Annotated in this window: 56 protein-coding genes and 2 tRNA genes (1 of these 58 running past the window's edge); 37 read left to right on the forward strand and 21 right to left on the reverse strand. The window is 69.2% G+C overall.

What is annotated here, in order from left to right:
* The 8 genes from Q0741_RS23060 to Q0741_RS23095 all read left to right on the forward strand — a co-directional run.
* On the forward strand, positions 1-1,429 hold a 1,429-nt coding region (locus Q0741_RS23060), incomplete at its 5' end, for a glutamate synthase-related protein (protein WP_298235536.1).
* A gap of 119 nt (positions 1,430-1,548) precedes the next feature.
* Positions 1,549-3,015 carry a glutamate synthase subunit beta gene (locus Q0741_RS23065; protein ID WP_298235537.1) on the forward strand — a complete coding sequence of 489 codons (1,467 nt, stop codon included), beginning with the start codon at positions 1,549-1,551 and terminating at the stop codon, positions 3,013-3,015.
* Between the two features lie 185 nt (positions 3,016-3,200).
* Positions 3,201-4,034, forward strand: a complete 834-nt coding sequence (locus Q0741_RS23070) for an ABC transporter ATP-binding protein (protein WP_298235594.1) — start codon at positions 3,201-3,203, stop codon at positions 4,032-4,034.
* Positions 4,031-4,822 carry a lipid asymmetry maintenance ABC transporter permease subunit MlaE gene (mlaE, locus tag Q0741_RS23075; RefSeq protein WP_298235538.1) on the forward strand — a complete coding sequence of 264 codons (792 nt, stop codon included), beginning with the start codon at positions 4,031-4,033 and terminating at the stop codon, positions 4,820-4,822. The genes Q0741_RS23070 and mlaE overlap by 4 nt, the downstream gene beginning before the upstream one ends.
* Before the next feature lie 32 nt (positions 4,823-4,854).
* Complete coding sequence (mlaD, locus tag Q0741_RS23080) at positions 4,855-5,355, forward strand: outer membrane lipid asymmetry maintenance protein MlaD (RefSeq protein WP_298235539.1); 501 nt, start codon at positions 4,855-4,857, stop codon at positions 5,353-5,355.
* Between the two features lie 38 nt (positions 5,356-5,393).
* Positions 5,394-6,182 (forward strand): VacJ family lipoprotein, encoded by a 789-nt coding sequence (locus tag Q0741_RS23085; protein WP_298235540.1) that lies wholly within the window; start codon positions 5,394-5,396, stop codon positions 6,180-6,182.
* Between the two features lie 104 nt (positions 6,183-6,286).
* Positions 6,287-6,871 carry a phospholipid-binding protein MlaC gene (locus tag Q0741_RS23090; protein WP_298235595.1) on the forward strand — a complete coding sequence of 195 codons (585 nt, stop codon included), beginning with the start codon at positions 6,287-6,289 and terminating at the stop codon, positions 6,869-6,871.
* Between the two features lie 5 nt (positions 6,872-6,876).
* The gene (locus tag Q0741_RS23095) at positions 6,877-7,173 is read left to right on the forward strand and encodes a lipid asymmetry maintenance protein MlaB (protein WP_298235596.1); all 297 of its coding nucleotides are present in this window, start codon (positions 6,877-6,879) and stop codon (positions 7,171-7,173) included.
* Positions 7,174-7,255: 82 nt separating this feature from the next.
* Here the strand turns inward: Q0741_RS23095 and Q0741_RS23100 are convergent, their stop codons facing one another.
* Both Q0741_RS23100 and zwf read right to left on the reverse strand, forming a co-directional pair.
* Complete coding sequence (locus Q0741_RS23100) at positions 7,256-8,128, reverse strand: SIS domain-containing protein (RefSeq protein ID WP_298235597.1); 873 nt, start codon at positions 8,126-8,128, stop codon at positions 7,256-7,258.
* A gap of 132 nt (positions 8,129-8,260) precedes the next feature.
* Positions 8,261-9,736 carry a glucose-6-phosphate dehydrogenase gene (gene zwf, locus Q0741_RS23105; protein ID WP_298235541.1) on the reverse strand — a complete coding sequence of 492 codons (1,476 nt, stop codon included), beginning with the start codon at positions 9,734-9,736 and terminating at the stop codon, positions 8,261-8,263.
* A gap of 170 nt (positions 9,737-9,906) precedes the next feature.
* On the opposite strand from zwf, the gene tal reads away from it, so the two are divergent.
* Genes tal through Q0741_RS23120 form a run of 3 tightly spaced genes read left to right on the forward strand, consistent with a single transcriptional unit; the run spans position 9,907 to position 13,081 of the window.
* Positions 9,907-10,860: a transaldolase gene (tal, locus tag Q0741_RS23110; RefSeq protein WP_298235542.1), complete on the forward strand. Its 954-nt coding sequence runs from the start codon at positions 9,907-9,909 to the stop codon at positions 10,858-10,860.
* On the forward strand, positions 10,857-12,470 hold the full coding sequence (gene pgi, locus Q0741_RS23115) for a glucose-6-phosphate isomerase (protein ID WP_298235543.1): 1,614 nt from the start codon (positions 10,857-10,859) through the stop codon (positions 12,468-12,470). The genes tal and pgi overlap by 4 nt, the downstream gene beginning before the upstream one ends.
* A complete protein-coding gene (locus tag Q0741_RS23120) occupies positions 12,467-13,081 on the forward strand; it encodes an HAD-IA family hydrolase (RefSeq protein WP_298235544.1) in 615 nt (204 codons plus the stop codon). The genes pgi and Q0741_RS23120 overlap by 4 nt, the downstream gene beginning before the upstream one ends.
* A gap of 27 nt (positions 13,082-13,108) precedes the next feature.
* Here Q0741_RS23120 and Q0741_RS23125 read toward each other — a convergent pair whose 3' ends face one another.
* Entirely contained in the window at positions 13,109-14,236 is a 1,128-nt protein-coding gene (locus tag Q0741_RS23125) for a M14 family metallopeptidase (protein WP_298235545.1), read from the reverse strand.
* Positions 14,237-14,277: 41 nt separating this feature from the next.
* Positions 14,278-15,471 carry a M20 aminoacylase family protein gene (locus Q0741_RS23130; protein WP_298235546.1) on the reverse strand — a complete coding sequence of 398 codons (1,194 nt, stop codon included), beginning with the start codon at positions 15,469-15,471 and terminating at the stop codon, positions 14,278-14,280.
* Positions 15,472-15,566: 95 nt separating this feature from the next.
* Between Q0741_RS23130 and Q0741_RS23135 the strand changes: the two genes are divergently transcribed.
* The 16 genes from Q0741_RS23135 to Q0741_RS23210 all read left to right on the forward strand — a co-directional run bounded on the left by Q0741_RS23135 (position 15,567) and on the right by Q0741_RS23210 (position 29,871).
* On the forward strand, positions 15,567-17,651 hold the full coding sequence (locus tag Q0741_RS23135) for a molybdopterin oxidoreductase family protein (protein ID WP_298235547.1): 2,085 nt from the start codon (positions 15,567-15,569) through the stop codon (positions 17,649-17,651).
* Between the two features lie 14 nt (positions 17,652-17,665).
* Positions 17,666-18,706 carry an aminopeptidase gene (locus Q0741_RS23140; protein WP_298235598.1) on the forward strand — a complete coding sequence of 347 codons (1,041 nt, stop codon included), beginning with the start codon at positions 17,666-17,668 and terminating at the stop codon, positions 18,704-18,706.
* A 110-nt stretch (positions 18,707-18,816) separates the two neighbouring features.
* Positions 18,817-19,749, forward strand: coding sequence for an ABC transporter ATP-binding protein (locus tag Q0741_RS23145; protein ID WP_298235548.1), 933 nt, complete (start codon positions 18,817-18,819; stop codon positions 19,747-19,749).
* The gene (locus Q0741_RS23150; protein WP_298235549.1) at positions 19,746-20,507 is read left to right on the forward strand and encodes an ABC transporter permease; all 762 of its coding nucleotides are present in this window, start codon (positions 19,746-19,748) and stop codon (positions 20,505-20,507) included. Before Q0741_RS23145 ends, Q0741_RS23150 begins: the two co-directional genes overlap by 4 nt.
* Positions 20,508-20,685: 178 nt before the next feature.
* A complete protein-coding gene (locus Q0741_RS23155) occupies positions 20,686-20,952 on the forward strand; it encodes a BolA family protein (protein WP_298235550.1) in 267 nt (88 codons plus the stop codon).
* Between the two features lie 80 nt (positions 20,953-21,032).
* Positions 21,033-22,313: a UDP-N-acetylglucosamine 1-carboxyvinyltransferase gene (gene murA / locus Q0741_RS23160; RefSeq protein WP_298235551.1), complete on the forward strand. Its 1,281-nt coding sequence runs from the start codon at positions 21,033-21,035 to the stop codon at positions 22,311-22,313.
* 8 nt (positions 22,314-22,321) lie between these two features.
* Positions 22,322-22,999 (forward strand): ATP phosphoribosyltransferase, encoded by a 678-nt coding sequence (gene hisG / locus Q0741_RS23165; protein ID WP_298235552.1) that lies wholly within the window; start codon positions 22,322-22,324, stop codon positions 22,997-22,999.
* 52 nt (positions 23,000-23,051) lie between these two features.
* Complete coding sequence (hisD, locus tag Q0741_RS23170; protein ID WP_298235553.1) at positions 23,052-24,374, forward strand: histidinol dehydrogenase; 1,323 nt, start codon at positions 23,052-23,054, stop codon at positions 24,372-24,374.
* Positions 24,371-25,471: a histidinol-phosphate transaminase gene (gene hisC, locus Q0741_RS23175; protein WP_298235554.1), complete on the forward strand. Its 1,101-nt coding sequence runs from the start codon at positions 24,371-24,373 to the stop codon at positions 25,469-25,471. Before hisD ends, hisC begins: the two co-directional genes overlap by 4 nt.
* Complete coding sequence (gene hisB, locus Q0741_RS23180; RefSeq protein ID WP_298235555.1) at positions 25,471-26,073, forward strand: imidazoleglycerol-phosphate dehydratase HisB; 603 nt, start codon at positions 25,471-25,473, stop codon at positions 26,071-26,073. Before hisC ends, hisB begins: the two co-directional genes overlap by 1 nt.
* Before the next feature lies 1 nt (position 26,074).
* Positions 26,075-26,782, forward strand: a complete 708-nt coding sequence (hisH, locus tag Q0741_RS23185; RefSeq protein WP_298235556.1) for an imidazole glycerol phosphate synthase subunit HisH — start codon at positions 26,075-26,077, stop codon at positions 26,780-26,782.
* Between the two features lie 62 nt (positions 26,783-26,844).
* A complete protein-coding gene (gene hisA / locus Q0741_RS23190; RefSeq protein WP_298235557.1) occupies positions 26,845-27,597 on the forward strand; it encodes a 1-(5-phosphoribosyl)-5-[(5-phosphoribosylamino)methylideneamino]imidazole-4-carboxamide isomerase in 753 nt (250 codons plus the stop codon).
* Positions 27,598-28,377 (forward strand): imidazole glycerol phosphate synthase subunit HisF, encoded by a 780-nt coding sequence (hisF, locus tag Q0741_RS23195; RefSeq protein ID WP_298235558.1) that lies wholly within the window; start codon positions 27,598-27,600, stop codon positions 28,375-28,377.
* Positions 28,374-29,069: a 16S rRNA (guanine(966)-N(2))-methyltransferase RsmD gene (gene rsmD, locus Q0741_RS23200; protein ID WP_298235559.1), complete on the forward strand. Its 696-nt coding sequence runs from the start codon at positions 28,374-28,376 to the stop codon at positions 29,067-29,069. The genes hisF and rsmD overlap by 4 nt, the downstream gene beginning before the upstream one ends.
* A complete protein-coding gene (coaD, locus tag Q0741_RS23205) occupies positions 29,066-29,563 on the forward strand; it encodes a pantetheine-phosphate adenylyltransferase (RefSeq protein WP_298235560.1) in 498 nt (165 codons plus the stop codon). The genes rsmD and coaD overlap by 4 nt, the downstream gene beginning before the upstream one ends.
* A gap of 44 nt (positions 29,564-29,607) precedes the next feature.
* Positions 29,608-29,871: a YfhL family 4Fe-4S dicluster ferredoxin gene (locus Q0741_RS23210; protein WP_298235561.1), complete on the forward strand. Its 264-nt coding sequence runs from the start codon at positions 29,608-29,610 to the stop codon at positions 29,869-29,871.
* Between the two features lie 80 nt (positions 29,872-29,951).
* Here Q0741_RS23210 and pth read toward each other — a convergent pair whose 3' ends face one another.
* The 7 genes from pth to Q0741_RS23245 form a co-directional block, all read right to left on the reverse strand.
* Positions 29,952-30,593: an aminoacyl-tRNA hydrolase gene (gene pth / locus Q0741_RS23215; protein WP_298235562.1), complete on the reverse strand. Its 642-nt coding sequence runs from the start codon at positions 30,591-30,593 to the stop codon at positions 29,952-29,954.
* A gap of 152 nt (positions 30,594-30,745) precedes the next feature.
* A complete protein-coding gene (locus Q0741_RS23220; RefSeq protein WP_298235563.1) occupies positions 30,746-31,366 on the reverse strand; it encodes a 50S ribosomal protein L25/general stress protein Ctc in 621 nt (206 codons plus the stop codon).
* Between the two features lie 107 nt (positions 31,367-31,473).
* Positions 31,474-32,436 carry a ribose-phosphate pyrophosphokinase gene (locus Q0741_RS23225; protein ID WP_298235564.1) on the reverse strand — a complete coding sequence of 321 codons (963 nt, stop codon included), beginning with the start codon at positions 32,434-32,436 and terminating at the stop codon, positions 31,474-31,476.
* Positions 32,437-32,525: 89 nt separating this feature from the next.
* A tRNA-Gln gene (locus tag Q0741_RS23230) sits at positions 32,526-32,602 on the reverse strand.
* A gap of 37 nt (positions 32,603-32,639) precedes the next feature.
* On the reverse strand, positions 32,640-33,551 hold the full coding sequence (ispE, locus tag Q0741_RS23235; protein WP_298235565.1) for a 4-(cytidine 5'-diphospho)-2-C-methyl-D-erythritol kinase: 912 nt from the start codon (positions 33,549-33,551) through the stop codon (positions 32,640-32,642).
* Between the two features lie 134 nt (positions 33,552-33,685).
* Positions 33,686-34,213, reverse strand: a complete 528-nt coding sequence (locus tag Q0741_RS23240; RefSeq protein ID WP_298235566.1) for an outer membrane lipoprotein LolB — start codon at positions 34,211-34,213, stop codon at positions 33,686-33,688.
* Positions 34,210-36,006, reverse strand: coding sequence for a tetratricopeptide repeat protein (locus tag Q0741_RS23245; protein WP_298235567.1), 1,797 nt, complete (start codon positions 36,004-36,006; stop codon positions 34,210-34,212). Before Q0741_RS23245 ends, Q0741_RS23240 begins: the two co-directional genes overlap by 4 nt.
* Positions 36,007-36,096: 90 nt before the next feature.
* Between Q0741_RS23245 and mutM the strand changes: the two genes are divergently transcribed.
* The 3 genes from mutM (at position 36,097) to mutY (ending at position 39,202) form a co-directional block, all read left to right on the forward strand.
* A complete protein-coding gene (mutM, locus tag Q0741_RS23250) occupies positions 36,097-36,930 on the forward strand; it encodes a bifunctional DNA-formamidopyrimidine glycosylase/DNA-(apurinic or apyrimidinic site) lyase (RefSeq protein WP_298235568.1) in 834 nt (277 codons plus the stop codon).
* A 214-nt stretch (positions 36,931-37,144) separates the two neighbouring features.
* On the forward strand, positions 37,145-38,098 hold the full coding sequence (locus tag Q0741_RS23255) for a hypothetical protein (RefSeq protein ID WP_298235569.1): 954 nt from the start codon (positions 37,145-37,147) through the stop codon (positions 38,096-38,098).
* A 24-nt stretch (positions 38,099-38,122) separates the two neighbouring features.
* The gene (gene mutY / locus Q0741_RS23260; RefSeq protein ID WP_298235599.1) at positions 38,123-39,202 is read left to right on the forward strand and encodes an A/G-specific adenine glycosylase; all 1,080 of its coding nucleotides are present in this window, start codon (positions 38,123-38,125) and stop codon (positions 39,200-39,202) included.
* Between the two features lie 9 nt (positions 39,203-39,211).
* Here the strand turns inward: mutY and Q0741_RS23265 are convergent, their stop codons facing one another.
* From Q0741_RS23265 to Q0741_RS23280, 4 genes are read right to left on the reverse strand one after another with little or no spacing between them, the layout of a single operon-like run.
* Positions 39,212-39,883, reverse strand: coding sequence for an LON peptidase substrate-binding domain-containing protein (locus tag Q0741_RS23265; RefSeq protein ID WP_298235570.1), 672 nt, complete (start codon positions 39,881-39,883; stop codon positions 39,212-39,214).
* Complete coding sequence (gene rapZ / locus Q0741_RS23270) at positions 39,880-40,779, reverse strand: RNase adapter RapZ (RefSeq protein ID WP_298235571.1); 900 nt, start codon at positions 40,777-40,779, stop codon at positions 39,880-39,882. Before rapZ ends, Q0741_RS23265 begins: the two co-directional genes overlap by 4 nt.
* Positions 40,776-42,470 carry a DNA repair protein RecN gene (gene recN / locus Q0741_RS23275; protein ID WP_298235572.1) on the reverse strand — a complete coding sequence of 565 codons (1,695 nt, stop codon included), beginning with the start codon at positions 42,468-42,470 and terminating at the stop codon, positions 40,776-40,778. Before recN ends, rapZ begins: the two co-directional genes overlap by 4 nt.
* Complete coding sequence (locus tag Q0741_RS23280) at positions 42,470-43,345, reverse strand: NAD kinase (RefSeq protein ID WP_298235573.1); 876 nt, start codon at positions 43,343-43,345, stop codon at positions 42,470-42,472. The genes recN and Q0741_RS23280 overlap by 1 nt, the downstream gene beginning before the upstream one ends.
* A 70-nt stretch (positions 43,346-43,415) precedes the next feature.
* On the opposite strand from Q0741_RS23280, the gene hrcA reads away from it, so the two are divergent.
* From hrcA to Q0741_RS23300, 4 genes are all read left to right on the forward strand, one after another.
* The gene (gene hrcA / locus Q0741_RS23285; protein WP_298235574.1) at positions 43,416-44,435 is read left to right on the forward strand and encodes a heat-inducible transcriptional repressor HrcA; all 1,020 of its coding nucleotides are present in this window, start codon (positions 43,416-43,418) and stop codon (positions 44,433-44,435) included.
* A 33-nt stretch (positions 44,436-44,468) separates the two neighbouring features.
* Positions 44,469-44,545, forward strand: a tRNA-Ile gene (locus Q0741_RS23290).
* Positions 44,546-44,725: 180 nt separating this feature from the next.
* Positions 44,726-46,015, forward strand: a complete 1,290-nt coding sequence (locus Q0741_RS23295) for an AAA family ATPase (protein WP_298235575.1) — start codon at positions 44,726-44,728, stop codon at positions 46,013-46,015.
* Complete coding sequence (locus Q0741_RS23300) at positions 46,012-46,521, forward strand: hypothetical protein (RefSeq protein ID WP_298235576.1); 510 nt, start codon at positions 46,012-46,014, stop codon at positions 46,519-46,521. The genes Q0741_RS23295 and Q0741_RS23300 overlap by 4 nt, the downstream gene beginning before the upstream one ends.
* A 283-nt stretch (positions 46,522-46,804) precedes the next feature.
* On the opposite strand, the gene Q0741_RS23305 is transcribed toward Q0741_RS23300, so the two are convergent.
* On the reverse strand, positions 46,805-47,278 hold the full coding sequence (locus tag Q0741_RS23305) for a DoxX family protein (protein WP_298235577.1): 474 nt from the start codon (positions 47,276-47,278) through the stop codon (positions 46,805-46,807).
* Between the two features lie 79 nt (positions 47,279-47,357).
* On the opposite strand from Q0741_RS23305, the gene Q0741_RS23310 reads away from it, so the two are divergent.
* Positions 47,358-48,242 carry a LysR family transcriptional regulator gene (locus Q0741_RS23310; RefSeq protein WP_298235578.1) on the forward strand — a complete coding sequence of 295 codons (885 nt, stop codon included), beginning with the start codon at positions 47,358-47,360 and terminating at the stop codon, positions 48,240-48,242.
* Between the two features lie 139 nt (positions 48,243-48,381).
* On the opposite strand, the gene Q0741_RS23315 is transcribed toward Q0741_RS23310, so the two are convergent.
* From Q0741_RS23315 to Q0741_RS23325, 3 genes are all read right to left on the reverse strand, one after another.
* Entirely contained in the window at positions 48,382-51,156 is a 2,775-nt protein-coding gene (locus Q0741_RS23315) for a histidine kinase dimerization/phosphoacceptor domain -containing protein (protein WP_298235579.1), read from the reverse strand.
* 126 nt (positions 51,157-51,282) lie between these two features.
* The gene (locus Q0741_RS23320) at positions 51,283-52,155 is read right to left on the reverse strand and encodes a response regulator (RefSeq protein WP_298235580.1); all 873 of its coding nucleotides are present in this window, start codon (positions 52,153-52,155) and stop codon (positions 51,283-51,285) included.
* Between the two features lie 175 nt (positions 52,156-52,330).
* A complete protein-coding gene (locus Q0741_RS23325) occupies positions 52,331-52,849 on the reverse strand; it encodes a DUF4142 domain-containing protein (protein ID WP_298235581.1) in 519 nt (172 codons plus the stop codon).
* 254 nt (positions 52,850-53,103) lie between these two features.
* Between Q0741_RS23325 and Q0741_RS23330 the strand changes: the two genes are divergently transcribed.
* A complete protein-coding gene (locus Q0741_RS23330; RefSeq protein ID WP_298235582.1) occupies positions 53,104-53,619 on the forward strand; it encodes a host attachment protein in 516 nt (171 codons plus the stop codon).
* Positions 53,620-53,738: 119 nt separating this feature from the next.
* Complete coding sequence (locus Q0741_RS23335; RefSeq protein ID WP_298235583.1) at positions 53,739-53,978, forward strand: hypothetical protein; 240 nt, start codon at positions 53,739-53,741, stop codon at positions 53,976-53,978.
* A 43-nt stretch (positions 53,979-54,021) separates the two neighbouring features.
* Here Q0741_RS23335 and Q0741_RS23340 read toward each other — a convergent pair whose 3' ends face one another.
* Complete coding sequence (locus Q0741_RS23340) at positions 54,022-54,561, reverse strand: hypothetical protein (protein ID WP_298235584.1); 540 nt, start codon at positions 54,559-54,561, stop codon at positions 54,022-54,024.
* A 191-nt stretch (positions 54,562-54,752) separates the two neighbouring features.
* On the reverse strand, positions 54,753-55,034 hold the 3' portion of the coding sequence (locus Q0741_RS23345; protein ID WP_298235585.1) for an HNH endonuclease. It continues 276 nt past the right edge of the window; only the last 282 of its 558 coding nucleotides appear in the window; the start codon falls outside the window, past its right edge — the gene reads right to left on this strand; the stop codon is at positions 54,753-54,755.

Here is a 55,034-nt window from a genome sequence, read left to right on the forward strand (position 1 = left end):
CAAGCACGCCGGCACGCCGTGGGAGCTGGGCCTGGCCGAGACGCAGCAGACGCTGGTGCTCAACCGCCTGCGCAGCCGCATCCGCGTGCAGGCCGACGGCCAGATGAAGACCGGCCGTGACGTGGTCATCGGCGCGCTGCTGGGCGCCGACGAGTTCGGCTTCGCCACCGCGCCGCTGGTGGTCGAGGGCTGCATCATGATGCGCAAGTGCCACCTCAACACCTGCCCGGTGGGCGTGGCCACGCAGGACCCGGTGCTGCGCAAGAAGTTCTCGGGCAAGCCCGAGCACGTGGTCAACTATTTCTTCTTCGTGGCCGAAGAGGCGCGCCAGCTCATGGCGCAGCTGGGTATCCGCAAGTTCGACGACCTGATCGGCCGCTCCGACCTGCTCGACATGAAGAAGGGCATCGAGCACTGGAAGGCGCAGGGCCTGGACTTCAGCCGCATCTTCCACCAGCCGGCCGTGCCGGCCGAGGTGCCGCGCCTGCACGTCGAGCTGCAGGAGCACGGCCTGGAGAAGGCGCTGGACCAGCGCCTGATCGAGAAGGCCAAGCCCGCCATCGAGCGCGGCGAGAAGGTGCAGTTCATGGAGCAGGTGCGCAACGTCAACCGCTCCGTGGGCGCGATGCTCTCGGGCGAGCTGATCCGCCACCGCCCGGAAGGGCTGCCCGACCAGAGCATCTTCGTGCAGATGGAAGGCACCGGCGGCCAGAGCTTCGGCGCGTTCCTGGCCCAGGGCATCACCTTCTACCTGATCGGTGAGGCCAACGACTACACCGGCAAGGGCCTGTCCGGTGGCCGCATCGCGGTGCGTCCGAGCATCGAGTTCCGCGGCGACGCGACGCAGAACATCATCGTGGGCAACACGGTGCTGTACGGCGCCACGGCCGGCGAGGCCTTCTTCCGCGGTGTCGCGGGCGAGCGCTTCGCGGTGCGCCTGTCCGGCGCCACCGCGGTGGTGGAGGGCACCGGCGACCACGGCTGCGAATACATGACCGGCGGCACGGTGGTCGTGCTGGGCAAGACCGGACGCAACTTCGCCGCGGGCATGAGCGGCGGCATCGCCTACGTCTATGACGAGGACGGCCAGTTCGCCAAGCGCTGCAACACCGCGATGGTGGCGCTGGAGAAGGTGCTGAGCGCCGAGGAGCAGCGCGCCGCGCAGGACGAGGTGACCTTCCACAAGGGCCAGCCCGACGAGGCGCTGCTGCGCAAGCTGGTGGAAGACCACCACAAGTGGACCGGCTCGCTGCGTGCGCGCGAGATCCTGGACAACTGGGCCGCCGCGCGCGCCAAGTTCGTCAAGGTGTTCCCGCACGAGTACAAGCGCGCCCTGGGCGAGATGGCGGCGCGCCGCGAGGCCGGGCAGACCATCGCCAAGGCCAAGGCGGTGGACGCCAAGGCCGCCGGGAGCGTGCCCGCGAAGTAAAGGGGAAGCCGGCCCGCGGCCGCCGTGCCGCGGGGCCGGTCCAGCCGAGCCGCCGCGCGTGCAATACCTGCGCGCGCGGGCCGGCGGCAGCCAACGATCAGCGAAAGTAGAGAAACACCATGGGTAAGGTCACCGGCTTCCTCGAATACGAGCGCATCGAGGAAGGCTACGAAGGCGTCGAGACGCGCCTGAAGAACTACAAGGAATTCGTCATCGGCCTGAACGCCGAGCAGGCGCAGGTGCAGGGCGCGCGCTGCATGGACTGCGGCACGCCGTTCTGCAACAACGGTTGCCCGGTCAACAACATCATTCCGGACTTCAACGATCTCGTTTACCGCAACGACTGGCGCAACGCGATCACGGTCCTGCACACGACCAACAACTTCCCCGAGTTCACCGGCCGCATCTGCCCCGCGCCCTGCGAGGCCGCTTGCACGCTCAACGTGAATGACGACCCGGTGGGCATCAAGTCCATCGAGCACGCCATCATCGACCGTGCCTGGGCCGAAGGCTGGGTGGTGCCGCAGCCGCCCAAGGCCAAGACCGGCAAGAAGGTCGCCGTCGTCGGCTCCGGCCCCGCCGGCCTGGCCGCGGCGCAGCAGCTCGCGCGCGCCGGCCATGACGTGGTGGTGTTCGAGAAGAACGACCGCGTGGGCGGCCTGCTGCGCTACGGCATTCCCGACTTCAAGATGGAGAAGTCGCACATCGACCGCCGCGTGGAGCAGATGAAGGCCGAAGGCGTGGTCTTCCGCACCGGCGTGGCCGTGGGCGACATCCCCAAGAGCACCAAGATCACGAATTGGGCCAAGGAGCGCGTGGCGCCCGAGCAGCTGCAGGCCGAGTTCGACGCCGTGCTGTTGGCCGCGGGTTCCGAGGTCTCGCGCGACCTGCCCGTGCCGGGCCGCGACCTCGACGGCATCCATTTCGCGATGGAGTTCCTGCCGCAGCAGAACAAGGTCAACGCCGGCGACAAGCTCAAGGGCCAGCTGCGCGCCGACGGCAAGCACGTGGTCGTGATCGGCGGTGGCGACACCGGCAGCGACTGCGTGGGCACCAGCAACCGCCACGGCGCCGTGAGCGTGACGCAGTTCGAGCTGCTGCCCATGCCGCCGGAGCAGGAGAACAAGGAGCTGACCTGGCCGTACTGGCCTTACAAGCTGCGCACCTCCTCCAGCCACGAGGAAGGCTGCCAGCGCGAGTTCGCCATTGCCACCAAGGAATTCATCGGCGAGAAGGGCAAGGTCACGGGCGTCAAGACGGTGCGCGTGCAATGGGAAGGCGGCAAGATGGTCGAGGTGCCCAACACCGAGCAGGTGCTCAAGGCCGACCTGGTGCTGCTGGCCATGGGCTTCACCAACCCGGTGAACACGCTGCTCGAAGGCTTCGGCGTGGAGCGTGACGGCCGCGGCAACGCCAAGGCCACGACCGACTTCACCGGCGGCTACGCCACCAACGCGCCCAAGGTCTTCGCCGCCGGCGACGTGCGCCGCGGCCAGAGCCTGGTGGTGTGGGCGATCCGTGAAGGCCGTCAGGCCGCGCGCGCGATCGACGAGTTCCTGATGGGCGCCAGCGACCTGCCGCGCTGAGCCCCGCGCACGGCGCCCGCGCCGGGCGCCGGTTTGCGCACGCACGGCACCGGCTGGCAAGCCGCTTGCTGTGAAGCCACAACGCTGCCGCTACCACAGCAGCGTGCATGAGACAATGAAGGCCCGCCCGCATTCATGCTGGCGGGCCTTCTTTTTTGCGCGGTATTTCGCGCCCCCTGCCATTTCTGATGCTTGCGCCCGAGTCCCTGATCGAGATCGACCATGTCAGCTTCGGCTACGACGCCCGTCGGCTGATCCTCAACGACGTGAGCCTGCGCTTTCCGCGCGGCAAGGTCACGGCCATCCTGGGCGGCTCGGGCTGCGGCAAGACCACGCTGCTGCGGCTCATCGGCGGCATCGCCGCGCCCAACGCGGGGCGCGTGCGCTTCGACGGCGAGGTGATCAATGCGCGCGACCGCAACCAGTTGCTGCGGCTGCGTCGGCGCATGGGCATGCTGTTCCAGTTCGGCGCGCTGTTCACGGACCTGGACGTGTTCGACAACGTGGCCTTCCCGTTGCGCGAGCACACCGGGCTGCCCGAGGCGCTGATCCGCGACATCGTGCTCATGAAGCTCAACGCGGTGGGCCTGCGCGGCGCGGCGCGGCTGCGCATCTCGGAGGTTTCGGGCGGCATGGCGCGGCGCATCGCGCTGGCACGCGCCATCGCGCTGGACCCGGAGCTGATCATGTACGACGAGCCCTTCGCGGGCCTGGACCTCATCTCCATGGGCGTGGCGGCCAACCTCATCCGCAAGCTCAACGACGCCACGAGCGCGACCTCGCTGGTGGTGTCGCACGACATCCCCGAGTGCATGGCCATCAGCGACCACGTGATCCTGATGGCCGCGCCGGGCGGGCGCATCGTGGCGCAGGGCACGCCCGCGGAGCTCATGGCCTCCACCGACCCCGAGGTGCGCCAGTTCGTGCGCGGCGAGCCCGACGGTCCGGTGAAGTTTCACTTCCCCGCGCCGCCGCTGGCGCAGGACTTCGGCGTGTCCAAGCCGGGGAGGGCGGCATGAAGACCGTGCTCGACGCGCTGGCGCGCCTGGGCGCGGGCGTGATCCTGATGCTGGGCTCGCTGGGCCACGCGGCCTTCTTCTTCATCGACCTGCTGCGCGCCACGCCCGCGGCGCTGGCGCGCTTCCCGCTGGTGGTGGCGCAGTTGCATGCCATCGGCAACTTGTCGCTGCTGATCATCCTGGCCTCGGGCCTGTCGGTGGGCTTCGTGCTGGCGCTGCAGATGTACTACGCGCTGGTGACCTACGGCGCCACGGAGTCGCTGGGCCTGATCGTCAATCTGGCACTGGTGCGCGAGCTGGGCCCGGTGGTGGCGGCGCTGCTGTTCGCCGGCCGCGCGGGCACCTCGCTGACGGCCGAGATCGGGCTGATGAAGGCGGGCGAGCAGCTGGCCGCCATGGAGATGATGGCCATCGACCCGCGCGCGCGCGTGCTGGCGCCGCGCTTCGTCGGCGGCGTGGTGGCGATGCCGCTGCTGGCGGCGATGTTCTCGGCCATCGGCATCCTGGGCGCCTACGTCGTGGCGGTGCTGCTCATCGGCATCGACTCGGGTAACTTCTGGTCGATCATGCAGGGCCGCGTGGACGTCTGGCGCGACGTGGGCAACGGCATCGTCAAGAGCGCCGTGTTCGGCGTGATCTGCACCTTCGTCGCGCTCTACCAGGGCTACGAGACCCAGGCCACGCCCGAAGGCGTGGCCTACGCCACCACGCGCACGGTGGTGATCTCCTCGCTGAGCGTGCTGGCGATGGACTTCGTGCTCACGGCGCTGATGTTCTCCACGCCCTGAAACCCACGCCCCGATTCCCTCACACACAACCCATGGCAAAGAAAAGTATCGAGATCCTGGTGGGCGGCTTCGTGCTGCTGGGGCTGGCGGCGCTGTTGTTCCTAGCGCTCAAGGCCGCCAACCTGGCCGCCTTCGGCAACGGCGAGACCTATGTGCTCAAGGCGCGCTTCGACAACATCGGCGGTCTCAAGCCGCGCGCGCCGGTGCGCAGCGCCGGCGTGACGGTGGGCCGCGTCGAGTCGATCACGCTGGACCCGCAGACCTACATGGGCGTGGTCACGCTGCAGGTCAGCCAGGGCGTGCAGTTCCCGCGCGACTCCTCGGCCAAGATCCTGACCTCGGGCCTGCTGGGCGACCAGTACATCGGCATCGAGCCCGGCGCCGACGACAAGATGCTCGATCCGGGTGCCACCATCACGCAGACGCAGTCGGCCGTGGTGCTGGAAAACCTCATCGGCCAGTTCCTCTTCAACAAGGCGGCCGATGCCGGCGGCGGCACCGGCGAGGGTGGCTCGGCCCCCGCCAAGCCTTGAATCCCATCGACCCGCGTCGTTCACCCAGGAGCCCCGCCATGAAGCTCGCCCCCTTGTCGCTGGCCGCCGCGCTGCTGATGGGCGCCGCGGTTGTCCAGGCGCAGCCCGCGTCCCCGCAGGACCCGCTGGAGCGCATCAACCGCCCCATCTTCAACTTCAACGAGGGGCTGGACCGCCACGTGCTGCAGCCCGTGGCCAGCGGGTACCGCAAGGTGGTGCCCTCGATCGTGCGCACGGGCGTGGGGAACTTCATCGGCAACTTCGGCGACGCCTGGTCCGCGATCAACCAGTTCCTGCAGGGCAAGCCGCAGGAGGGCGTGCACATGAGCTTCCGCGTGCTCGTGAACACCACGTTCGGCCTGGGCGGCCTGCTGGACTGGGGCACCGAGATGGGCCTGGATCGCCAGAGCGAGGACTTCGGCCAGACGCTGGGCCGCTGGGGCCTGGGCGCCGGCCCGTACCTGGTGTTGCCGCTGTTGGGGCCGTCGTCGGTACGCGACGCCGGCGGCCTGGTGCTGGACCTGCAGACCTCGCCCAGCGACCTGCTGTTCAACGAGACGGCCGACGTCGTGGCCGCCTCGACGCTGCAGGTGGTGCACCGGCGCTCGGAGCTGCTCGATGCCACGCGGGTCGTGGACGACATCGCGCTGGACAAGTACCAGTTCATCCGCGACGGCTACCTGGCGCGCCGGCACAGCCAGGTCTACGACGGCAACCCGCCCGAGCCGCCTGAGCAGCCCGAGGAGGAGGACGGCGGCACGCCGGATGCCACGTCCGCACAACCGCCCGCCGCGCCCCAGGCCCCGGCCTCCGCACCGGCGCGGTGAACCAACCGGCGCCCTGGCGCGTTGAAGACACGGCGCCGCTGTCGGCGCCGCAACCTGAAGGAACCCATTCCGTGATCCGAAAGTTTCTGGCTCTCTTCGCTTTCCTGGGCACCTTCCTGCTGGCCGGGCCGCTGCACGCGCAGGGCGTGGCGCCCGACGCCTTCGTGCGCCAGCTCTCCGACGAGGTGCTCGAAGCCCTCAAGAGCGACAAGGCTGCGCAGGGTGGCGACGTGGCCCGCATCCGCGCCCTGGTGGACACCAAGGTGCTGCCGCACGTGAACTTCCAGCGCATGACCGCCGCCACGGTGGGCCGCCCCTGGCGCACCGCCACGCCGCAGCAGCAGCAGCGGCTGCAGGAGGAGTTCAAGACCCTGCTGGTGCGCACCTACGCCGGCGCGCTCACGCAGGTCAAGAGCTCGACCACCATCCAGCTCAAGCCCTACCGCGGCAACGCGGCCGACCAGGAAACCGTGGTGCGCAGCGAAGTGCGCGGCGGCAGCGAGCCGATCCAGCTCGACTACCGCCTGGAGAAGGCGGGCGACGGCTGGAAGATCTACGACGTCAACGTGCTGGGCGTGTGGCTGGTGGATCAGTACAAGAACAGCTTCGCGCAGGAGATCGCCGCCGGCGGCATCGACGGCCTGATCGCCAAGCTGGCCGAGCGCAACAAGACCGGCGGCAAGGGTTGAAGCCCGTGGCCCTGACGCTGCCTGACACCGTGACGCTGGCCACCGCCGCGCAGACACTGCGCGCGCTGGAGCCGGCGCTGGGCGGTACGCCGGTGGAGGTGGATGCCTCCGCGCTGCGCGACTTCGATTCCGCGGCACTGGCGGTGCTGCTGCAGCTGCGCCGCAGCGCGCAGGCCGCTGGCGGCGACCTGCGCATCAGCGGCGCCCCGCGGCCGCTGGCCGAGCTGGCGCAGCTCTACGGCGTGGACGAGGCGCTGCCGGGGCTGGAGACGGCGCGGCCCGCGGCCGTCGATGCGGCCTGAGCGCCGGCCGCTGAAGACTCGAGGAGATGCCCGCGAAAGCGGGCATCGGTTTTTCTGGCAGCCTGATTCCGAGCTCAGCGCCTCAATTCCCGTTGACGTAGCGCCGGTTGCGCAGGTTCTTCTTGATTTCCTGCAGCATGGGCTGCAGCGATTCACTGCCCAGGCGCAGCGCGAGCCCGGTGGTGAGGATGTCGATCACCATCAGGTGCAGCAGCCGCGACACCATGGGGCTGTAGCGGTCGGCGTCCTCGGGATGGTCCACCGACAGCAGGATCTGGTGCGCGCCGTTGCTGCCCGACTGCGCCAGCGGCGTGGCGCTGGCGGTGACGAGGATCAGCGTGGCGCCGCGCCGGCGCGCGATGTCGGCCACGTCCAGCAGGTCGCGGCTGCGGCCGGAGTTGCTGATGATCACGGCGCAGTCGCCGGGCTGCAGCATGGTGGCGCTCATCACCTGCACGTGCCCGTCGCTCACCGCGGTGGCCGTCACGCCCAGGCGGAAGAACTTGTGCTGTGCGTCCTGCGCCACGATGCCCGAGTTGCCCACGCCGTAGAACTCGATGCGCCGCTGCGCGCGGCAGGCTTGCTCCAGCGCGTCGATGGCGCGTTCGAAGGCATGCGGCGCGGCTTGGTTGCGGTAGGCCAGCATCGCGCCGATGGCGTTGTCCACCACCTTGACGATGAGCTCGCTGGGCCGGTCGCCGGCGTCCACGGCGCGGTGCACGAAGGGCACGCCCTCGTTGACGCTGCCGGCCAGGCGCCGCTTGAAGTCCGCCAGCCCGCCGTAGCCCACGCTGCGGCAGAAACGCACCACCGTGGGCTTGCTGACGTTGGCGCGCTCGGCCAGCTCCGCCACGGGCAGCTCGGCGAAGGCGCGCGCGTCCTCCAGCAACAGCCGCGCCACGCGCTGCTCGGCCGGCGACAACGCCGGCACGGCGGCGCGGATGCGCTCCAGCATCGGGCTGCCATCGGTCATCGCTTCTCTCCACGCAGGCGCCGCGCTCGCGGGGCAGTCGGTTTTGTTCTGTTCATGTGCTCCAGGCCGGAGGCATGGGCCTTAGCCCTGCAGGCCACTTCTGCCCAGGCCTCTTCACTGCTCTTCCTCCCACATGAACCCATCCCGGGCCACCAGCGCACTGGCCGCCGGCGGCCCCCAGCTGCCCGCGACGTAGGGCCGCGGACCGATCGGGTCCTGGTTCCATGCTTGAAGAATCGGCTCGACCCAGGCCCAGGCCTGCTCTTGTTCGTCACTTCTCACGAACAAGTTGAGGCGCCCGGCTATGGCATCGAGCAACAAGCGCTCATAAGCGCCCACGCGTCCGCTGGCGAAGGCCTTGTCGAAGTCCAGGTCGAGCGACACCGGCGACAGCGCCTCGCTGCCATGGCCCACGCTGCCCTTGGCCGCCATCAGGTGCAGCTCCAGCCCGTCCTCGGGCTGCAGCTTGATGACCAGCTTGTTGGCCTGGTGCACGCCGGCAAAGATCGGGTGCGGCACGGGGCGGAAGTTCACGACGATGTGCGCGTCGCGCCCGGCCAGGCGCTTGCCCGTGCGCAGGTAGAAGGGCACGCCGGCCCAGCGCCAGTTCTGCACCTCGGTGCGCAGCGCCACGAAGGTCTCGCAGCGGCTGCCGGTGGGCACCTTGGACTCGTCCAGGTAGCCCGGCACGGCCTGCCCACCCACGCTGCCGGCGCGGTACTGGCCGCGCACCACGTCGCGCTGCACGCTCTCGCGCGTGAAGGGCTTCAGGCTCTTGAGCACCTTGAGCTTCTCGTCGCGGATCGCGTCGGCGTCCGCGGTGGGCGGCGGCTCCATGGCGATCATGGTCAGCAGCTGCAGCGCGTGGTTCTGGATCATGTCGCGCAGCGCGCCCGTGCGGTCGTAGAAGTCGCCGCGCGTGCCCACGCCCAGCGACTCGGCGATCGTGATCTGGATGTTGGCAATGCTCTCGCGCCGCCACAGCGGCTCGAAGAAGGCGTTGCCGAAGCGCAGCGCCGAGAGGTTCTGCACCGAGGGCTTGCCCAGGTAGTGGTCGATGCGGAAGGCCTGGCTTTCCTTGAACACCGAGCGCACCACGGCGTTGATGCGGCGCGCGCTGTCCAGGTCGTGGCCCAGGGGCTTTTCCAGCACGACGCGGATGCGGTCGTGGTTCAGCCCCGCGGTGCCGAGCTGCTCGCAGATCACCGGGAACAGGTGCGGGCTGGTGGCCAGGTACAGCACCACGGTGTCGGCCGGGCTCGTGCGGCCTTCCTCGGCGCGCGGCTCGTCGAGCCAGCGCTTCAGGCGCGCGTAGTGCTCAGGCTGCGACAGGTCCATCTGCTGGTAGTGCAGCAGCTGCGCGAAGCGGGCGAATTCGTCGTCGCTGGGCCGCTTGGCGGCATCGACCTCGTCGAAGCGCTGGCGGATGAACTGGCGGTACTCGTCATCGCTGCGCGCGTCGCGTGCCACCGCCAGGATGCGCCCGCCCTCGGGCAGCTTGCCGTGGCGGAAGGCCTGGAACAGCGCGGGCATGAGCTTGCGCCACGTGAGGTCGCCCGTACCACCGAAGAACACCAGATCAAATGACATTGAAAAAAGACTCTGCTGTGTGAACGGGACCCGGCGTGTAACCGAGTTACATGGTTCATGATGCTAGAGTTTCTTAAGAGGGTCAACGCGCGCCGGGGCCAACAGCGTCACGGTAACGCCGCGATCGTGTCTGAACGCAGCGCAGGCACCGCCTGCAGGATTCGAAGGCCGTGAACCAACTCGAGCAGCTCAAGCAGCACACCATCGTCGTTGCCGACACCGGGAATTTCAGGCAGTTGGCGCAGTTCGCACCGCGCGACGCCACGACCAATCCCTCGCTGATCCTCAAAGCGGTGCAGCAGTCGGAGTACGCGCCGCTGCTGACGGAGGTGGTGAAGGCAAACCCGCGCGTGCCGCTGGAGCGCGTGGTGGACGAGGTGCTGGTGCGCTTCGGGCTGGAGATCCTGAAGGTCGTGCCGGGGCGCGTGAGCACCGAGGTCGATGCGCGGCTGAGCTTCGACACCGCCTGCACCATCGCGCGGGCGCATCACCTGATCAGCCTGTACGAGCGTGCGGGCATCTCGCGTGACCGGGTGCTGATCAAGATCGCCGCCACCTGGGAGGGCATCCAGGCGGCCAAGGCGCTGGAGCACGAGGGCATCCACTGCAACCTCACGCTGCTGTTCTCCTTCTGCCAGGCTGTGGCCTGCGGCGACGCCGGCGTGACGCTGATCTCGCCCTTCGTGGGCCGCATCTACGACTGGTACAAGAAGCAGGCGGGCACCGCCTGGGACGAGGCCGCCAACGCCGGCGAAAACGACCCCGGCGTCAAGAGCGTCACGGCCATCTACAACTACTACAAGCACTTCGACATCGAGACCGAGGTCATGGGCGCGAGCTTCCGCAACGCCGGCCAGATCCTGGCGCTGGCGGGCTGCGACCTGCTCACCATCAGCCCCGACCTGCTCGCCGCGCTGCAGGGCAGCGAGGGCCCGGTGCCGCGCCGGCTCGATCCGCAGGCGGCCAAGGCGATGGAGATCCATGCCCGCACCCTCAACGAGCCCGGCTTCCGCTACGCGCTCAACGAGGACGCCATGGCCAGCGACAAGCTCGCCGAAGGCATCCGCGCCTTCGCGGCCGACGCTGCCAAGCTCGACCGCATGATCGAGGAGCTGCGCAAGTGAACGCCGCCGCGCCCGAAGCTGCCGCCGGTTTCGTGCGCGGCGACCGGACCGTGGCCTGGAGCGGCCTGCGCGGCCACTGGGAGGCTCACGGCCGCGAGCTGGACCTGCGCGAGATCTTCCATCAGGACCCGCGGCGCTTCGAGCGCTTCAGCCTGCAGGCGCCGGAGGTGTTCGCGGACCTGTCCAAGCAGCGCTGGGACGAGGCCACGCGGCGGTTGCTGCTGGAGCTGGCGCGCGAGGTCCGTCTGGAAGCCCGGCGCGATGCCATGCTCGCCGGCGAGGCCATCAACACCACCGAGGGCCGCGCCGTGCTGCACACGGCGCTGCGCGCACCCAAGGGGCAGGGCCCCTTCAGCGACGAGGTGCACCAGGTGCTGGAGCACATGCTGGCCTACGCCGAGGAGGTGCGCGGCGCCGGCTTCACCGACGTGGTGAACATCGGCATCGGCGGTTCCGACCTGGGCCCGCTGATGGTGGTGAAGGCGCTGCAGCCCTACACCCAGCCGGGGCTGCGCAGCCACTTCGTGTCGAACGTGGACGGCCACGACATCGCGCCGCTGCTGGCGCAGCTGGACCCGGCCACGACCCTCTTCATCGTCGCCAGCAAGACTTTCACTACTCAGGAAACCATGGCCAACGCGCAGGTGGCGCGCGCGTGGTTCCTGGAAAAGGGCGGCGTGGACGTCGCGCGGCACTTCGCGGCCACGACCACCAACGTGACGGCGGCGGCCGCCTTCGGCATCGACAAGACCTTCGGCTTCTGGGACTGGGTGGGCGGGCGCTACTCGCTTTGGAGCGCCATCGGGCTACCGATCGCCATCGCCATCGGCGCGCAGAACTTCCGCGAGCTGCTGGCCGGCGCGCACGCCATGGACCGGCACTTCGCCGAGGCCCCGCTGGAAGAGAACCTGCCCGCGCTCATGGGCCTGCTGGAGGTGTGGAACCGCGACTTCCACGGCTTCACCAGCCGCTGCGTCGCGCCCTACCACCAGGGCCTGGCGCGGCTGCCGGCGTACCTGCAGCAGCTGGAGATGGAGTCCAACGGCAAGCGCGTGGATTACGACGGCGAGGAAGTGCCCTTCGCCACCAGCCCGCTGGTGTGGGGCGAGCCCGGCACCAACGGCCAGCACGCCTTCTTCCAGATGCTGCACCAGGGCACCGACGTGATCCCGGTGGAGTTCATCGCCGTGCGCGAGCCGGCGCATCCGCACGCGGACCTGCAAGTGAAACTGCTGGCGAACTGCCTGGCGCAGTCGCAGGCGCTGATGCTGGGCAAGACGGCGGACGAGGCGCTGAACGAGAAGGCGCCCACGGCCGCGCCCGACATCGACCGCGCGGTGCTGGCGCGGCACCGCAGCTTCCCCGGCAACCGGCCCAGCACCACGCTGCTGCTGGAGCGCCTGACGCCGCGCAGCCTGGGCGCGCTGGTGGCGCTGTACGAGCACCGCGTCTTCACCAGCGGCGTGGTGTGGGGCATCAACAGCTACGACCAATGGGGCGTGGAGCTGGGCAAGGCACTGTGCAACGCGCTGCTGCCGCGTTTCGAGAGCGGCGACGTCACGGGGCTGGACGGCTCCACCGCCGGGCTGCTGGGGAGGCTGCGCGCATGAGGGTGATTTGGGACCTGGGCGCCGTGCTGCTGCGCTGGCGCCCGGTGTTGCTGCTGCGCCAGGTACTGCCGCGCCACGCGCACGACGAAGGCAGCGCGGCGGCGTGGGGCCAGCGCTTCTTCGTGGAAGGCGGCGACTGGGGCGCCTTCGACCGCGGCGACCTCGACGAGCCGGCGCTGGCGCACCGCATCGCGCGCCGCACGGGCCTGAGCGAGGCCGAGGTGCACGCGGTGGTCGCGGCGGTGTACGAGGAACTGCAGCCGCTGGCCGAGAGCGTGGCGCTGCTGGAACGCTTTCACCGGCAGGGCCTGCGGCAGCATTTCTTTTCCAACATGCCGGCGCCCTACGCGGACCACCTGGAGCGGCATTACCGCTTTATCGAGTTTTTCGACGGCGGGCTGTTCTCCGGTCGCGTGAAGCGCATGAAGCCCGAGCGTGGCTTCTACGAGCTGGCGCACGAGCGTTTCAATTTGGCGGGCGAGCCGGTGGTGTTCATCGACGACCACCCGGCGAACGTGCAGGCCGCACGGGCGTTTGGCTGGGAGGCGGTGTTGTTCCGTGATGTTCAGCAGGTGGCGGGGGAGTTGAAGGCGCTGGGTTTGCCGGCCTGACGCCCTGCGCAGGGCGCGGCCGCCACGTCAGCTGGCGGCTGGGGCAGTGCGGGTACTTGCCAGGCCCACCATGCCTGCCCATGCCGCCTCACAGCCCTGGCCCTGCACGGCTTTCCTCCAAGCCGCCGTATCGATGAAGAAGGCGTCGAACATGGCCTTCCGAATCTCCTGGGCCTGGAGCGTTTGCAACGGCTTCTCCGGATGATTCTCCAGCCACTGGTCCGCCCTCAGCGCCTGCAGCACCTGCAATAAGGGCACCGTCCCGAATTCCAGGACGATTCCCGTGTACTCCGCCTGCGGGCATTCCTGAGCGACGACCGTCCACATCGCACCGGAAGTCTCGGCCGAGCTGGAGCTGTGGTCGTGCGTGGATTTCAGCCCCGGCCACCAGGATTTCGCGCGCCGCAGCAGCGCCTCGTCCCGCCCGTCCCCGGCCAGGATCGGCTCGGCCACGCCCGTGGGCCCCAGCCCGCTGTGCAGGTCGATCCAGCCGAGCTTCGCGCAATGCGTCGCGTGGTCCCGCAGCACGTGCCGCAGCGCCTGCTGGCTCCAACTCGGCGCGTGGCCGCCGAAAAACAAACCTTCAGGTTCCGAGTACTGCCCGCCGCTGATCGCCTGCTGCAGCGCCGCCATGCCCTGGCGCGCCAGCTCGGCCTGCAGCTTCGCCTCGTTCTCAGGGGGCGGCGGCCAGGTGGCCGTCGTCGGCACCAGCAGCGGGTGCAGCGCGTCGTAGCCCGGGTTCTGAGGCAGCGGCTGGTGGTGCTGGAAGTCGATGAAGTTGCGGTTGAGGTCGATGTTCTCGTGCGTGACGCGGCGCCACCACGACATGCCCCACGGGTTCAACGCGTGCAGGAACAGCACCGCCACGCCCGCACGCCGCGCCTCGGCCAGGAACTCGGCGTCGCCCAGCAGCGCGATCTGCACTCCGGCGCCGGCGAAACCCTCGATGCCGTGGCAGCCGCTGCTGACGATCAGCAGCTTCTCGGCATCGCGCGGCCCGCTGCGCACCACGTCCAGCGCCAGCGTCTCGCCGTCGCGGCCCAGCAGCGGGTGGATCTCGGAGTGCACGTCCAGGTCGGCCGCCTCGGCCGCCGCCAGGAACTTGCTCCGGGCCTCCTGGTAGCTGCGGGAGAAGAAGCGTTGCGCATCGTCCATGGCAGCCTCCTGTGGGAAAGAAGGGAAGGGCGCTGCTTCACTCAGCGCGGGGTTTGCAGCCAGCGTTCCGCCACCCGCACCCACAGCGAGGCGCCGATGGGGATGAGCTGGTCGTTGAAGTCGTAGCTGGGGTTGTGCAGCGTGCAGGGCCCCAGGCCATGGCCGCCGTCGCGGTGCTCGCCGCCGCCGTTGCCGATCACGAAATAGCAGCCGGGCTTCTCCTGCAGGAAGTAGCTGAAGTCCTCCGCGCCCATGGTGGCGACGAACTCCTGCACGTTCTGCGCGCCCAGCACCTCCGCGCCCACCTGGCGGATGAAGGCGCTTTCGGCCTCGTGGTTCACGGTGGGCGGGTAGTTGCGGTCGAACTCGAAATCGCACTCCAGCTCGAAGGCCTCGGCGGTGGACCGGGCGATCCGGCGCATGCGGCTTTCAATGAGGTCCAGCACCTCCGTGGTGAAGGTGCGCACCGTGCCCTGCATCTCGCAGCTCTCGGGGATGACGTTGGTGGCCTCGCCGGTGTGGATCATGGTCACCGAGATCACGCCGGTGTCCAGCGGGTGCTTGTTGCGCGTGAGGATGGTCTGGAAGGCCTGCACCATCTGGCATGCCGCGGGCACCGGGTCGGTACCCATGTGCGGCATCGCGCCGTGGCAGCCCTTGCCGCGCAGCACGATCTTGAACTCGTTGCTGGAGGCGAAGCAGGGGCCGCTCTTCACCGCGATCTGCCCCGCCGGCAGCCCCGGCCAGTTGTGGGCGCCGAAGATGGCTTCCATCGGGAAGCGCTCGAACAGGCCGTCGCGCATCATCTCCCGCGCCCCGCCGCCGCCTTCCTCGGCCGGCTGGAACACCAGATAGACCGTGCCGTCGAACTCGCGCGTGCGCGCCAGGTGCTGCGCCGCGGCCAGCAGCATGGCGGTGTGGCCGTCGTGGCCGCAGGCGTGCATCTTCCCGGGGTGGCGGCTGGCGTGCGGAAAGTGGTTGTGCTCGGTCACCGGCAGCGCGTCCATGTCGGCGCGCAGGCCCACGGCGCGCCCGGAGGTGCCGTTGCGGATCACGCCCACCAGCCCGGTGCGGCCCAGCCCGCGGTGTACCTCGATGCCCCAGCCCTCCAGCTTGCGGGCCACGAGATCGGCGGTGCGTACTTCCTCGAAGCAGAGTTCGGGGTGGGCGTGGATGTCCCGGCGCAGCTCGGCAATGGCCGCGGCCTCGGCCAGGATGGATTCGATCAACGGCATCTCAAGGGGCTCCTGCTCAGGCGGCTGTCGGGAATCTTAGCCTCCGCCATCCCCTCTTCGGGTGACCCTGAAGGGGGCTGTGCAATAGTTGAACGATGGATGTCCAGGCCCCCGCTTCCCCGCTTTCTTCCCCCGCCGCCGATCCGGCCGCGCCCGTGACGCAGGTCCACGGCGCCTGCCCGCACGACTGCCCCGACACCTGCGCGCTGCGCGTGAGCGTGCAAAACGGCGTGGCCGTGCGCGTGCAGGCCGACCCGGAGCACGAGCGCACGCTCGGCGCGCTGTGCACCAAGGTCAGCCGCTACACCGAGCGCACCTACCACCCCGAGCGGCTGCTGTACCCGATGAAGCGCATCGGGCCCAAGGGTAGCGGGCAGTTCGAGCGCATTTCCTGGGACGAGGCGCTGGACACCGTCGCCGCCCGGCTTCAAGCCGTCGCCGCGCGCGACCCCGAGGCGATCCTTCCCTACAGCTACGCCGGCACCATGGGGCTACTGCAGGGCGAGGCGATGGCGGCGCGCTTCTTCCACCGGCTCGGCGCCTCGCTGCTGGACCGCACCATCTGCGCCTCCGCCGGCGGCGCGGCGCTGGCCGCCACCTACGGCGGCAAGGTCGGCATGCAGGTGCAGTTCTTCGCCGAGAGCAAATTGATAGTGATCTGGGGCAGCAACCCCATCACCTCCAGCGTGCATTTCTGGACCCGCGCGCAGCAGGCCAAGCGTGCTGGCGCCAAGCTGTGGTGCATCGACCCGCGCCGCACCGACAGCGCCGACAAGTGCCACCGCCACCTCGCGCTGCGCCCGGGCACCGACGGCGCGCTGGCGCTGGCGCTGATCAGTGAACTCATCCGCCTGGACGCGCTGGACCACGACTACATCGCGCGCCACGTCAGCGGTTTCGAGAAGCTCAAGGCGCGCGCGCTGGAGTGGACACCGGAGCGCGCCGCCGAGGTCTGCGGCGTGGACGCGGCGCTGATCCGCGAGCTGGCGCAGGATTACGCGACGGTGAAGCCCGCCGCCATCCGCCTGAACTACGGCATGCAGCGCGTGCGCGGTGGCGGCAACGCGGTGCGGCTGATCGCGCTGCTGCCCTGTCTCACCGGCGCCTGGCGCCACCGCGCCGGCGGGCTGCTGTTGTCGGCCTCGGGCTGGTTCGCCCGGGTACGCAACGACGCGGTGCTGCAGCGCCCGGACCTGCTGGCGGGCCGGCGCCCGCGCACCATCAACATGAGCACCATCGGGCAGGACCTGCTGCGCGAGCCCTCGGCGGATTTCGGCCCGCGCATCGAGGCGGTGGTGGTCTACAACAGCAACCCGCTGGCGGTGGCGCCGCAGTCGGCGCAGGTGGCGGCGGGCTTCCAGCGCGAGAACCTGTTCACGGTCGTGCTGGAGCAGTTCATGACCGACACCGCCGACCACGCCGACATCGTGCTGCCCGCCACCACGCAGCTGGAGCACCTGGACGTGCACACGTCCTACGGCCACACCGACGTGCTGATCAACGAGCCGGCGATTGCGCCGCTGGGCGAGGCCAAGCCGAACACCCAAATCTTCAGGGCGCTGGCGGCGCGCATGGGTTTTACCGATCCGTGCTTCCAGGACGACGACGAGGCGCTGGCGCGCGCGGCGCTCAAGGGCGTGGATTTCGACGAGCTGCGCGGGCGCGGCTGGGTGACGCTGCCGATTCCGGACGCGCCCTTCGCCGAGGGCGGCTTCCCGACGCCGGACGGCAAGGTGTGCATCGATGCACCGGGGCTGGGCGTGCCGGACTTCGTGCCGAATTACGAGAGCGCCGAGGTGGCGCCCGAGCTGTCGCGGCGCTACCCGCTGGCGATGATTTCGCCGCCGGCGCGGCACTTCCTGAACTCGACCTTCGTCAACGTGAAGAGCTTGCGCGACATCGAGGGCGAGCCGGTGCTGGAGATCGCGCCGGACGACGCCATGGCGCGCGGCGTGGTGGACGGCGCGCTGGTGCGCGTGTTCAACGACCGTGGCGAGGTCCGGCTGCGCGCGCGCGTGAGCACCCGGGCGCGGCCGGGCGTGGTCAACGGCCTGGGCGTCTGGTGGCGCAAGCTGGGTCTGGACGGGCGCAACGTCAACGAGCTCACGCACCAGCGCCTGACGGATATGGGCGGCGGGCCCTCGTTCTATGACTGCCTGGTGGAGGTGCGGCCGGCGTGAGGCGCGCCCTTCGCATGGCGTTGCTGGCCGCCTTCCTGCCCGTCCTCGGCGGCTGCGGCACCGTCGGCTACTACGCGGACTCCCTGCGCGGCCACCTCCACCTGCTGACCAGCGCGCGCCCGGTGAAGGCATGGGTACAGGACGGGGCCACCTCCGAGCAACTGCGCGAACGGTTGCGCCTGAGCCAGGAGATGCGCGAGTTCGCCGTCACGGAGTTGAAGCTGCCCGACAACGCCAGCTACCGCCGCTATGCCGACCTGCGGCGCGACGCCGCGGTGTGGAACGTGGTGGCGGCGCCGGAGCTGTCGCTGCAATTGAAAACCTGGTGCTTCCCGGTGCTGGGCTGCGTGGGCTACCGCGGCTATTTCGATCGCGAGCAGGCGCGCGCGCTGGGCGAGGCGCTGAAGACCGCCGGCTGGGAGGTGTCGGTGTACGGCGTGCCGGCCTACTCGACGCTGGGCTGGAGCAACTGGCTCGGCGGCGACCCGCTGCTCAACACCTTCGCACTCGGCCCGGAGACGGAGCTGGCGCGGCTGCTGTTCCACGAGCTGGCGCACCAGGAGGCGTATGCGGACGACGACACGCCCTTCAACGAGTCCTACGCCACCGCCGTCGAGCGCCTGGGGCTGCAGCGCTGGCTGGCGCATCGGGGCGATCCGAAGCTGCGCGAGGAGCACGAGCGCATCGAGGCGCGGCGCGAGCAGTTCCGCGCGCTCACGCGCGGCCTGCGTGCCCGGCTCGACGCGCTCTACCGCAGCGATGCGACGGACGAGGCCAAGCGCGAGCGCAAGGCGGTGCTGATGGCGGAGTTCCGCGCCGAGTACGAGCGGGTGAAGCGGGAGTCCTGGGGCGGCGACGGCGCCTACGACGGCTGGGTGCGCCGCGCCAACAACGCGGCGCTGGCGGTGCAGGGCGCCTACGGCGACCTGGTGCCGGACTTCATCCGCCTCTTCGAGCGCCAGGGGGGCGACTGGGCCCGCTTCCATGCCGAGGTGAGGCGGCTGGCGAAGCTGCCGAAGGCGGAGCGGAGGAGGGCGCTGGAGGGGACGGCGTAGAAGGCCGGGCACTTCGCGCTTGTCCGGGCGCGCGGCCTGCTGACTGGGGCCGCTGCTCAGTCGCCCCGCAACCCCGGTTCCCGGGGCTGCCTCCCTACAATCGCGCCCCTATGCCAGCCGTCAGCTTCCAGGAGGTCAGCAAGACCTACAACACCTTCCGCGGCACCTTCCAGGCCCTCGATGACGTCAGCTTCGACATCGGCCGCGGCGAGTTCTTCGGGCTGCTGGGCCCCAACGGGGCCGGCAAGACCACGCTCATCAGCATCCTGGCCGGGCTCAACCGCGCCAGCGCCGGGCGCGTCACGGTCATGGGCCACGACGTGGTGCTGGACTACGCCCAGGCGCGCAAGCAGCTGGGCATCGTGCCGCAGGAGCTCGTGTTCGATCCCTTCTTCAGCGTGCGCGAGACGCTGCGCATCCAGAGCGGCTACTTCGGCGTCAAGAACAACGACGACTGGATCGACGAGCTGCTCTACGAGCTGGGGCTGGAGGACAAGGCTGGCGCCAACATGCGCCAGCTCTCCGGGGGCATGAAGCGCCGCGTGCTGGTGGCGCAGGCGCTGGTGCACCGCCCGCCGGTGATCGTGCTGGACGAGCCCACCGCCGGCGTGGACGTGGAGCTGCGCCAGACGCTGTGGCAGTTCATCGCCAAGCTCAACCGCCAGGGCCACACCGTGCTGCTGACCACCCACTACCTCGAAGAGGCCGAGGCCCTGTGCCACCGCATCGCCATGCTCAAGCGCGGGCGCATCGTGGCGTTGGACCGCACCGCCAACCTGCTCGCCGGCACCGCCAGCACCATGCTGCGCTTCAAGACCGACGACGCGCTGCCGCCGGAGCTCGCGCCCCAGGCGCGCGTGACCGGGCGCATCGTGCAGCTCAAGGCGCATGACGCGGCGGAGGTGGAAACGCTGCTGGCGGCGCTGCGCCAGGCGCAGGTGCGGGTGGAGGAGCTGGAGATCGGCCGCGCCGACCTCGAGGACGTGTTCATCGAGATCATGCAGGGCGCCGAACAGCCGGCCGCGCAGGGAGTGGCGGTATGAATTTCGACGGCGCGGGAACACTGTTCAAGAAGGAAGTGCTGCGCTTCTACAAGGTCAGCTTCCAGACCGTGGCGGCGCCGGTGCTCACGGCGGTGCTCTATCTGCTGATCTTCGGCCACGTGCTGGAGGAGCACGTGCAGGTCTATCCGGGCGTGGCCTACACGAGCTTCCTGATCCCGGGGCTGGTGATGATGAGCGTGCTGCAGAACGCCTTCGCCAACAGCTCCAGCTCGCTGATCCAGAGCAAGATCACCGGCAATCTGGTGTTCCTGCTGGTGACGCCGCTGTCGCACTGGGCCTGGTTCGCCGCCTACGTGGGCGCGGCCATGCTGCGCGGGCTGGCCGTGGGGCTGGGGGTGTTCCTGGTCACGGCCGCCTTCGCGCCACCGCGGCTGGAGGCGCCGCTGTGGATCGTGGTGTTCGCCGTGCTGGGCGCCGGCATGCTCGGGGCGCTGGGGCTGATCGCCGGGCTGTGGGCCGAGAAGTTCGACCAGATGGCCGCGTTCCAGAACTTCATCATCATGCCGATGACGTTCCTCTCCGGCGTCTTCTACTCGGTGCACTCGCTGCCGGGTTTCTGGCAGGGCGTGAGCCACCTGAACCCCTTCTTCTACATGATCGACGGCTTCCGCCACGGCTTCTTCGGCGTGGGTGACGTCTCGCCCTGGACCAGCCTGGCGGTGGTGGGCACGAGCTTTCTCGTCGTCGCCGGCATCGCGCTGCAACTGCTGCGCAGCGGGTACAAGCTGCGGCATTGAGCTGGCTCGGCGCCTGACCACTCCGTCATGCCCGCGCAGGCGGGCATGACGGAACCATTTGGGCGGTTTCCGGGCCCTGCCGGTGGCGCTTTTGCAAGGACTTGGTTACGGGTTCGGGCCGCGCGGAAGGCCCAGCGAGCCGGGGGTACACGGCGCGCACCGGTAGAATCGCCCCACCATGGCCGATCCGACCCCTTCAGAAGTCCGCGACTACATCGCCGCCGGCCTCGACTGCACGCACCTGGAGGTGGAGGGCGATGGTCGCCATTTCTTCGCCACCATCGTGTCCACCGAGTTCGAAGGCAAGCTGCGCGTGGCACGCCATCAGCGCGTCTATGCCACCCTGGGTGATCGCATGCGCGAACAGATCCACGCGTTGTCGATGAAGACCCTCACGCCCGCCGAGTGGGCGGCGCAGCAGCCTTCGGCCGACCACCACCACTGACGCCTTACGCGGCCTGGTCGCCGCGGTGGGTGTGCGCGGCGAGCGCAGGCCCCTTCGCCGCCGAAGCCGCCCAATTCAGCATGGACCAACTATTGATCCGCGGCGGCCGCTCCCTGCAGGGCGAGATCGCCATCTCCGGTGCCAAGAACGCGGCGCTGCCTGAACTGTGCGCGGCGCTGCTCACCGCCGAGCCCGTGCGCCTGGCCAACGTGCCGCGCCTGCGCGACGTGGGCACCACGCTGGCGCTGCTGCGCAACATGGGCGTGCAGGCGGACTGGTGCGCCCAGCGCGGCGAGCCCGGTGACGACGCGGTGCTCATTGACGCCGGCGCCGCGGTCGAGCCGGTGGCGCCCTACGAGCTGGTCAAAACCATGCGCGCCTCCATCCTGGTGCTGGGGCCGCTGCTGGCGCGCCTGGGCCGGGCCACGGTGTCGCTGCCCGGCGGCTGCGCCATCGGCTCGCGCCCGGTGGACCAGCACATCAAGGGCCTGCAGGCCATGGGCGCGCAGATCACGGTGGAGCACGGGAACATCGTCGCCACCGCGCAGCGCCTGCAGGGCGCGCGCATCACCACCGACATGATCACTGTCACCGGCACCGAGAACCTGCTCATGGCCGCGACGCTGGCTGCAGGAGAGACGGTGCTGGAGAACGCGGCGCAGGAGCCCGAGGTGGTGGACCTGGCCGAAATGCTGATCGCCATGGGCGCGCGCATCGAGGGCCACGGCACCAGCCGCATCCGCATCCAGGGCGTGGAACGGCTGCACACGCCGCGCGAGCCGCACCGCATCGTCCCCGACCGTATCGAGACCGGCACCTTCATCTGCGCCGTGGCGGCCACCGGCGGCGACGTGCTGCTGAAGAACACGCGGCCCGACCACCTGGATGCTGTGCTGGACAAGCTGCGCGAGGCGGGCGTGCAGCTGGAGATCGGCGCCGATTGGATCCGCGTGCGCGGCGACGGCCGGCTCAAGGCGGTGAGCTTCCGCACCAGCGAGTACCCGGCCTTCCCGACCGACATGCAGGCGCAGTTCATGGCGCTGAACTGCATCGCCGAGGGCGCCTCGAAGGTGACGGAAACCATCTTCGAGAACCGCTTCATGCACGTGAACGAGCTGATGCGGCTGGGCGCCAACATCGAGGTCGAGGGCCACACGGCGCTGATCCAGGGCGTGCCCGGGCTTTCCGGCGCCACCGTCATGGCCACCGACCTGCGCGCCTCGGCCAGCCTCGTCATCGCCGGGCTGGTGGCGCAGGGCGAAACGCGGGTGGACCGCATCTACCACCTGGACCGCGGCTACGACCGCATGGAAGAAAAGCTGCGCGCCGTGGGTGCCGACATCGAGCGCGTGAAGGCCTGAGCCGTCCCATGAACGAAACCATCACCCTGGCACTGTCCAAAGGCCGCATCTTCGAAGAAACCCTGCCGCTGCTGCGTGCCGCGGGCATCGAGGTGGGCGAGGACCCGGAGAAGTCGCGCAAGCTGATCCTGCCCACCAACCGCCCGGACGTGCGCGTGGTACTGGTGCGCGCGACCGACGTGCCGACCTACGTGCAGTACGGCGGCGCGGACCTGGGCGTCGCGGGCCTGGACGTGCTGCTGGAGCATGCCGGCGGCGATGCCGCCACCGGGCTGTACCAGCCGCTGGACCTGCGCATCGCCTGCTGCCGTATGAGCGTGGCGGTGCGTGCGGACTTCGACTACGCGGCGGCCGTGCGGCAGGGCTCGCGCATCCGCGTGGCCACCAAGTACACCCACATCGCGCGCCAGCACTTCGCCGACAAGGGCGTGCACGTGGACCTGATTAAGCTCTACGGCTCCATGGAGCTGGCGCCGCTCACGGGCCTGGCCGACGCCATCGTGGACCTGGTTTCCACCGGCTCCACGCTGCGCGCCAACAACCTGGTGGAGGTCGAGCAGATCATGCCGATCTCCTCGCGCCTGGTCGTGAACCAGGCCGCATTGAAGCTCAAGCGCGCCGCGCTGCGTCCGCTCATCGATGCCTTCGCCGGCGCCATTCCCGACACTTCCGCCTGCTCCACCTGACCCTTCCTACTTTCTTCCCACGGCCCTTGGCCCCATCACTCCCGTACCTTCCATGAGCCTCCAGCTGCGCCACCTCAGCACCGCCGACGCGGATTTCGAATCAGCCTTCCAGCGCGTGCTGCACTGGTCGGCCGAGACCGATGCCGCGATCGAGCATCGCGTGGCGGAGATCATCGAGGCCGTGCGTGAGCGCGGCGACGCGGCGGTGCTGGAGTTCACGGCCCGCTTCGACGGCGTGCAGGCCGAGAGCGTGTCGGCGCTGGAGCTGGGGCGCGAGGAGCTGAAAGCGGCCTTCGATGCCATTACCCTGGCACAGCGCGAAGCCCTGGAATTCGCCGCCAAGCGTGTTCGCGCCTATCACGAGCGCCAGCTCGAAGCCAGCGGCAAGAGCTGGAGCTACCGCGACGAGGACGGCACGCTGCTGGGCCAGAAGGTCACGCCGCTGGACCGCGTGGGCATCTACGTGCCCGGCGGCAAGGCCGCGTACCCCTCCAGCGTGCTGATGAACGCCATTCCGGCGCACGTCGCGGGCGTGCCCGAGATCGTCATGGTCGTGCCCACGCCCCGGGGCGAGAAGAACCCGCTGGTGCTGGCCGCGGCCTACGTCGCGGGCGTGCACCGTGCCTTCACCGTCGGTGGGGCGCAGGCGGTGGCGGCGCTGGCCTATGGCACGGCCACCATCCCGCGCGTGGACAAGGTCACCGGCCCGGGCAATGCCTACGTCGCCAGCGCCAAGCGCCGCGTCTTCGGGCAGGTGGGCATCGACATGATCGCGGGGCCCAGCGAGATCCTGGTGCTGGCCGACGGCAGCACGCCGGCGGACTGGGTCGCGATGGACCTGTTCAGCCAGGCCGAGCATGACGAGCTGGCGCAGAGCATCCTGCTGTGCCCCGATGCCGGCTACATCGCGCGGGTGCGCGAGGCCATCGAGCGCCTGCTGCCGGGCATGCCGCGGGCGGAGGTGATCCGCGCCTCGCTGGAAGGGCGCGGCGCGCTGATCCACACGCGCTCCATGGAGGAGGCCTGCGAGATCAGCAACCGCATCGCGCCGGAGCACTTGGAGGTCAGCTCCAGCGAGCCGCACCGCTGGGAGCCGCTGCTGCGCCACGCGGGCGCGATCTTCCTGGGCGCCTACACGAGCGAGAGCCTGGGCGACTACTGTGCCGGTCCCAACCACGTGCTGCCCACCTCCGGCACGGCGCGCTTCAGCTCGCCGCTGGGCACTTATGACTTTCAGAAGCGCAGCAGCCTGATCGAGGTGAGCGAGCAGGGCGCGCAGCAACTGGGCCGCGTCGCCGCCGAGCTGGCCTATGGCGAGGGCCTGCAGGCCCACGCGCAGGCGGCGGAATTCCGACTGAAAAAGGACGCGCGATGACGGCGCCGATGACTTCCCTCCAGGAGCGCATGCAGCGCGTGATCCGCCAGGACGTGCAGTCCATGCACGCCTACGCCATCCAGGACAGCCGCGGGCTGGTCAAGCTCGACGCGATGGAAAACCCGTTCAGCCTGCCGGCAGAGCTGCAGGCGGCACTGGGCGAGCGGCTGGGCAAGGTGGCGATCAACCGCTACCCGACCAGCTGCGTCGGCGACGTGATCGCGGCGCTGTCGAAATACGTCAAGCTGCCCGAGGGCTGCGGGCTGATGCTGGGCAACGGCTCCGATGAGCTGATCTCGCTGCTGGCGCTGGCCTGCGACCGGCCGGGCGCCAAGATCCTGGCGCCGCTGCCGGGCTTCGTGATGTACGAGATGTCCGCGAAGCTGCAGGGCCTGCAGTTCGTGAGCGTGCCGCTGACGGCCGACTTCGAGCTGGACGAGGCCGCGATGCTGGCCGCCATCGAGGAGCACCGCCCGGCCATCACCTACATCGCCTACCCGAACAACCCGACCGCGAACCTCTTCGACGAGGCCATCGTGCAGCGCATCGTCGATGCCGTGGGCACGCTGGGCTGCGGCTTCGTGGTGTTCGACGAGGCCTATCAGCCCTTCTCCTCGCGCTCGTGGATGCAGCGCATGGCGCAGCATGAGCACGTGCTGGTGATGCGCACGCTCTCGAAGTTCGGCCTGGCCGGCGTGCGCCTGGGCTACATGGCCGGGGCGGCGGCGCTGATCCACGAGATCGACAAGGTGCGTCCGCCCTACAACATCAGCGCGCTCAACGCCGAGGCCACGCTGTTCGCGCTGGAGCATGCCGACGAGTTCGCGCGCCAGGCGGCGGTGCTGCGCGAGGAGCGCGCCAAGCTGCTGGATGAACTGCGCGATCTGCCCGGCGTCAAACCGTATCCGAGCGAAGCCAACATGATCCTGGTGCGCGTGCCCGATGCGAAGAAGGCCTTCGAAGGCATGACGTCGCGCGGCGTGCTGGTGAAGAACGTGTCGGCGCTGCACCCGCTGCTGGAGAGCTGCCTGCGGCTGACGGTGGGCACGCCGGAGGAGAACCGCCTGATGATCGACGCCCTGAAAGCGAGCCTGTAATGCAGTCCCGGGAACCCCGTATCGCCGAAGTGCGGCGCGATACCAAGGAAACGCAAGTCCGCGTGCGCATCAACCTCGACGGGTCCGGGCAGGCCAAGCTGGCCACCGGCATCGGCTTCTTCGACCACATGCTCGACCAGATCGCCCGCCACGGGCTGGTCGATCTGGAGGTGGAGTGCGCGGGCGACCTGCACATCGACGGCCACCACACGGTGGAGGACGTGGGCATCACGCTGGGCATGGCCGTGGCCAAGGCCGTGGGCGACAAGAAGGGGCTGGTGCGCTACGGCCACAGCTACGTGCCGCTGGACGAGGCGCTGTCGCGCGTGGTGGTGGACTTCTCGGGCCGCCCGGGCCTGCACATGGACGTCAACTTCACGCGCGCCACGATCGGCGCGCTGGACACGCAGCTCGTGTTCGAGTTCTTCCAGGGCTTCGTGAACTATGCCCTGGTGAGCCTGCACATCGACAACCTCAAGGGCGTCAACGCACACCACCAGTGCGAAACGATCTTCAAGGCTTTCGGGCGTGCGCTGCGCATGGCGTGGACGGTCGATGAACGCGCGGCCGACGTGATTCCTTCCACCAAGGGGTGTCTCTGAGATGAGCAACCGCACCGTCGCGGTCGTTGATTACGGCATGGGCAACCTGCGCTCGGTGTCGCAGGCCGTGCTGCACGTGGCCCAGGGCTCGGGCCTGGAGGTCGTCATCACCTCGCGCCCCGAGGAGGTGCGCGCGGCCGAGCGCATCGTGCTGCCGGGGCAGGGCGCCATGCGCGACTGCATGCGCGAGTTGGACCAGCACCGGCCGGCCGAAGAGCCGTCCCATATGCGCGACTGCATACGTGAGCTGGGCCACTCTGGTCTGCGCGAAGCCGTGCTCGAAGCGGCCGCCAACAAGCCGCTCATGGGTGTGTGCGTTGGCATGCAAATGTTGCTGGACCACAGCGAGGAGCAGGACACGCCGGGCCTGGGGCTAATCCCGGGTCGCGTGCGCCGCTTCCAACTCGAAGGGCGGCTGCAGCCCGACGGCAGCCGCTACAAGGTGCCGCACATGGGCTGGAACCAGGTGCGGCAAACGCAATCACACCCCATCTGGCAGGGCGTGCCGGACGAGTCCTTTTTCTATTTCGTGCACAGCTATTTCGCGGTACCCGAAAACTTGGCGCACAGCGCCGGGGAAAGTGACTACGGCGGCAGCTTTACCTGTGTCGTGGCGAGGGATAACATTTTCGCCTCCCAGTTCCACCCGGAAAAAAGCGCGGCGCACGGCCTGGCGCTTTACCGCAACTTCCTGCACTGGAAGCCCTGAAGTCCCGCAGTACCGAGCCATCGGTTTTCTTTCCCTCAACCCCTTAATTGCTCCGCCGAGCCATGCTTCTCATTCCGGCCATCGACCTCAAGGACGGCAAATGCGTGCGTCTGCAACAAGGCGACATGAACGCATCCACCACTTTCGGCGAGGACCCGGCCGCCATGGCGCGGCGCTGGCTTGATGCCGGCGCGCGCCGGCTGCACCTGGTGGACCTCAACGGCGCCTTCGCCGGCAAGCCGATCAACGAATCTGCGATCAAGTCGATCCTTGCCGAGGTGGGCGACGAGATTCCGGTGCAGCTTGGCGGCGGCATCCGGGATCTCGACACCATCGAGCGCTACCTGGACGACGGGTTGAGCTACGTCATCATCGGCACCGCCGCGGTGAAGAGCCCGGGCTTCCTGAAGGACGCCTGCAGCGCCTTCGGCGGCCACATCCTGGTGGGCCTGGACGCCAAGGACGGCAAGGTCGCCACCGACGGCTGGAGCAAGCTCACCGGCCACGAGGTCGTGGACCTGGCGCGCAAGTTCGAGGACTACGGCGTCGAGGGCGTGATCTACACCGACATCGGCCGCGACGGCATGCTTACCGGCATCAACATCGACGCCACGGTGAAGCTGGCGCAAGCGCTCACCATCCCCGTCATCGCCTCTGGCGGCCTGTCCAACATGGCCGACATCGAGAAGCTGTGCGAGGTATACGGTGAGGGCGTGGAAGGCGTGATCTGTGGCCGTTCCATCTACACCGGCTCTCTGGACTTCGCCGCCGCGCAGGCTCGTGCCGACGAACTGCTCGAAGGTGTCGCCCGCTAAATGCTTGCCAAACGCATCATTCCCTGCCTGGACGTCACAGGCGGGCGCGTCGTCAAGGGCGTCAACTTCGTCGAACTGCGCGACGCGGGCGACCCGGTCGAGATCGCTGCGCGCTACAACGACCAGGGCGCCGACGAGCTGACCTTCCTGGACATCACTGCCACCAGCGATGGTCGCGACGTGATCCTGCACATCATCGAGGCCGTGGCCTCGCAGGTGTTCATCCCGCTGACCGTGGGCGGTGGCGTGCGCACCGTGGAAGACGTGCGCCGGCTGCTCAACGCGGGCGCGGACAAGGTCAGCTTCAACTCCGCCGCCGTGGCCAACCCGCAGGTGATCCGCGACGCGTCCGAGAAATACGGCGCGCAGTGCATCGTGGTGGCCATCGACGCCAAGCGGCGCCAGGGCGACGACCTCGCCGCGCGCGGCCCCGGCTGGGACGTGTACACGCACGGCGGGCGCAAGAACGTCGGTCTCGATGCGGTCGCGTGGGCGAAGCAGATGGCCGAGTACGGTGCTGGCGAGATCCTGCTCACCAGCATGGACCGCGACGGCACCAAGATCGGCTTCGACCTGGAGCTCACCCGCGCCGTGAGCGACGCGGTGCCGGTGCCCGTGATCGCCTCGGGCGGTGTGGGCGCGCTGGAGCACCTGTCGGAAGGCATCCGCCTCGGCGGCGCCGATGCGGTGCTGGCCGCGAGCATCTTCCACTATGGCGAGTTCACAGTGGCGCAGGCCAAGGCGCTGCTGGCGCGCGACGGCATTCCCGTTCGGCCATGAATCGCGCCGTGCCGCCGCGCGAGGCGCGCAGCCCGCGTGGCGGCGCCTCAACATCGCAACCGCCTGCCTCTGGTGCCGGTGCCAAAAGCGCCCGTCCGGCCGCGCCCACCGCGCCGCGCGAGGTGCGGCTCATCGGCGGGCTGTGGAAGCGCAGCAAGCTGCCGGTAGCGGACAAGCCCGGGCTGCGGCCCACGCCGGACCGGGTGCGCGAAACCCTCTTCAACTGGCTGGGCCAGGATCTCACGGGCTGGCGCGTGCTCGATGCCTACGCGGGCAGCGGCGCGCTGGGCTTCGAGGCTGCATCGCGCGGCGCGGCGAAGGTCGTGCTGCTGGAGCGCGACGCGCAGCTGGTGGCCAGCCTGCGCGCCTCGCAGCAGCGCCTGAAGGCCTCGCAGCTCGAAGTGCAGCAGGCCGAAGCCATCGCCTGGATGCGCAGCGCCGCCCCGGCAAGCTTCGAGCTGGTGCTGCTGGATCCGCCCTTTGATGCCGATTTGTTCGACGCCTCGCTGGCCGCGGCGCGCCCGCTGCTGGCCGAGGGCGGATTTGTCTACCTGGAGGCGCCGTCGCTGCTGGCTGCGGCGCCTGCGGGACTGCGGCTGTACCGGCATGGGCGGGCCGGCGCCGTTTTCTTTCACCTGCTGCAGCGCGAGGACGCGCTCGGCACCGCTTCACCACCGGAGGTCCAGCCATGACCCGCTCCACGCGGCTCACCGCCGTCTACCCGGGCACCTTTGACCCGTTGACGCTGGGGCACGAGGATCTCATGCGTCGCGCCAGCCGGCTGTTCGACCGGCTGATCCTGGCCGTGGCCGCCGGCCACCACAAGCGCACCATGTTCAGCGTCGAGGAGCGGCTCGACATCGCGCGCGAGGCGGCGCAGGCCTATCCCAACGTGGAAGTGATCGCCTTCCGCGGCTTGCTGCGCGACTTCGTGGTCGAGCATGGCGGCAAGGTGGTGGTGCGGGGCCTGCGCGCGGTCAGCGACTTCGAGTACGAATTCCAGATGGCGGGCATGAACCGCCAGCTCATGCCGGACGTCGAAACCCTGTTCCTCACGCCCAGCGACCAGTACCAGTTCGTCAGCGGCACCTTCGTGCGCGAGATTGCCACCCTGGGCGGTGATGTCTCCAAGTTCGTGGCACCCTTCGTGCTCCGCCGCCTGCAAGAGCGCGTGGCCCGGCCCTGATCGCCGCCTGCCGCGCTACCAACCGTAGTTAAAGGAGAGCGTTGATGGCGCTCATGATCACCGACGAGTGCATCAACTGTGATGTCTGCGAGCCTGAGTGTCCGAACCAGGCCATTTCGCTGGGGCTGGAGTTCTACGAGATCGACCCGGATCGCTGCACCGAGTGCGTGGGCCACTTCGACGAGCCGCAATGCGTGCAGGTCTGCCCCGTGAGTTGCATTCCCGTGAACCCGCAGCGCGTGGAAGACAAGGAAACGCTCTGGGCCAAGTACCGGCGGCTGCAGGCTGCAGCAGTGCAGTCCAGCTGACTTCCTCGATACGCTTTCCGCTACAGGCCGGCAACATGCCGGCCTTGTTGTTTCCGCAAGGGGATGATCCGGACCTCGGCTCAAGCGGTGCCGTTGCCGCTTCCTTCGGGCGGCTTGGGCTGCGCCTCGGGACGCGGCGGCTTGGGCCGGGGCGGGCGGGCATTGAGCTTCATGGCAGCGCGCTCCATGTCGCCTGCCAGCAGCAGATCCAGCACCTGCAGCGACTTGTCGATGCACTGGTGGATCGCCTCGCGGTCGGTGGGCGAGGGCTTCTTCAGCACGTAGTTCACGACCTCGGCCTTCACGCCGGGATGTCCTATGCCCAGGCGCAGCCGCCAGAAGTCAGCGCTGCCGAGCTGGGCCTGCATGTCCTTGAGGCCGTTGTGGCCGGCGTGGCTGCCTCCGCGCTTGAGTTTCATCTGTCCCGGCAGCACGTCCAGCTCATCGTGCGCCACCAGGATCTCGTCGGGGGCGATCTTGAAGAAGCGCGCCAGCGCCGCCACGGACTTGCCCGAGAGGTTCATGTAGGTCTGAGGCTCCAGCAGCCACAGCGGGCCCTCGGGGCGGTTCACGCGCGCCACCAAGCCCCAGTAGCTGCGCTCGGGCACCAGCGTCGTGCGCAACTGGCGCGCCACAGCGTCGATCCACCAGAAGCCGGCGTTGTGGCGCGTGTCCTCGTAGTCCGGGCCCGGGTTGCCGAGGCCCACCAGCAGTCGAATCATGGGATGGGATTATCGCGAGGCGGTTGAGCAGGGTGCCGGTGGCGTGGTGTCGGGCCGCATCAGCACAGCTCGACCAGGCCGGTCAGCCCATGAAAAAAAGCCCCGCGTGGCGGGGCTTTTTCGAAGAACAAGGGAGCTCGCGCTCCCGGGCATTACTTCTTGCCCTTCTTGCCCTTGGCCGGGGCGGCAGCCACTACCGGCGCGATGATCTCTTCCTCGGCCTTGGGCGGGTTGGCCACGGCGATCACCGGGTTGCGGCCACGGTTGACCAGCTTCACGTTGGCCGGCAGCTTCAGGTCAGAAGCGTGCAGCGACTGGCCGCTGACCAGCTCGCCCAGGTCCACCGTCAGGAACTCCGGCAGCTGGGCGGCCAGGCACTCGACCTCGATCTCGGCGGCGACGTGGGCCACGGTGCACTTGTCGGTCTTGACGGCCGGCGAGTTCTCTTCGTTCACGAAGTGCAGCGGCACCTTCTTGTGCAGACGGGTGGTCTCGTCCACACGCTGGAAGTCGACGTGCAGGACGATCGGCTTCCAGGCATGCATTTGGTAGTCACGCAGGATGACCTTCGACGTGGCGCCGTTGAGCTCCATGTCCAGCAGCGAGCTGTGGAAGGCTTCCTTCTTCAGGGCGTGGAACAGCGCGTTGTGGTCCAGCTCGACCATGGCCGGCTCGCCGGCGCCGTAGACGATGCCGGGCACCTTGCCGGCATTGCGCAGGCGGCGGCTCGCTCCGGTCCCCTGCAGGGTGCGCTCAAAGGCGACGAATTTCATGCTTCACTCCAAGTGAATCGGGCGCCCGCGACCAGGCTGCCCAAGGTGGGCGCAGGCGTTGCCGCCTGCGCTAAAAGAGGAAAGGGCACCGCGTGGTGCCCACCCCATCAAAAGTTGTTGTTTTGCTCGGCGAACAGCGACGTCACCGACTCGCCGTCGGAGATGCGGCGGATGGTCTCGGCGAACAGGAAGGCCACCGAGAGCTGGCGGATCTTGCGGCAGCCGCGGGCGGCGTCGCTCATGGGGATGGTGTTGGTGATCACCACCTCATCCAGCGCCGAGCTTTGGATGCGGTCGATGGCCGGGCCGGAGAACACGGCGTGCGTGCAGTAGGCATACACGTTCTTGGCGCCGCGGTCCTTGAGTACCTCGGCCGCCTTTACCAGCGTACCGGCGGTGTCGATCATGTCGTCCATGATCACGCAGTTGCGGCCCTCGATCTCGCCGATGACGTGCATCACTTCCGAGACGTTGGCGGCCGGGCGGCGCTTGTCGATGATGGCCAGGTCGCAGCCAAGCTGCTTGGCCAGCGCGCGGGCGCGCACCACGCCGCCCACGTCGGGCGACACCACCACCAAGTCAGAGTAACTACGGCTCTTGAGGTCCGACAGCAGCACCGGCGAGGCGTAGATGTTGTCCACCGGAATGTCGAAGAACCCCTGGATCTGGTCAGCGTGCAGGTCCATGGTCAGCACGCGCTCCACGCCCACGGTCTCCAGCAGGTTTGCGACGACTTTGGCGCTGATGGGCACGCGGGTGGAGCGCGGACGGCGGTCCTGGCGTGCGTAGCCGAAGTATGGGATCACAGCCGTGATGCGGCGTGCGCTGGCACGCTTGAGTGCATCGACCATGATGAGCAACTCCATCAGGTTCTCGTTGGTCGGAGCGCAGGTGGACTGCACTACGAACACGTCGCGCGCACGCACGTTCTGCTGAATCTCAACCGTGACTTCTCCATCGGAGAAGCGGCCGACGGCTGCTTTGCCGACCTCGACGCCCAGGTGGGTTGCGATTTCCTGGGCCAGCAACGGATTGGCGTTGCCGGTGAACAGCACGGTATTGAACAACACGATGCGCGCTCCGTCGAAACGGGTTTTGGAAGCGGCGCGGCGCCGTCAATGCGGCGCCGCGTGCTTATTGATGATGATGCTGATTGATTTGGCAGGGGAGGAAGGACTCGAACCCTCGCATGTCGGAATCAAAATCCGATGCCTTAACCAACTTGGCGACTCCCCTACACCGGCTTCAGCTTGCGCTGACACCTGAAACTTTCTCAGTCGGCCCAACTATCCAGTGGATGCTGCTCCAGACTGCGACACAACTTGCCCACCCAACCGGCTGGAAATGATATCAGTGCACTTCCATCATTTTCCAGTCCTGTCGCCTCAGGCGAGACAACGATTGTATCACTTTTTTCAATCCTTGCAAACACTGCACTTCCGGAACCTGTCATGCGGCTGTTGCCGTATCGGTTCCGCAGCCATGTGGCAACTTGTGCTACCTCAGGCGCATGATCCTCCGCGGCGGCTTGCAAGTCATTTCGACCGAAACCTGGCTGCAAGATCGTTTGCAATGCGTCATCTGCAGGAAAGACCGTTACTGTAGCACTTGTTTTGGCGCCTGCCAATAGGGGGCTTGAAAAAATATCTTTCGTTGGCAGTGCGACCGGCGGTTTCACGACAGCGAAACGTTGTTCCGGCACCTGCAACGGCGTGAGCCGCTCGCCGATGCCTTCCACGAAGGCGTTGCGCCCGCCGACGAAGAAGGGTACGTCCGCACCCAGCAGCGGAGCCAGCTCCAGCAGCTGCGCGCGGCTCCAGCCCAGGCCCCAGAGCCGGTTGAGGGCCAGCAGCACGCTGGCGGCGTCGGAGCTGCCTCCGCCCAGCCCGGCTCCCCAAGGCACCCGCTTGAGCACCGAAATGTCCGCGCCCAGCGTCGTGCCGCTGCGCTGCTGCAGCAGCCGCGCAGCGCGCAGCGCCAGATCAACCTCCGGCAGCGCCGGCCCCAGGTCGTGCCGGTGCAGATGGCCGTCGTGCCGCAGCTCGAAGTGCAGCGTGTCGCACCAGTCGATGAGGACGAACACAGACTGCAGCAGGTGATAGCCGTCCGCGCGGCGCCCCACCACATGCAGGAACAGGTTCAGCTTGGCCGGGGCCGGGACGTCGTAGAGGGCGCGCAGGGACATGGCGGGAAGGGGCGGACCGGTACCGCAAGCCGCACCGGTTTATCAGTAATGCGAATGAAGCTCAGGATTTTGATCCAGCCCCGAGGCCGCGCTGCTACGGCTCTGCGTCACTTCATGCGCAGTGCGAATGAAACTCAGGGGGCCTGATCCAGCCGCGCGCGTACCCCGATCACTGGCAGTTGTGGCCGCTGCGCCACCAGCACACCTTCGCTGAAGCGGCTGAGGTCGATGCGCCAGCCCATCTGCTCGAAGCCATCGGGCAGCTGCTGCACCGGCGCGCCGGCCCACGGCCGGCCGTGCAGCCACTCGATGAGCGCCGCCAGCGGCATGGGCTCGCCCAGCAGGCGCTCGGACAGCGCATCCAGGCTGGCACCCAGCGTCTCGCCTTGAGATGTTTGCAGCCGCGCCTCGCCGGGCAGCCACTGCGCGCGCGCCAGCACCGTGCCCAGCGGCGAGGTCAGCTGCAACGAGCCGCGCTCGGCCGTGCCTTGCAGCTCGAAGGCGGCGCTGAAGCTGCGCGCCGGGCTGTTGTTGAAGGCTTCCACCTGTACCGCCAAGCGACCGGCCAGGGCCTCCAGCGCGCTGGCGCGCGGAGCCTGCGCGCAGCCTGCCAGCAGCACCGCCGGCAGCAGCACAGCGGCGAGCCAGCGACGGCGCTTCACAAATCGACCTTCAGCCGCGCCAGCGTCGCGCGCAGCAGCTCATTGCTGCCGTCGCGCCCGCGCGCCTCGCGCCAGACCCGCAGGGCCTCGTCACGCCGCCCCAGTGTCCACAGCACCTCGCCCAGGTGCGCGGCGATCTCGATGTCGGGCCGTGCCGCGTAGGCCTGCTGCAGCAGCTGCAGCGCCTCCTCGCGGCGGCCGAGCCGGAACTCGACCCAGCCCAGGCTGTCGATGATGAACGGGTCGCCCGGCGCCATCTCCAATGCCTTACTGATGAGCTCGCGCGCCTCGGGCAGTCGCAGGTTGCGCTCGGCCAGCGAGTAGCCCAGCGCGTTGTAGGCATGTTGATGGTCCGGCTTGAGCGCGATCACCTGGCGCAGCAAGCGCTCCATCTCGTCCATGCGGTCGAGCTTCTCGGCCGCCATCGCCTGTTCGTACAGCAGGTCCGGATCGGCACTGAAGCGCTGGTTGGCGCGCGCCAGCAGCATGTAGGTCTCGTCCCAGCGCTTGAGCTCGCGCAGCCACTGCACCTCGGCCAGCAGCTTGGTCCGGGCCTCTTCCTCGCTGCGCTCGGGTAGGGCGTGCAGCAGAGCTCGGCCTTCCTCGATGCGCCCCTGGTGCGCCAGCAGCAGCGCGCGGCGCGACTGCACCTCCACCAGGCGCTGCGGGTCGTCGATGCCCGAGAGCCAGCGCTCGGCCTGGGCCACGTCGCCGCGCTGCTCCGCCGCCTGCGCCAGCAGCAACTGCGCCTGCGTCACGCCGCGCTGGCGTGCTTCGTCAGGCGCTTCCTCCTCGCCTTCCTCGCTGGCGTTGGCGCCCTTGTCGCGCACCAGCTCCAGGTAGCGCTGCAGCGCGGCCTCGGCGCGCGCGCTCTCGCGCAGCTCCAGCCGCAGCGCACCCAGCATCAGCCACGGCGGCGCCAGCTCGGGCTTGGACTGGGTCACCAGCTCCACCTGCTGCACCGCTTCGCCGTAGCGTTGCATGGTGCCCAGCGTGCGCGCATAAGCCAGGCGCACGCCCGGCTCGGCTTGCGGCTGCTCCAGGTAGCGGCGCACCAGGGCGTCGGCCACAACCTGTCGCGGCAGCAGGTCCAGTGCCAGCAGTGCTGGCGCGGCCGAGTTGGGATCGTCGTTCGCCGCCTGCTGCGCCAGCTCCAGAGCGCGCGGCCCGTTGTCCGCCAGCAGCCAAGCGCTGCCCAGCGCCACGCGGCTGGCGGTGCGGGTTTCGGGCTTGGCGAGGTAGGGCTTGAGCAGCGTCTCCAGCAACTGCGCCGTCTGGCGGGGCTCGTCCTGGCGCTGCAGCAGCCGCGGCAGCGCGGCGATCAGCCCCGGCCGCTCGGCCTCGGGGCTGCGTTCCAGCAGCGTGCGCAGCGGCTCGGCCACCTCGTTGCCGCGGTGCAGCGCCAGCAGCAGCTGCAGCTCGAAGCGCAGCGCATCGCCGGACTGCGGCAGCGCCTGGCGCCAGGCGCGCGCGGCCTGCAGAGCTTGGTCGCCGGCGCGTCCCTGCAGCGCGATCTCCACGGCGCGACGGAACAGGCTCTCTTCGCGCGTGCGCCGCGCGGCGTCAAGGATGATCTGGTAGGCATCGCCGGCCTGGCCGTTGCGCAGGGACAGTTCGCCGTAGAGAAGCTGGTAGAGCAGCGGCGCGTCCAAGGCCGAGTTCTGAGGCACTTCGGGCGCCAACGGCGCCTGCGCTTGCGCCGCAAACGCGGTGCACAGCGCAGCCGTCACGGCCGCGCGGCGCAGTTGCGCTCGCTGCGGGCGCGGAAACCATCGCAGGACAAGTCCGGCCATCAGCACTCCTTTAGATCACTTTGATTCTAGGTGGCCGGTGTAGTTGCCGTGCCGGCGGGGCCTGGAACGGCACTACGGATAATTCCGCCAATGCCTGAATTGCCTGAAGTCGAAGTCACGCGGCGCAGCGTCGCACCAGCCCTGGAGGGTGCGCTGGTGCGCGCCGTGCGTGTGGGTGCCGCGCTGCGTTGGCCGCTGGGAGTGGACCCCGCCTCGCTCGTGGGCCTGCGCATTGGCGCGCTGCTGCGGCGCGGCAAGTACCTGTGGCTGCCGCTGCTGGGCGAGGACGGCGCGCCGCAGGGCGGGCTGCTGCTGCACCTGGGCATGTCGGGCTCGCTGGCGCTGCTGCGGGAGCCCGGCCCGCCCGGCAAGCACGAGCATTTCGACCTGGTCACCGACGCCGGCACGTTGCGGCTGACCGATCCGCGCCGCTTCGGCGCCGTGGTCTGGTCGCCGGCGCTGGACCAGGGCATGGCCGCGCGGCTGCTGGCGCGGCTGGGCCACGAGCCCTTCGACCCGGCGCTCACGCCAGCGCTGCTGCACCAGGGCCTGCAGCGTCGGCGCGTGCCGGTCAAGGCCGCGCTGCTGGCCGGCGACATCGTGGTGGGCGCCGGGAACATCTACGCCTGCGAGGCGTTGTACGAGGCCGGCATCGACCCGCGTGCACCCGCCAACTCGCTGAGCCTGGCGCGCTGCGAGCGGCTGCTCCAGGCGCTGCGCGCCACGCTGGCGCGCGCGCTGGACCTGGGTGGCTCCACGCTGCGCGACTTCCGCGACGCGCACGGCATGAGCGGCGCGTTCCAGGACCAGGCCGGCGTCTACGGCCGCGAAGGCCAGGCCTGCCGCCGCTGCGGCACCGCCGTGCAGCGCCTGGTGCAGGGGCAGCGCTCCACCTTCTTTTGCCCAAGGTGTCAGCGGCGGTGAATTTCCGCAGGCCGATCCGGTTTCATGTCAGCAGTTGTTCACCTTACCCTTGTCCAAGGGGGTACTGGTCCAAAATCCAGTCCTGCTCCTTGCTTGGCCTGCCGGCTTGCACATGCCCCAGAACTTTCTAGTCTCTTCGACCGAGGCCCTGCCGTGGCCCCGGCCTCCGGGCTGTCCGGCTGACGAGCTGACCCAGGTCCTGGGTGAGCATGATTTGGTTGATGAAGGCTGCGCCGAGCTGATCGAGCTGCTGCGCAGTCGCCGCTTGGCCGGCCAGTCGCTGCATGCGCCGGCCCGTGCGCTGGCGCAGCGACTGGCGCTGCTACAGGGCGAGCGCCGGGCGCAGCTCGACGCGCAACTGGCCGAACTGCGCGGCCTGCACGAGCGCAGCTCGGCGCGGCTGCAGGCGCTGCAGCAGCGCGTGAACCACGAAGCCGTGCGCCTGCAGGACTGCTGCGCGCAGCTCGACGTGCTGCGTGCCGTGCACGCGCGCATGGCGCAGGAGCTTCTGGCCGGGCTGCACGTGCAGACAGTGCACACCGAACTGCGCCGCATGCGCGAGGAGTCCGGCAACGCCTGGCAGCGGCCCGCACGGTTGGGACGGTGCTTTGCCGCGCTGAGCGATCGGCTGCACCTGCGCTTGGCGCTGGCACAGCGCCGGTGTGAGGAAATCCATAGCGTGATGGTGGCAGGCTACGCGCAGATCAGCGCCGCCTATGGCCTGCCGCTGGCGGCCGAGGCGGCGCCGCCGATGCAGCCCGTCATCGATGAGCTCACCGTGCTCAGCGGTGCCTACGCGCGCCACATGGGCCTGAGCAACCTGCTGCGGCTGGTGCGCCCGGGCTTCCAGACGCGGCTGCTGCGGCAGTTGCAGTCGCGCCTGGTGCGGCTGTTCCACGGCGCCACGACCGAGCTGGAGCAGTGGAGCCACGCGCTATGGACGCCGGCGCAGCTGCAACTGGAGCAATCGCGCGACCGGCTGCAGCACCGCCACGATGCGGTGCAGCGCGTGCACCTGGCCGCCGAGGAGCTGCAGCAGCGCATTGGCGAGTTGGAGGCGCAGGAGCTGCTGGAACGGGAAAGCTTCGGCCACGCGCAGCGCCTGCTGGCGCGCCTGGAAGGTGACGACCGCGGCGACCGTCCCCAACTGCAGGTGCGTGTTGCCTGATTCCCGAACTCTTCTCTCTTGCTGATGCGAACCGAGGATTTCACCGGCGGCGAGGCCGCCCCCCTGACGCTGTCCGAGCGCGTCATCGCCTGGCAGCGCACGCATGGCCGCCACGACCTACCCTGGCAGGGCACGCGCGACCCCTACCGCGTGTGGCTGTCGGAAATCATGCTGCAGCAGACGCAGGTTTCCACCGTGCTCGCGTACTACGAGCGCTTCCTGGCGCGCTTTGCGGACGTGGCAGCGCTGGCCGCCGCGCCGCTGGACGATGTGCTGGCGCTGTGGAGCGGCCTGGGCTACTACAGCCGCGCGCGCAACCTGCACCGCTGCGCGCAGGTGGTGATGGAGCGGCACGGCGGACGCTTTCCTCCCAGCAGCGAGGCGCTGGCGGCGTTGCCGGGCATCGGCCGCTCCACGGCTGCGGCGATTGCCGCCTTTTGCTTCGGCGAGCGCGCCGCCATCCTCGACGGCAACGTCAAGCGCGTGCTCACGCGTGCGCTGGGTTTCGACCAGGATCTCTCGCAGGCCAGCGCGGAGCGCGAGCTCTGGGCCCGGGCGCAGGCGCTGCTGCCGCGGCAGGGCATCGAGGCCTACACGCAGGGCCTGATGGACCTGGGCGCGACCGTGTGCACGCTGCGCCGGCCGAGCTGCCTGCTGTGCCCGCTGCAGCACGGCTGCGTGGGGCGTGAACAGGGCGATCCCACGCGCTACCCGGTCAAGACGCGGCGCCTGACGCGCGGCCGGCGCCGCCACGCGCTGCTGTGGCTGCGGCAGGACGACCGGTTGTGGCTGACACAACGACCGGACAGCGGCGTGTGGGCCTCGCTGTGGAGCCTGCCAGAGTACGAGGACCTGGACCGGTTGGTGGAGCGCCTGTCGGTGCTGCCCGGCGAGGCTGAGCTGCTGCCCGCCGTGGAACATGCGCTGACGCACTTCGACTGGACGCTGCAGCCCTGGCGCCTGGAGTTGCCCGCCGATGACGCGGCCGCGCGTGCCGCCGCCGAGGCGCTGTTGCCGCCTGGGCGCTGGGTGACGCTGGAAGAGGCGCTCCAGATGGGACTGCCGGCACCGGTGCGGCGGCTGCTGGAGCGGGAAGGGGGCTGACGCCCCGGCTCAGCCCGTCACCAGGCCCCGCTGGCGCAGCACGTCGTCCACCAGGCGCAGCCGCATCAGCGGGTCGGGCTGCACCATCAGCTTGTGGCGTGCGCTCAGCGGCAGCGGTAGCAACTCGCACCAGCGGTTGGAGACCCAGCCCGCGTCGTCCAGCCGCGGCGCGCCCTCGCACAGCTGCACGCCTTCGGCCTCCAGCGCCTTGAGCGCCTGGCCCAGCGCATCGGCCACGCCCTGGAACTCCTCGCCCGGTGGCAGTACCGGGTCCTCGGCCAGGAAGCGCACCTCGGCCGTCCACAGCCCGTCGGCCTCCTGTCTCGGCGTGTCGAAGGCGAAGCGCCGCGTGCCCGTGCAGCGCAGCAGCAGGATGCCTGGCTGCGGCGCGTCTACCTCGTCCACCCGGGCCAGCACGCCCGCGTGCTCGAACTGCTCCAGCGCGGCGCCGGGCCGGCGCACCTCCGCGCCCTCGCGCAGGCACACCACGCCGAAGCCGCCGCCGCTGCGCAGGCACTCGCCCACCATGTCCAGGTAGCGCGCCTCGAAGATCTTCAGCGGCAGCAGCCCGCCGGGGTAGAGCACCGTCTGCAGCGGGAACAGCGGCAGCGTGGCCGTCTCGGCCGTGGTGAAGGAAGCAGCCGCGCCGCCGGCGGCATCTCCCGGGGCCGGCGCGCTCATGCGGCCGAATCGAGCTCGCGATGGCGGCGCAGCACCGTGCCGTGGCCGCCGAAGCGCTGGGCCAGCGACTCCACCAGGTACACCGAGCGGTGCTGGCCGCCGGTGCAGCCAATGGCCACCGTGAGGTAGCTGCGCTGGTCGTCCTCGAAGGCGGGTAGCCAGCGCCGCAGGAAAGCTTCGATCTGTTCCAGCATGTCGGTAGCCTCCGGTTGCGCACGCAGGTAGTCCGCCACGGGCGCGTCGCGCCCGGTCAGCGGCCGCAGCTCGCGGATGTAGTACGGATTGGGCAGTACGCGCACGTCGAACACGAAATCCGCGTCCAGCGGCACGCCATGCTTGAAGGCGAAGGACTCGAACACCAGCGTCAGCGCCCCCGGGCGCGCGCCCACGAGGTCGCGGATCCAGCTGCGCAGCACCGCCGGGCGCAGCTCGCTGGTGTCGATGACGGTGGACACCTCGCGCAGCCCGGCCAGCAGCTCGCGCTCCATCTCGATGGCTTCCACCAGCGCCGGCTGCGCCAGGCCGCTGTCGGCGGCGCGCTTGGTCAGTGGATGCGGACGGCGCGTCTCGGAGAAGCGCCGCAACAGCGCGCTGGTGGTGGAGTCCAGGAACAGCGGGCGCACCAGCACGCCCTCGCTGCGCAGCTGCGGCAGCATCGGAACCAGCCGTGGCAGCGAGCCGGCGGTGCGCACGTCCACGGCGATGGCGACGTGGCGGTCGCGCTCGGCGGATTCCAGGTGCAGGAAGGCGGGCAGCAGCTCCGGCGGCAGGTTGTCCACGCAGAAGTAGCCCGCGTCCTCCAGCGCGTGCAGCGCCACCGACTTGCCCGAGCCGGAGATGCCGGTGACGAGCACCACCTCGCGCAGGGGCGGCGCCGAGTGCAGGTCTTCGCTCATCGTGGCCTCGCGCTTTCGCGGGCCGAGGGCAGCGCGGCGGCAGCCTCGTCCAGCAATGCCTGGGCATGCGCCAGGCTGGTCCCGGCCAGGCGTTCGCCGCCCAGCATGCGCGCCACCTCCGCCACTCGCGCCTCGCCGGCGACGGGCTGCACGTCGCTGAGCGTGACGCCCTCGCGCTCGGCCTTGCTGACCACGAAGTGGTGGTCGGCGCAGGCCGCCACCTGGGCCAGGTGCGTCACGGCCAGTACTTGGCGCTCGCGGCCGAGCTGCTTCATGAGCCGGCCCACGGCGTCGCCCACCGCGCCGCCGACACCGGCGTCGATCTCGTCGAAGATCAGCGTGGCCGCGCCCGCGTTCTGTTCGCGCGCCGTGGTCACGGCGATCGCCAGCGCCAGGCGCGAGAGCTCGCCGCCGGAGGCCACCTTGGCCAGCGGCCGCGGCGAGCTGCCGGCGTGGCCCGCCACGCGCAGCTCCACCGACTCCAGCCCGAAGGCCTGCGGTTGCTCCTGCGGCAGCAGCGCCACCTCGAAGCGGCCACCGGCCATGCCCAGGGTCTGCATCGCCTGCGTCACGCGCTGGCCGAGCTGCGGCGCGGCGGTGCGGCGCAGCGCGCTCACGCGCTGGGCCTCGGCGCGCCAGGCTTCCAGTGCCTTCTTGACGGCGGCTTCGAGAGCGTCGAGGTCGGTGGCGGCGTCCAGGGCCTTCAATTCGGCACGCCACTGTGCCAGCAGCGCGGGCAGCTCCGCCGGTGGACGCCGGTAGCGCCGCGCCAGTGACACCCAGGCCGACAGCCGCTCGTCGAGCTCCTGCAGCCGCTCGGGCTCCAACTCGGCGTGACCCAGGTAGGCGTTGAGGCTGTGGGCGGCGTCGCGCAGCTGCACCTGCGCCGCCTGCAGCACCTCCACCACTGGCTCCAGCCGCGGGTCGAAGCGCGTCACGTCCGACAGCGCGTCGATGGCGCGGGCGGTGAGCACATCGGCGCTGGGCTCGGCTTCGGATACCGCGTCCAGCGCCGTGCGCACCGCCGCCAGCAGCGACTGCGCGTGCGACAGCCGCTCATGCTCGGCGTTGAGCGACTCCCACTCGTCCTCGCCGGGATTGAGCTTGTCGATCTCGCCGATCTGCCACGCCAGCCGCTCGCGCTCGCGCTCCAGGCTGTCCTGGCGGCTGCGCGCTTCCTGCAGCGTCTGCGTCGCCTCGCGCCAGCGCGAGAAGAGGGCGGCGAGCGGCCCGCCGTCCACACCCGCCTGGGCATCGAGCAGGCCGCGCACGGCCGCGGCGCGGGTGAGGCTCTGCCAGGCGTGCTGGCCGTGGATGTCGAGCAGGAACTCCGCCGCATCACGCAGTTGCGCCACGGTGGCGACGCTGCCGTTGATCCACGCCCGGCTCTTGCCCTGGGCGTCGATGGCGCGGCGCAGCAGCAGCGTGGGGCTTTCATGGTCGAAGCCGGCTTCCTCCAGCCAGGGCGCCAGCGCCGCGGGTGCGTCGAACTCGGCGGTGATCTCCGCGCGCGAGGCGCCCTCGCGCACCACGCCGACGTCGCCGCGGCTGCCCAGGGCCAACTGCAGTGCGTCGATCAGGATGGACTTGCCCGCGCCGGTTTCGCCGGTGAGCACGGAAAAGCCGGCGTCAAAGTCCACCTCCAGCGCGGCCACGATCACGAAGTCGCGCAGCACCAGGCGCCGCAGCATCAGACCACTCCCTCGTACCAGCGCAGCTTGCGCCGCAGCGTCGCGTAGTAGCTCCAGCCCACCGGGTGCAGGAAGCGCACCTTGTGCGCCGAGCGCTGCATGCGGACCTGGTCGCCGATGTGCAGGCTGGCCAGGCTCTGCATGTCGAAATTGGCCGAGGCGTCTCGCCCGGCGACGATCTCGATGCGCATCTCGCCCTGGTCGGGCAGCACGATGGGGCGGTTGGAGAGCGTGTGCGACGCGATGGGCACCAGCACCCAGCCGCCGATGCTGGGGTGCAGGATCGGCCCGCCGGCCGAGAGCGCGTAGGCGGTGGAGCCCGTGGGCGTGGCGATAACAAGACCGTCGGCGCGGATGTTGGCGATGAACTCGTCGCCGATGCGCACGCTGAGCTCCACCATCGAGGCCGTGGCGCCGCGGCTGACCACCACGTCGTTGAGCGACAGGCCTTCGAAGATGCACTTGCCGTTGCGCCAGATGCCGCCTTCAAGCATGGAGCGATGCTCCTCCTCGTAGTCGCCGGCCATCATGGAAGCCAGCGCCTCGCGGAAGTGGCCGATGGGCACGTCGGTGATGAAGCCCAGGCGGCCCTGGTTGATACCCACCAGCGGCAGGTTGTGGCGGGCCAGCTCGCGCGCGATGCCCAGCATCGTGCCGTCGCCGCCCAACACCACGGCGACGTCGCAGCAGCAGTTGAATTCGGTAGCGTCGAGGATGGGGTAGCCGGTCAGGCCGGTGCTCTGCGCCGTGTGGCGCTCCAGCGAAACCTGAAGCCCTTGCTTGATCAGGAACTGCGCCACCTCCTCCAGCACGGAGCCGATGCCGTGCGCCTGGTACTTGCCCACTAAAGCGGCATGACGAAAGGGGGTCGGCATGCGAGGGATTACACCACAGCCCCCCCTTGCGTGAAGGATGGCGCATCCTCATCTCCGTAGAATGAAAAGCATGCTCGACGAGCGCGCCCGCACCCTACTCAAGACCCTGGTTGAACGCTACATCGCCGACGGCCAGCCGGTGGGCTCGCGCACGCTGTCCAAGGCATGCGGGCTGGAGCTGTCTCCGGCCACGATCCGCAACGTGATGGCGGATCTCGAAGACCTCGGCCTCATCGCCAGCCCGCACACCAGCGCCGGGCGCATTCCCACGCCGCGCGGCTACCGCCTCTTCGTGGACACCATGCTCACCGCTCGCGTGCTGGACCCGGGCCTGCCGGAGATGGCGGTGGCGCGCGAGCAGCTGCATCCCGACCAGCCCCAGCGCGTGATCGCGCAGGCGGCGCACCTGCTGTCCAACCTCTCCAGCTTCGTGGGCGTGGTCACCGCGCCGCGCAAGGCCGGCGTGTTCCACCACATCGAGTTCCTGCGCCTGGGTGAGAAGCGGGTGCTGGTGATCCTGGTGTCGCCGGACGGTGACGTGCAGAACCGCGTGATCTTCACCGCGCGTGACTACGGCCAGAACGAGTTGGTGGAAGCCACCAACTACCTGAACCACCACTATGCCGGGCTGAGCATCGAGGAGGTGCGCCAGCGGCTGCAAGGCGAGGTGAAGGAACTGCAGGGCGAGATCGCCGCGCTGATGCAGGCCGCGGTGCAGGCCGGCAGCCAGGCGATGGAGGAGAGCGATCCGGTGGTGGTCAGCGGCGAGCGCAACCTGCTGGCGGTGCAGGACTTCGGCCACGACATGGGCTCGCTGCGCAAGCTCTTCGATCTGTTCGAGCGCAAGACCGAGCTGATGCGGCTGTTGGACGTTTCCAGCCGTGCCGAGGGGGTGCGCATCTACATCGGCGGCGAGAGCCGCGTGGTGCCCTTCGAGGAGCTGTCGGTGGTCTCCTCGCCCTACGAGGTGGACGGCCGCGTGGTGGGCACGCTGGGCGTGATCGGCCCCACCCGCATGGCCTACGACCGCATGATCCAGATCGTGGACATCACGGCGCGGCTGGTCGGCAACGCGCTGAGCCAGAAGTAACGGCCTTTCGCACCCTTACAATCCGCGCCCAGTGGGCCGTTAGCTCAGTCGGTCAGAGCAGAGGACTCATAATCCTTTGGTCCGGGGTTCGAGCCCCCGACGGCCTACCAAATCTTCTTTTTCGCATCACTGCTCCGCTGGGCTTTCAAACCAGACCTTGTCTCTTTGTGAGTGCCGGGGCTCGCTTGCTCGCTTGAATATTGATGCTCGTGGGCAGCGGTTTCCTGGGCGCGGAAGATTTTTTGGAATCCCGTGCAGCCTTGCCGTCCTGGATCGTGATGGAGTGAATCATGCTTACCAAACTTCAGCTTGAGAACTGGAAAAGCTACGCTGAAGCCACACTGCATATCGATCCATTGACGGTGCTGATCGGTACCAATGCCAGTGGGAAGTCGAATGCGCTGGATGCGCTTTTGTTCTTGAATCGTATTGCCTCCGGAGCGCAGCTTACCGCTGCCCTGCAGGGGGGGCAGCAGGGTGATGGCGGTTTTTCGCCGTTGCGAGGTGGAGTTGAGTGGGCGGCGCGCCGGCCTGGTTCTTCATTTGCCGTTGGCGTTGTCTGCCGGGTCGATGAACTGCTTGATTACGAGTACCGTGTTGAAGGCTCGATTCAAGACAGCCGTTGTGACTTGATTGCTGAGCAGCTGATTCGCGTCAAATACAGGCAAGCAAAGGATGGATCGCGGGGTACCGAGGCAGGACGTATAAGGTTGTTCCGGACCGATCCCTGCGGAGTCGAGGATCCGACCATCGTGGCACGCCTTTACAATGAAAAACAAGGCTCTCCCAAGCCACTGGGTCGTGCCCATCCAGTTCTTTATCAGCTTGTTGGACTAAAGCTAAGGCAGGAAATCCAGGACGGCGTTGCAGCAGTCATCGGTACATTGAAGGAAATTTTCGTTCTGGATCCTATTCCGGCGCATATGCGCGGCTATTCGGCATTGTCGGATGTGCTGTATCCGGATGCGAGAAACATAGCCGGTGTGTTGGCTGCCCTGCAAGAGGAAAAGAAAAAGGAAATTGAAGGTGTGCTGACCCGGTACGCCAGCCAGTTGCCCGAAAAAGATATTCGCCGCGTCTACGCTGAAACCGTCGGAAAGTTCAATTCTGACGCGATGCTGTACTGTGATGAGCATTGGTTGGAGGACAACACCGTTTCCCCTGTCGATGCCCGGGGAATGTCTGACGGCAGTTTGCGCTTTCTTGCGATCCTGACTGCCCTCCTAACACGTCCTCGAAACAGCCTTCTTGTGATAGAGGAGGTTGATAATGGGCTACATCCCTCGCGAGCCCAATTGCTGCTAACCATGCTCAAGGCTGTTGGCGAGGAGCGCGGGGTCGATGTGCTGGTGACAACGCACAACCCGGCGCTATTGGACGCCATGGGAACCGAAATGGTTCCTTTCATTACGGTGGCTCATCGCGATACGGCTACTGGATGCAGCACACTGACGTTGCTGGAGGATTTGACCGATCTTCCCAAACTTCTGGCTCAAGGTACTGTGGGCCGCTTGTCAAGCCGGGGTCTTATAGAAAATAGCTTGAAGACTGAAGATGCCGTTCAGGGTGAAGGTGCATGAGGCAACGCGTCCTGATTTTGGATACTTCTGTGCTCTGCTGCTGGTTGCGCGTACCCGGAAAGGATACGGCCGGGCCGGAACATGATCGTTGGACACCCGAGCGTATCAATGTGCTTATCGAGCAGGAAAAGGCGCGCCGAAGCACTTTCGTGCTGCCCATGGCGACACTAATCGAAACGGGGAATCACATCGCTCAAGCACCGAGCCTGCGATTCGAGTGTGCTCAGGAGTTGGCAAAACATTTTTGTGCGGCCGCCGATGCGCAGTCGCCTTGGGCAGCTTTTACCGAGCAGTCTTCGCTGTGGGAGGCAGCGCAGCTCAGAAAACTGGGCGAAGTTTGGCCGCCGCTAGCCGCGGCCAGAATATCAATTGGCGACGCCACCATCAAGGACGTGGCTGAATACTATGCTCGGGCAGGATGCGAGGTGGAAATTGTCACGGGCGACGAGGGATTGAAGGCTTACCAACCCGTGCAGCCTGCCCGGCTGCCGCGCCGCAGGAAATAAGGATTGCCGCGGAAAACAGCAGCTTGTCCCGCGCCAAGCATTGCTATTGACTGCCTATAAGCCTGCGTCCATTTTTTTCTCTCTAACTCTGGCCTCTGGCCCACCGAGTGCATGACGTGCCTGCCAACATCATGGTGCCCAGCCAGGCTGAGCACCATGGTTTTGAACAGCCTGCTCTTGAACTTGCGCTCATATGGCCGCTTGCACTGGCCAAGGACGATGAAGCTGTGTGCCCTCGGCATTTGTCGCAGCAGTGGTAAGACTTCTCCGTCGAGGCGAAAAGTCAGCCCCCCGGCGCCATCCACCCGCTGCGCCGCAGCGCCCACGCCCCATCCCCCAGCAGCCACGACGCGACGGACGCCACCGCCAGGAACAGCGGGTACTCCCAGCCGCCGCCCGGGCTGGTGAACACCCAACCGTTGCCCAGGTGCACCGACATCGCCGCCAGCATCACCGGCACCAGCGCCAGCGCGGCCTGCCGCGCGTACAGGCCCAGCACCAGCATCAGCCCGCCCAGCAGCTCCACGGCGAACACCGGATAGGCCAGGAAGCCGGGGAAGCCCACGCTGTCGAAAAACCGCGCCGTGCCCGGCAGCGTGAACACCAGCAGCTTCAGCAGCGCGTGCGCGATCCACATCGCGCCCAGGCTCACGCGCAGCAGCGTGGCGCCCCAGGCGGCCGGCGTGGCGACGGTCCGGCCATCGCGGGCCCGGGCCGCGCGCAGGGAAGGGGAGGAAAAGTCAGTCGTTGCGCTCATGGCGGCACTCCAGTGCAAGTGAAAGTGGCGTCAATCTAGGATTGCATCTGCGCCATGGAAATTGGCGTCGGAGCAAGGCATGACTGCACGAATGCAATACCGCCTGAGTGCGGGCGACCTGGAGTTGATCCTGGCGCTGGTGCGCGCGGGCAGCTTCAACGGCGCGGCCGAGCGCCTGGGCGTGGACACCTCCACCGCCTTCCGCGCCCTGCAGCGCATCGAGCGCGGGCTCGGCCAGCCGCTGTTCGAGCGCTCGCGCACCGGCTGCGCGCCGCTGGACCTGGCCCGCGCGCTGGCGGCGCAGGCCGAGACCGTGGAGAGCGCGCTGGAGGCGGCGCGCTCGGCGGCGCAGCAGCAGCCCCAGGACGTGACGGGTACCGTGCGCCTCACCACCACCGACACCATCCTGCACGGCCTGGTCGCGCCCGCGCTGCGCACGCTGCACGCGAGCCATCCGCGGCTGGAGTACGAGCTGCACACCGGCAACGAGCTGGCGAGCCTGACCCGGCGCGATGCCGACATCGCCGTGCGCGCCACCCAGCGCCCGCCGCAGCACCTGGTGGGCCGCCACATCGGGCCGATCCGCGTGGCGCTGTACGCCGCGAAGGACTCGCCGCTGCGCGACTGGGCCGAGGTGGAGGCGGGCGGCGCGGCGTGGATCGCCCCGGACGACGCGCTGCCCGAGCACCCCACCGTGCTGTGGCGGCGCCGCCGGCTGCCCAAGGTGGTGCCGGCCTACCGCGTCAACAGCATCCTGACCGTGATGGAGCTGGTCGCACTGGGCCTGGGCGTGGGGCTGCTGCCGGTGTTCCTGGCACGTGGCCGGCCGGACCTGCGCGCCCTCAGCGAGGTGATCGACGAATGCCGGACCGAGCTGTGGCTGCTGGCGCACCCGGAGTCGCGGCACCTGCGGCGGGTGTCGGCGGTGTACGCGCATCTGGCGCAGGCGCTGGTGCTGGAGTGAAAGAAAGTCTTGGGAAGTCGGCCGCGAGTTGCGCTGTCCCGATAACTAACTCGTCATCCCTGCGCAGGGATGACGAAGCAGGGCGGCGAAGCGGCTCAGCGAATGGGATGCGAGGGTCCGGCAGGTACTGAATCCGAACTCACGCCGCCACCGCCTCCGGCACCTCCTTGCGGATCGGCGAGCGGATGCTGCAGCGCGTGCCGCCCCCCGGGGCGCTGCCGAAGGCCACCGTGGCGCCGATCTGGCGCGACAGCGTCTGCACCAGCCGCATGCCCAGGCCACGGCTGCGCGCAGGGTCGAAGCCCTCCGGCAGGCCTGGGCCGTTGTCGCTGATCACCAGCAACAGCCCCTGGTCGCCGTCAGCGGGCGCCAGCTCGATGCCCAGCAGGCCGTCGCCGCGCTGCGCCAGCGCGTACTTCAGCGCGTTGGTGATCAGCTCCGTCACGATCAGCCCCAGCGGGATGGCCGTGGCCAGCGGCAGCCGCAACGGCTTGACCCGGTACTCCACCCGCACCGAGCGCTCGCTGCCGAAGGACTGCATCAGCTGCGCGCCCAGGCTGCGCAGGTAGTCCGCAAAGTCCAGCGACGACAGCGTGCCGTGCTGGTACAGCCGCTGGTGCACCAGCGCCATGGCGCGCACGCGGTTCTCGGTCTCGGCGAAGGCCACCTGCACCGCCGGGTCGGTGAGCTGGCGGCGCTGCAGCTGCAGCAGGCTGGTGACGATCTGCAGGTTGTTCTTCACCCGGTGGTGCACTTCCTGCAGCAGCGCCTCCTTCTCGGCCAGCGAGGTTTTCACCGCCTCCTCGTCGTGGCGGCGCTCGGTCACGTCCACCACCACGCCGGTGATGCGCCCGGGCTCGCCCTGGGGGCCGAAGCTGCGCTGCGAGCGCTCCAGCAGCCAGCGCCAGCTGCCGTCGGCCGCGCGGAAACGGTACTCGGCCCGGTACGAGGGCTGCTGCGGGCTCAACGCCTGCATGGCCGCGGTCAGCGCCAAGCGGTCCTGCTCGTGCACGCGGCGCAGGAAGGGCTTCATCAGGTGCTGCTCCTCGGCCGTCAGGCCCAGCTGGCTCTGCAGGGTGCCGATGCGCAGCATCACGCCGGTGACCGGGTCGAGCTCGAAGGCGTCCATGCCGCCGGCGTCCAGCGCCAGCCGCAACCGCTCCTCGCTCATGCGCAGTGCCTGCTCCGCGCGCTTGCGCTCGGTGATGTCGATGACGGTGCCGATGTGGATCTCGCGTCCGGCCTCGTCCTGGGCGCGGTGGGCGTCCAGCAGCGCCTCGAAGGTGGCGCCGTCGCGGCGTCGCGCCGTGAAGTCCACGCGGCAGTGGCCGCGCGTGTGCAGCGTGGCGCCAATGCGCGCCGTCAGCCCCGGGTCCACGCAATGCGGCGCCACCGGGGTGCCGATGAGCTGCTGCGGGCCGTCGTAGCCCCACAGGTGCGCATAGGCCTCGTTGACGAAGGTGAACAGGCCGCGCGTGTCCACGATGCTGAAGCCGGTGAGCGAGTGCTGGATCGCGCTGGCCAGCATCTGCGCCTCGGCCGTGCGCTCGGCCACCCGGCGCTCCAGTTCGTGCAGTTGCATGCGCACGGCAATGCCGGCCAGCACCGACTGCGCAATGCGCTGCAGTGTGGCGCGGTCCTGCGCGCTCCAATGCCGCGGCGCGTGGTCGATGACGCAGAAGCTGCCCAGCACCTGCCCATCGGGCGTGGCCAGCGGCACGCCCAGGTAGGCCACCGCGCCCAGCGTCGTCACGGCGGGGCTGCCGCGCAGCGGTTTCTCGGCCCGCGCGTCGCTGAGCTCCAGCGGCTGCCCGCTGGTGACCACCTGGGGGCAGAAGGTGTAGCCCAGCGGTGCCCGGCGCGCGCTGGCCCAGGGCTCGGGCAGGCCGTGCGCGCTCTTGAAGAACAGGCGCTGCGCGTCCACCAGGCTGATCAGGCACGCCGGCACCTGCAGCGAGTACGCCGCCAGCCGCGTGAAGCGGTCGAAGCTTTCCTCGGGCGCCGAATCCAGCAGCCCCGTGCGGCGCAGCGCCGCCAGCCGTTCGGGGTCGTCCAGCGGCGCGGAGCCCGCCGGCGCCGGACGCGTTCCGGCGCCGTTGCTGATCCACTGCCACAGCGCCTCGTTGAGCTCGGAGAGGTGGTCGGCCTGCGCCTGCAGCGCGTCGTTGGCCGCGTGCAGCGAGGCCTGCGCCTGCTGCAGCCGCAGCATCGCCTGCGACTCGGCGCTGCGCGCCCGCGCCAGGCGCTCGACGCTGCCGCGCAGCTGCCCCACGTTGCGCTGCAGCGCCAGTCCGGCCCAGGCCATCAGCCCCAGCGACACCAGGCTACCCAGCAGCGTGACGCTGGTGTTGAGGTTCGTCGCGCGCTGCGTCTCCTTCTCGTACTGTCCCAGCAGCCGCAACTCCTCGGCGTCGAGCTCGGCCAGCAGGGCGTCCATGTCGCTCACCATGGAACGGCTGGGTCCGGCGGCGATCTGCTGGCGTGCCGATTCCATCCCCTGCCGCGAGGCCATCTCCAGGATGTCGTCCACGAAGCGCAGGTACTCCTGCAGCAGCGGGGCCAGGCGCTGCAACCGCTGCTGCTGCGCCGTGTTGCCAGCGCTGAGCGCCTGCAGCCGGCGCACGCGCTCGGGCAGGCGCCGCTGCGCGCTGCGGTAGGGCTCGAGCCAGTCGTCCTGCCCGCTGATGACGAAACCGCGCACGGCGCGCGAGAGATCCTTGAGGTCGGTGCCGAAGCCGGCGATCTCCAGTCGCACGTCCAGCGTGTGGCGGCGCAGGTCGGAGGCGTCGGCGGCGCGCCGCTGCGTCCACAGCGCCATGGCGGCCACCGCCAGCAGCAGCAGCAGCGCGACGGCGATGGTGCGCGGAAACGGCAGGGGCTCGGCCGTGGAGGAGGGGGCAGGCTGTTCGTGCATGGCGCACCGCTTGCGGACTTCAGGTCCGCGGCGAGGAACGGCGGTCCACCGGGCCGAGCCCGGCGAGCGGATTGCAGGATGTCAGTGGCGCGGCCTCGCCGTGCGGTGACGCCGGCCGGCGCCTGTTCACGTCGCCTGGGCCAGCGGCGGCACGTCCCGCGGCGTGGCGGCGGGCACCCCGGCCGCATTGGCGGCCGGCGGGCGGTGCTGGCCCGCGGCATCGAGCCCTTCGCGCGCCAGCCGCTCGGTGGCGTCGCGCAGCACCAGCACGGCGCCCATGCGCAACCCGTACTCGCCGTCCACCGGTGAGGCGGACTCGTCCACCACCACCATCGTGCGCGCGCTGTTGCGCCGCAGCAGCCGCCGCCCGTGGCGCACGCCGATGCTGCGGTTCTCGGCCAGGGCACGGAGCGCGGCCGGCGGGTCGTTGTCGCCGGGGGCGTAGCGCACCACCTCCACCAGGCGCCGGCCCACAGCCTCCTCCGCGCTCCAGCCGGTGAGCGCCTCGGCGGCGGGGTTGAGATAGCGCAGCGTGGCGTCAGGGTTGACCACGATCACGCCGTCCTGCACACAGCGCAGCGTGGCGGAAAACCAGCGCTCGGACTCGCGCAGCTGCCGTTCCAGCGCGGCGCGCGACAGCGCCATCTCGATGGCCGCGCGCAGCGCCCGGCCCTCGAAGGGCTTGGTCAGGAAACCGCAGGGCGAGGTGCGTGCCGCGTGCGCCACCGTCTCCTCGTCGCTGTGCGAGGTGAGGAACACCACCGGCAGCCCGCTGACCCGGCCCAGCCGCGCTGCGGTCTCGATGCCGTCGATGGGACCCTGGATGCGGATGTCCATCAGCACCAGATCGGGCCGCTCCTGCGCGGCCAGCGCCAGCGCCTGGGGGCCACTCTCGGCCGGGCCCAGCACGCGGTAGCCCATGTCTTCAAGCTGCAGCTGCAGATCCAGCGCGATCACCGCCTCGTCTTCAACGATCAGGATCGAGTACGGTGATTCCATCCCTTACCCCCCACTTCCATCTTGATTTTTTCGCGTCCGTGGAATTTTCCATGATATGGGACCGCTTGAACTGGGGGTTGTGCCAATACCAAGTGTTTGGTTGCCACTTCGACCGGGTTGTGCTTGCGCCGAAGGCCGTGGCGGCACGGCACCGGTGCCGCCACGGCGGCGAGCCTTACTTGCCCAGCGAGGTGCGCAGATCCTGTGACATCTTGAGGTGCTGCTCCAGCGCCGGGACGGTCTTGGCGGCGAAGGCCTTGACGTCCGGGTCCTTGGCACCCGAGGCAGCCTTCTGGAACATCTTGAGCGTGTCCTGGTGGGCCTTGACGCCCATCTCGTCGGCGTACTGGCGGTCGAAGCGCGCGCCGTCGAGCACGCCCATCGCCTTGGCCTTGCTCTTCTGCACCGCCGAGGGCTCGGTGGGCAGCTGCACGCCCTTGCTGGAGGCCAGCGCGGCGAGCTCCTCGTTGGTCTTGGTGTGGTCGTCGACCATCTGCTGGGCGAAGGCCTTGACCTTGTCGTTGCCGCTCTTGCTCAGCGCCAGCTTGGAGGCCTCGACCTCGGCGTGGCCGTTCTGCGCCGCCTGCTCCATGAAGTTGCGGTCGCTGCGCACCATGCCATCGGCCGCGGGGGCCAGGCTGGTGAACAAGGCCATGGCGCAGCCGGCCAGGGCGGTGGACATCAGACGCTTCATTGCTTGCTCCTTGTCATCGGGGTGTTCCTGCCGCGAAAAGCGGGCCGCGGCATGCGCTCCCGGTCAGCAAGCGCCAATCCCGGGAGGGACCGGGACCATGACGGGGCGGCCAGGGCTTCATCCTGACCTGGGCACCGCGCTTGCCGCTGTCCACATCTCCACTCCCGCGGCTCCCGACCGCAGCTGAACCCGGCCCGAGGCACGCGCTCCCCGGAGCCCGTGCCCGCGGCACACCTCATGAAGGAGAACGAACGATGACGACGACGTGGATCGTGTTGGCCGACGAAGGCCGCGCCCGCATCCTGGCGCAGCCGCAGCGCGGCGCGGAATTGCAGGAGGTGGACGAGCTCACCGACGCGGCGGCGCATGCCGGCGAGGCGGACCTGCAGCGCGACGCGCATGGCCGCCGCGCACACAGCGGTGTTGGAGCGGTCAGCAGCATCACCACCTCCGCCGGTGCCGACAAGCTGGAGCAGGAGGCCGACCTGTTCGCGCGCCGCGTGGCGGAGTTCCTGGCGCAGGCGCTGCAGAAGCAGCGCTTCGGCGCGCTGCACATCGCCGCGGCACCGCGCTTCCTGGGACGGTTGCGCCAGCACCTGAGCCCGCAGGTGCAGCAGACCGTGGCGCAGGAGCTCGACAAGAACCTGCTGCAGTTCAAGGGCCGCGACCTGGCGCAACGCATCTTCGGCGAGGAGCCGCGGCACGAGAGCAGCGGCGGGCGCAACGGCGGCCATCCGGGCACGGATGCCGCCACCGGGCTGGGCGCATGAGCCCGCCGGTGGACAACAGCGACCGCGTGATAGGACTGGACGGCGACTACGGCTCGGATGCGGCGTCCTCGCTGGGGCTTCTCGGTGCTAGCGTGAGGCACGGATCGAGGAGCCTTCCTATGCAAAAACCGGCGAAGTTCCTGGTGCTGATCGACGCGGGCGGCGCGATGGTGGCGCGGCTGTTCGACGAAGGGCGCGTGCAGGTGGCGGAGTTCGACGCCGCCAGCGAGGAAGTGGCGGTGATGACCAGCGGCCTGGTGCCCGGCCAGGGCGCCGACGCCGCGGACTGGGACCGGCCGCTGCAGGGCCACAACCGGCAGGAGCGCCGCGAGGCGCGGATCTACACGCTGGACGTGTAGGCGCGCGCCCCGCGGGTGCCGCCGAAGCCGCGGGTCCGGCCGCTTACTGCGGGCGCCCGCCGGGCGTGTAGACCGGCGCGGGCTGCGTGGCGGCCGCCGGTGCCAGCGTGGCCGGCGGCATGCCGGCGGGGTTGCGCACCACGCGGGTCTTGCCGCTGGTGGTGACCAGCACCACCGCCTCGCCGGGCACGAAGCCCTCGTTGCCCTTGGCCTGGACGATGGCGCGGCGCTCGCCGTTGCGCAGTTGCACCAGGATTTCCTGCGCGCTCTCGCGCGTGGTGGCGCGCTCGATGGCGTGGCCGGCCAGCGCGCCGGCCACCGCGCCCACCACGCCGATGGCCACCTGCTCGCGGCCGCTGCTGCGCGTGGAGCCGGCGATGCCGCCGATCACGCCGCCGGTGGCGGCGCCGGCGCCGCTCTGGCTACCTTCGACAACCACGTCGCGCGTGCTCAGCACGATGGCGTCCTGCACCTGCGACAGGCGCTGCGCGTCGCCGCGCTGGATCACGTCGGGGCTGGTGGTGGTGCACGCGGCCAGCGCGGCGGCGAGCGCCAGCGTGGCCAGGGTCTTGAGTTGTTTCATGAGGTCTCCCCTTGAGCTTCCAAGGCAACGGCCACCGCGGTCCTGGGGTTGACGCGGATGCGGAGCCGGCAGGCGTGGAAAAGGGCGGCGAGCTTGGGGCGGCGACGTTGCTGCGGCGTGAAGCCGCAGCGGCAGGGTGAGGCGTCAGGCCAAGTCTGGCCGGGGCGGGCAGGCGGCCGAGAGCGGGCGCTTCAGCCGTGCAGGCGGCTCGACCGCGGCACGCTGGCGAGCAGGAACTCCATCTGGTCGGCCAGGATGCGGCGCCCGCGCAGGATCATGTCCTCGTGCAGGCTGGGCACGTAGGGCAGGTAGATCAGGCTCATGCGCGCTTCCTCGGGCAGCCGGTTGCCCTTGCGGCCGTTGCAGGAGCGGCAGGCCGTGACGCAGTTGAGCCAGCTATCACGCCCGCCGCGCGAGGTGGGCACCACGTGCTCGCGCGTGAGCTCTTCGGGCGGGTGGTGGTGGCCGCAGTA

It is taken from the genome of uncultured Azohydromonas sp. (assembly GCF_937926365.1).
GTDB lineage: Bacteria > Pseudomonadota > Gammaproteobacteria > Burkholderiales > Burkholderiaceae_C > Azohydromonas.

Coding starts and splice junctions, on each gene's coding strand:
- mlaE (WP_298235538.1), top strand. CDS start 4,031: ATGAAGACCGTGCTCGACGCGCTGGCGCGCCTGGGCGCGGGCGTGATC.
- hisB (WP_298235555.1), top strand. CDS start 25,471: ATGCAGTCCCGGGAACCCCGTATCGCCGAAGTGCGGCGCGATACCAAG.
- Q0741_RS23120 (WP_298235544.1), top strand. CDS start 12,467: ATGAGGGTGATTTGGGACCTGGGCGCCGTGCTGCTGCGCTGGCGCCCG.
- ispE (WP_298235565.1), bottom strand. CDS start 33,551: ATGTCCCTGCGCGCCCTCTACGACGTCCCGGCCCCGGCCAAGCTGAAC.
- rapZ (WP_298235571.1), bottom strand. CDS start 40,779: ATGAGCGAAGACCTGCACTCGGCGCCGCCCCTGCGCGAGGTGGTGCTC.
- Q0741_RS23100 (WP_298235597.1), bottom strand. CDS start 8,128: ATGCTGGAGCGCATCCGCGCCGCCGTGCCGGCGTTGTCGCCGGCCGAG.
- Q0741_RS23310 (WP_298235578.1), top strand. CDS start 47,358: ATGACTGCACGAATGCAATACCGCCTGAGTGCGGGCGACCTGGAGTTG.
- coaD (WP_298235560.1), top strand. CDS start 29,066: ATGACCCGCTCCACGCGGCTCACCGCCGTCTACCCGGGCACCTTTGAC.
- Q0741_RS23210 (WP_298235561.1), top strand. CDS start 29,608: ATGGCGCTCATGATCACCGACGAGTGCATCAACTGTGATGTCTGCGAG.
- hisC (WP_298235554.1), top strand. CDS start 24,371: ATGACGGCGCCGATGACTTCCCTCCAGGAGCGCATGCAGCGCGTGATC.
- murA (WP_298235551.1), top strand. CDS start 21,033: ATGGACCAACTATTGATCCGCGGCGGCCGCTCCCTGCAGGGCGAGATC.
- zwf (WP_298235541.1), bottom strand. CDS start 9,736: ATGTCATTTGATCTGGTGTTCTTCGGTGGTACGGGCGACCTCACGTGG.
- Q0741_RS23125 (WP_298235545.1), bottom strand. CDS start 14,236: ATGGACGATGCGCAACGCTTCTTCTCCCGCAGCTACCAGGAGGCCCGG.
- Q0741_RS23330 (WP_298235582.1), top strand. CDS start 53,104: ATGACGACGACGTGGATCGTGTTGGCCGACGAAGGCCGCGCCCGCATC.
- hrcA (WP_298235574.1), top strand. CDS start 43,416: ATGCTCGACGAGCGCGCCCGCACCCTACTCAAGACCCTGGTTGAACGC.
- Q0741_RS23315 (WP_298235579.1), bottom strand. CDS start 51,156: ATGCACGAACAGCCTGCCCCCTCCTCCACGGCCGAGCCCCTGCCGTTT.
- mutM (WP_298235568.1), top strand. CDS start 36,097: ATGCCTGAATTGCCTGAAGTCGAAGTCACGCGGCGCAGCGTCGCACCA.
- Q0741_RS23325 (WP_298235581.1), bottom strand. CDS start 52,849: ATGAAGCGTCTGATGTCCACCGCCCTGGCCGGCTGCGCCATGGCCTTG.
- Q0741_RS23320 (WP_298235580.1), bottom strand. CDS start 52,155: ATGGAATCACCGTACTCGATCCTGATCGTTGAAGACGAGGCGGTGATC.
- hisD (WP_298235553.1), top strand. CDS start 23,052: ATGAGCCTCCAGCTGCGCCACCTCAGCACCGCCGACGCGGATTTCGAA.
- pth (WP_298235562.1), bottom strand. CDS start 30,593: ATGATTCGACTGCTGGTGGGCCTCGGCAACCCGGGCCCGGACTACGAG.
- hisH (WP_298235556.1), top strand. CDS start 26,075: ATGAGCAACCGCACCGTCGCGGTCGTTGATTACGGCATGGGCAACCTG.
- rsmD (WP_298235559.1), top strand. CDS start 28,374: ATGAATCGCGCCGTGCCGCCGCGCGAGGCGCGCAGCCCGCGTGGCGGC.
- Q0741_RS23295 (WP_298235575.1), top strand. CDS start 44,726: ATGCTTACCAAACTTCAGCTTGAGAACTGGAAAAGCTACGCTGAAGCC.
- Q0741_RS23280 (WP_298235573.1), bottom strand. CDS start 43,345: ATGCCGACCCCCTTTCGTCATGCCGCTTTAGTGGGCAAGTACCAGGCG.
- Q0741_RS23085 (WP_298235540.1), top strand. CDS start 5,394: ATGAAGCTCGCCCCCTTGTCGCTGGCCGCCGCGCTGCTGATGGGCGCC.
- Q0741_RS23340 (WP_298235584.1), bottom strand. CDS start 54,561: ATGAAACAACTCAAGACCCTGGCCACGCTGGCGCTCGCCGCCGCGCTG.
- hisA (WP_298235557.1), top strand. CDS start 26,845: ATGCTTCTCATTCCGGCCATCGACCTCAAGGACGGCAAATGCGTGCGT.
- Q0741_RS23135 (WP_298235547.1), top strand. CDS start 15,567: ATGGATGTCCAGGCCCCCGCTTCCCCGCTTTCTTCCCCCGCCGCCGAT.
- mlaD (WP_298235539.1), top strand. CDS start 4,855: ATGGCAAAGAAAAGTATCGAGATCCTGGTGGGCGGCTTCGTGCTGCTG.
- Q0741_RS23130 (WP_298235546.1), bottom strand. CDS start 15,471: ATGCCGTTGATCGAATCCATCCTGGCCGAGGCCGCGGCCATTGCCGAG.
- Q0741_RS23245 (WP_298235567.1), bottom strand. CDS start 36,006: ATGGCCGGACTTGTCCTGCGATGGTTTCCGCGCCCGCAGCGAGCGCAA.
- Q0741_RS23065 (WP_298235537.1), top strand. CDS start 1,549: ATGGGTAAGGTCACCGGCTTCCTCGAATACGAGCGCATCGAGGAAGGC.
- Q0741_RS23140 (WP_298235598.1), top strand. CDS start 17,666: ATGGCGTTGCTGGCCGCCTTCCTGCCCGTCCTCGGCGGCTGCGGCACC.
- Q0741_RS23335 (WP_298235583.1), top strand. CDS start 53,739: ATGCAAAAACCGGCGAAGTTCCTGGTGCTGATCGACGCGGGCGGCGCG.
- Q0741_RS23305 (WP_298235577.1), bottom strand. CDS start 47,278: ATGAGCGCAACGACTGACTTTTCCTCCCCTTCCCTGCGCGCGGCCCGG.
- Q0741_RS23155 (WP_298235550.1), top strand. CDS start 20,686: ATGGCCGATCCGACCCCTTCAGAAGTCCGCGACTACATCGCCGCCGGC.
- hisG (WP_298235552.1), top strand. CDS start 22,322: ATGAACGAAACCATCACCCTGGCACTGTCCAAAGGCCGCATCTTCGAA.
- mutY (WP_298235599.1), top strand. CDS start 38,123: ATGCGAACCGAGGATTTCACCGGCGGCGAGGCCGCCCCCCTGACGCTG.
- Q0741_RS23145 (WP_298235548.1), top strand. CDS start 18,817: ATGCCAGCCGTCAGCTTCCAGGAGGTCAGCAAGACCTACAACACCTTC.
- recN (WP_298235572.1), bottom strand. CDS start 42,470: ATGCTGCGGCGCCTGGTGCTGCGCGACTTCGTGATCGTGGCCGCGCTG.
- Q0741_RS23220 (WP_298235563.1), bottom strand. CDS start 31,366: ATGAAATTCGTCGCCTTTGAGCGCACCCTGCAGGGGACCGGAGCGAGC.
- hisF (WP_298235558.1), top strand. CDS start 27,598: ATGCTTGCCAAACGCATCATTCCCTGCCTGGACGTCACAGGCGGGCGC.
- Q0741_RS23265 (WP_298235570.1), bottom strand. CDS start 39,883: ATGAGCGCGCCGGCCCCGGGAGATGCCGCCGGCGGCGCGGCTGCTTCC.
- Q0741_RS23150 (WP_298235549.1), top strand. CDS start 19,746: ATGAATTTCGACGGCGCGGGAACACTGTTCAAGAAGGAAGTGCTGCGC.
- Q0741_RS23300 (WP_298235576.1), top strand. CDS start 46,012: ATGAGGCAACGCGTCCTGATTTTGGATACTTCTGTGCTCTGCTGCTGG.